The 54,466-nt window shown below is 58.1% G+C and carries 57 protein-coding genes, 3 tRNA genes and 4 pseudogenes (2 of these 64 running past the window's edge); 41 read left to right on the top strand and 23 right to left on the bottom strand.

Annotation, left to right across the window (positions count from 1 at the left end; translation table 11 throughout):
- Both mdtK and asr read left to right on the top strand, forming a co-directional pair.
- Nucleotides 1-190, top strand: the 3' portion of a protein-coding gene (gene mdtK / locus ACOI6Z_RS04905; protein WP_049014242.1) for an MdtK family multidrug efflux MATE transporter. The gene continues 1,184 nt to the left of window position 1, outside the view; the window shows 190 of its 1,374 coding nt (coding positions 1,185-1,374); its start codon lies beyond the left edge, outside the window; its stop codon occupies nt 188-190.
- A 177-nt stretch (nt 191-367) separates the two neighbouring features.
- A pseudogene (gene asr / locus ACOI6Z_RS04900) lies at nt 368-601 on the top strand (acid resistance repetitive basic protein Asr); the annotation flags it as partial.
- Nucleotides 602-744: 143 nt separating this feature from the next.
- Here the strand turns inward: asr and ACOI6Z_RS04895 are convergent.
- The gene (locus ACOI6Z_RS04895) at nt 745-1,323 is read right to left on the bottom strand and encodes a TIGR00730 family Rossman fold protein (protein ID WP_049013570.1); all 579 of its coding nucleotides are present in this window, start codon (nt 1,321-1,323) and stop codon (nt 745-747) included.
- Nucleotides 1,324-1,576: 253 nt separating this feature from the next.
- On the opposite strand from ACOI6Z_RS04895, the gene ACOI6Z_RS04890 reads away from it, so the two are divergent.
- The 3 genes from ACOI6Z_RS04890 (at nt 1,577) to ACOI6Z_RS04880 (ending at nt 1,815) form a co-directional block, all read left to right on the top strand.
- Nucleotides 1,577-1,653: transfer RNA gene (locus ACOI6Z_RS04890), tRNA-Val, on the top strand.
- Nucleotides 1,654-1,657: 4 nt separating this feature from the next.
- A tRNA-Val gene (locus tag ACOI6Z_RS04885) sits at nt 1,658-1,734 on the top strand.
- Between the two features lie 4 nt (nt 1,735-1,738).
- A tRNA-Val gene (locus ACOI6Z_RS04880) sits at nt 1,739-1,815 on the top strand.
- 121 nt (nt 1,816-1,936) lie between these two features.
- Here the strand turns inward: ACOI6Z_RS04880 and ACOI6Z_RS04875 are convergent.
- Nucleotides 1,937-2,689 carry an SDR family oxidoreductase gene (locus ACOI6Z_RS04875; RefSeq protein ID WP_065812554.1) on the bottom strand — a complete coding sequence of 251 codons (753 nt, stop codon included), beginning with the start codon at nt 2,687-2,689 and terminating at the stop codon, nt 1,937-1,939.
- 98 nt (nt 2,690-2,787) lie between these two features.
- Here ACOI6Z_RS04875 and ACOI6Z_RS04870 point away from each other — a divergent pair, with 98 nt between their 5' ends.
- Nucleotides 2,788-3,714, top strand: a complete 927-nt coding sequence (locus ACOI6Z_RS04870; RefSeq protein ID WP_032453129.1) for an AraC family transcriptional regulator — start codon at nt 2,788-2,790, stop codon at nt 3,712-3,714.
- Here the strand turns inward: ACOI6Z_RS04870 and ACOI6Z_RS04865 are convergent.
- On the bottom strand, nt 3,711-4,595 hold the full coding sequence (locus tag ACOI6Z_RS04865; protein WP_023289958.1) for a LysR substrate-binding domain-containing protein: 885 nt from the start codon (nt 4,593-4,595) through the stop codon (nt 3,711-3,713). The two genes, ACOI6Z_RS04870 and ACOI6Z_RS04865, sit on opposite strands and share 4 nt — an antisense overlap.
- 156 nt (nt 4,596-4,751) lie before the next feature.
- On the opposite strand from ACOI6Z_RS04865, the gene ACOI6Z_RS04860 reads away from it, so the two are divergent.
- Nucleotides 4,752-5,267 carry a hypothetical protein gene (locus ACOI6Z_RS04860; RefSeq protein WP_048297654.1) on the top strand — a complete coding sequence of 172 codons (516 nt, stop codon included), beginning with the start codon at nt 4,752-4,754 and terminating at the stop codon, nt 5,265-5,267.
- 7 nt (nt 5,268-5,274) lie between these two features.
- The gene (locus ACOI6Z_RS04855) at nt 5,275-6,111 is read left to right on the top strand and encodes an MBL fold metallo-hydrolase (RefSeq protein WP_420687011.1); all 837 of its coding nucleotides are present in this window, start codon (nt 5,275-5,277) and stop codon (nt 6,109-6,111) included.
- Nucleotides 6,112-6,198: 87 nt separating this feature from the next.
- Here ACOI6Z_RS04855 and ACOI6Z_RS04850 read toward each other — a convergent pair whose 3' ends face one another.
- Complete coding sequence (locus ACOI6Z_RS04850) at nt 6,199-6,348, bottom strand: hypothetical protein (protein WP_023289961.1); 150 nt, start codon at nt 6,346-6,348, stop codon at nt 6,199-6,201.
- A 401-nt stretch (nt 6,349-6,749) separates the two neighbouring features.
- On the opposite strand from ACOI6Z_RS04850, the gene ACOI6Z_RS04845 reads away from it, so the two are divergent.
- From ACOI6Z_RS04845 to ACOI6Z_RS04830, 4 genes are all read left to right on the top strand, one after another.
- Nucleotides 6,750-7,184 (top strand): winged helix-turn-helix domain-containing protein, encoded by a 435-nt coding sequence (locus ACOI6Z_RS04845; protein WP_023289962.1) that lies wholly within the window; start codon nt 6,750-6,752, stop codon nt 7,182-7,184.
- Between the two features lie 45 nt (nt 7,185-7,229).
- Nucleotides 7,230-7,946 (top strand): hypothetical protein, encoded by a 717-nt coding sequence (locus ACOI6Z_RS04840; protein ID WP_065812553.1) that lies wholly within the window; start codon nt 7,230-7,232, stop codon nt 7,944-7,946.
- Nucleotides 7,947-8,030: 84 nt separating this feature from the next.
- Nucleotides 8,031-8,240: a YdgH/BhsA/McbA-like domain containing protein gene (locus tag ACOI6Z_RS04835; protein WP_004202908.1), complete on the top strand. Its 210-nt coding sequence runs from the start codon at nt 8,031-8,033 to the stop codon at nt 8,238-8,240.
- Nucleotides 8,241-8,392: 152 nt separating this feature from the next.
- On the top strand, nt 8,393-9,409 hold the full coding sequence (locus ACOI6Z_RS04830; protein ID WP_198046917.1) for a zinc-dependent alcohol dehydrogenase family protein: 1,017 nt from the start codon (nt 8,393-8,395) through the stop codon (nt 9,407-9,409).
- Between the two features lie 47 nt (nt 9,410-9,456).
- On the opposite strand, the gene ACOI6Z_RS04825 is transcribed toward ACOI6Z_RS04830, so the two are convergent.
- Entirely contained in the window at nt 9,457-10,092 is a 636-nt protein-coding gene (locus tag ACOI6Z_RS04825) for a carbonic anhydrase (RefSeq protein WP_023289965.1), read from the bottom strand.
- A gap of 249 nt (nt 10,093-10,341) precedes the next feature.
- Between ACOI6Z_RS04825 and ACOI6Z_RS04820 the strand changes: the two genes are divergently transcribed.
- Entirely contained in the window at nt 10,342-10,971 is a 630-nt protein-coding gene (locus ACOI6Z_RS04820; RefSeq protein ID WP_032453132.1) for a LysE family translocator, read from the top strand.
- A gap of 3 nt (nt 10,972-10,974) precedes the next feature.
- Here ACOI6Z_RS04820 and ACOI6Z_RS04815 read toward each other — a convergent pair whose 3' ends face one another.
- Nucleotides 10,975-11,745 carry a DeoR/GlpR family DNA-binding transcription regulator gene (locus ACOI6Z_RS04815; protein ID WP_032453133.1) on the bottom strand — a complete coding sequence of 257 codons (771 nt, stop codon included), beginning with the start codon at nt 11,743-11,745 and terminating at the stop codon, nt 10,975-10,977.
- A gap of 90 nt (nt 11,746-11,835) precedes the next feature.
- On the opposite strand from ACOI6Z_RS04815, the gene ACOI6Z_RS04810 reads away from it, so the two are divergent.
- The 9 genes from ACOI6Z_RS04810 to ACOI6Z_RS04770 all read left to right on the top strand — a co-directional run bounded on the left by ACOI6Z_RS04810 (nt 11,836) and on the right by ACOI6Z_RS04770 (nt 20,392).
- Entirely contained in the window at nt 11,836-12,219 is a 384-nt protein-coding gene (locus ACOI6Z_RS04810; RefSeq protein ID WP_032453134.1) for a VOC family protein, read from the top strand.
- 31 nt (nt 12,220-12,250) lie between these two features.
- Complete coding sequence (locus ACOI6Z_RS04805; RefSeq protein ID WP_044523595.1) at nt 12,251-12,934, top strand: CatA-like O-acetyltransferase, family 1; 684 nt, start codon at nt 12,251-12,253, stop codon at nt 12,932-12,934.
- 342 nt (nt 12,935-13,276) lie between these two features.
- Complete coding sequence (locus tag ACOI6Z_RS04800) at nt 13,277-14,980, top strand: ABC transporter substrate-binding protein (RefSeq protein ID WP_065812552.1); 1,704 nt, start codon at nt 13,277-13,279, stop codon at nt 14,978-14,980.
- Between the two features lie 44 nt (nt 14,981-15,024).
- Nucleotides 15,025-15,984 (top strand): ABC transporter permease, encoded by a 960-nt coding sequence (locus ACOI6Z_RS04795; protein WP_008804589.1) that lies wholly within the window; start codon nt 15,025-15,027, stop codon nt 15,982-15,984.
- Entirely contained in the window at nt 15,981-16,931 is a 951-nt protein-coding gene (opp4C, locus tag ACOI6Z_RS04790; protein ID WP_072421577.1) for an oligopeptide ABC transporter permease, read from the top strand. The genes ACOI6Z_RS04795 and opp4C overlap by 4 nt, the downstream gene beginning before the upstream one ends.
- The gene (locus ACOI6Z_RS04785) at nt 16,928-17,908 is read left to right on the top strand and encodes an ABC transporter ATP-binding protein (RefSeq protein WP_065812550.1); all 981 of its coding nucleotides are present in this window, start codon (nt 16,928-16,930) and stop codon (nt 17,906-17,908) included. The genes opp4C and ACOI6Z_RS04785 overlap by 4 nt, the downstream gene beginning before the upstream one ends.
- Nucleotides 17,905-18,876 (top strand): ABC transporter ATP-binding protein, encoded by a 972-nt coding sequence (locus ACOI6Z_RS04780; protein WP_065812549.1) that lies wholly within the window; start codon nt 17,905-17,907, stop codon nt 18,874-18,876. The genes ACOI6Z_RS04785 and ACOI6Z_RS04780 overlap by 4 nt, the downstream gene beginning before the upstream one ends.
- A gap of 367 nt (nt 18,877-19,243) precedes the next feature.
- A complete protein-coding gene (locus ACOI6Z_RS04775) occupies nt 19,244-19,786 on the top strand; it encodes an anti-virulence regulator CigR family protein (RefSeq protein WP_064154499.1) in 543 nt (180 codons plus the stop codon).
- Nucleotides 19,787-19,903: 117 nt separating this feature from the next.
- Complete coding sequence (locus ACOI6Z_RS04770) at nt 19,904-20,392, top strand: DinB family protein (protein ID WP_065812548.1); 489 nt, start codon at nt 19,904-19,906, stop codon at nt 20,390-20,392.
- Nucleotides 20,393-20,400: 8 nt separating this feature from the next.
- Here the strand turns inward: ACOI6Z_RS04770 and ACOI6Z_RS04765 are convergent, their stop codons facing one another.
- The 3 genes and pseudogenes from ACOI6Z_RS04765 to ACOI6Z_RS04755 form a co-directional block, all read right to left on the bottom strand.
- The gene (locus ACOI6Z_RS04765; RefSeq protein WP_229583961.1) at nt 20,401-20,538 is read right to left on the bottom strand and encodes a hypothetical protein; all 138 of its coding nucleotides are present in this window, start codon (nt 20,536-20,538) and stop codon (nt 20,401-20,403) included.
- A gap of 822 nt (nt 20,539-21,360) precedes the next feature.
- A pseudogene (locus ACOI6Z_RS04760) lies at nt 21,361-21,474 on the bottom strand (LuxR family transcriptional regulator); the annotation flags it as partial.
- A 159-nt stretch (nt 21,475-21,633) separates the two neighbouring features.
- Entirely contained in the window at nt 21,634-23,166 is a 1,533-nt protein-coding gene (locus tag ACOI6Z_RS04755) for an MFS transporter (protein WP_044523606.1), read from the bottom strand.
- Nucleotides 23,167-23,286: 120 nt separating this feature from the next.
- Between ACOI6Z_RS04755 and ACOI6Z_RS04750 the strand changes: the two are divergent.
- From ACOI6Z_RS04750 to ACOI6Z_RS04740, 3 genes and pseudogenes are all read left to right on the top strand, one after another.
- A pseudogene (locus tag ACOI6Z_RS04750) lies at nt 23,287-24,223 on the top strand (LysR family transcriptional regulator).
- 436 nt (nt 24,224-24,659) lie between these two features.
- On the top strand, nt 24,660-25,805 hold the full coding sequence (locus ACOI6Z_RS04745; protein ID WP_017694593.1) for a hypothetical protein: 1,146 nt from the start codon (nt 24,660-24,662) through the stop codon (nt 25,803-25,805).
- A gap of 369 nt (nt 25,806-26,174) precedes the next feature.
- Nucleotides 26,175-26,843, top strand: a complete 669-nt coding sequence (locus tag ACOI6Z_RS04740) for a hypothetical protein (protein ID WP_224222692.1) — start codon at nt 26,175-26,177, stop codon at nt 26,841-26,843.
- Between the two features lie 124 nt (nt 26,844-26,967).
- On the opposite strand, the gene ACOI6Z_RS04735 is transcribed toward ACOI6Z_RS04740, so the two are convergent.
- The 3 genes from ACOI6Z_RS04735 to ACOI6Z_RS04725 all read right to left on the bottom strand — a co-directional run bounded on the left by ACOI6Z_RS04735 (nt 26,968) and on the right by ACOI6Z_RS04725 (nt 28,654).
- Nucleotides 26,968-27,570: a site-specific integrase gene (locus tag ACOI6Z_RS04735; RefSeq protein WP_044523623.1), complete on the bottom strand. Its 603-nt coding sequence runs from the start codon at nt 27,568-27,570 to the stop codon at nt 26,968-26,970.
- 166 nt (nt 27,571-27,736) lie between these two features.
- Nucleotides 27,737-28,072, bottom strand: coding sequence for a hypothetical protein (locus ACOI6Z_RS04730; RefSeq protein WP_139104224.1), 336 nt, complete (start codon nt 28,070-28,072; stop codon nt 27,737-27,739).
- Between the two features lie 9 nt (nt 28,073-28,081).
- Nucleotides 28,082-28,654, bottom strand: a complete 573-nt coding sequence (locus ACOI6Z_RS04725; protein WP_225319968.1) for a hypothetical protein — start codon at nt 28,652-28,654, stop codon at nt 28,082-28,084.
- A 101-nt stretch (nt 28,655-28,755) separates the two neighbouring features.
- On the opposite strand from ACOI6Z_RS04725, the gene ACOI6Z_RS04720 reads away from it, so the two are divergent.
- Nucleotides 28,756-29,106: a hypothetical protein gene (locus ACOI6Z_RS04720; protein WP_044523625.1), complete on the top strand. Its 351-nt coding sequence runs from the start codon at nt 28,756-28,758 to the stop codon at nt 29,104-29,106.
- Nucleotides 29,107-29,245: 139 nt separating this feature from the next.
- Here ACOI6Z_RS04720 and ACOI6Z_RS04715 read toward each other — a convergent pair whose 3' ends face one another.
- From ACOI6Z_RS04715 to ACOI6Z_RS04705, 3 genes are all read right to left on the bottom strand, one after another.
- The gene (locus tag ACOI6Z_RS04715) at nt 29,246-29,842 is read right to left on the bottom strand and encodes a hypothetical protein (protein WP_044523626.1); all 597 of its coding nucleotides are present in this window, start codon (nt 29,840-29,842) and stop codon (nt 29,246-29,248) included.
- A 484-nt stretch (nt 29,843-30,326) separates the two neighbouring features.
- Entirely contained in the window at nt 30,327-31,853 is a 1,527-nt protein-coding gene (locus ACOI6Z_RS04710; RefSeq protein ID WP_023289983.1) for an APC family permease, read from the bottom strand.
- A 14-nt stretch (nt 31,854-31,867) separates the two neighbouring features.
- Nucleotides 31,868-32,638: an SDR family oxidoreductase gene (locus tag ACOI6Z_RS04705; RefSeq protein WP_077255375.1), complete on the bottom strand. Its 771-nt coding sequence runs from the start codon at nt 32,636-32,638 to the stop codon at nt 31,868-31,870.
- Between the two features lie 428 nt (nt 32,639-33,066).
- On the opposite strand from ACOI6Z_RS04705, the gene ACOI6Z_RS04700 reads away from it, so the two are divergent.
- The 3 genes from ACOI6Z_RS04700 to ACOI6Z_RS04690 all read left to right on the top strand — a co-directional run bounded on the left by ACOI6Z_RS04700 (nt 33,067) and on the right by ACOI6Z_RS04690 (nt 36,324).
- Nucleotides 33,067-34,122 (top strand): phosphotransferase enzyme family protein, encoded by a 1,056-nt coding sequence (locus tag ACOI6Z_RS04700; RefSeq protein WP_225319967.1) that lies wholly within the window; start codon nt 33,067-33,069, stop codon nt 34,120-34,122.
- Nucleotides 34,112-35,449, top strand: a complete 1,338-nt coding sequence (locus ACOI6Z_RS04695) for an aspartate aminotransferase family protein (RefSeq protein ID WP_077255373.1) — start codon at nt 34,112-34,114, stop codon at nt 35,447-35,449. Before ACOI6Z_RS04700 ends, ACOI6Z_RS04695 begins: the two co-directional genes overlap by 11 nt.
- 92 nt (nt 35,450-35,541) lie before the next feature.
- Complete coding sequence (locus ACOI6Z_RS04690) at nt 35,542-36,324, top strand: DeoR/GlpR family DNA-binding transcription regulator (RefSeq protein ID WP_023289987.1); 783 nt, start codon at nt 35,542-35,544, stop codon at nt 36,322-36,324.
- A gap of 15 nt (nt 36,325-36,339) precedes the next feature.
- Here ACOI6Z_RS04690 and ACOI6Z_RS04685 read toward each other — a convergent pair whose 3' ends face one another.
- The 4 genes from ACOI6Z_RS04685 to ACOI6Z_RS04670 all read right to left on the bottom strand — a co-directional run bounded on the left by ACOI6Z_RS04685 (nt 36,340) and on the right by ACOI6Z_RS04670 (nt 40,964).
- Nucleotides 36,340-37,329 carry an isopenicillin N synthase family dioxygenase gene (locus tag ACOI6Z_RS04685; protein WP_072413302.1) on the bottom strand — a complete coding sequence of 330 codons (990 nt, stop codon included), beginning with the start codon at nt 37,327-37,329 and terminating at the stop codon, nt 36,340-36,342.
- A gap of 20 nt (nt 37,330-37,349) precedes the next feature.
- On the bottom strand, nt 37,350-38,768 hold the full coding sequence (locus ACOI6Z_RS04680) for an amidohydrolase family protein (RefSeq protein WP_023289989.1): 1,419 nt from the start codon (nt 38,766-38,768) through the stop codon (nt 37,350-37,352).
- 11 nt (nt 38,769-38,779) lie between these two features.
- Nucleotides 38,780-39,769, bottom strand: coding sequence for an ABC transporter substrate-binding protein (locus ACOI6Z_RS04675; RefSeq protein ID WP_023289990.1), 990 nt, complete (start codon nt 39,767-39,769; stop codon nt 38,780-38,782).
- Nucleotides 39,770-40,064: 295 nt separating this feature from the next.
- Nucleotides 40,065-40,964, bottom strand: coding sequence for a LysR family transcriptional regulator (locus ACOI6Z_RS04670; RefSeq protein ID WP_004202952.1), 900 nt, complete (start codon nt 40,962-40,964; stop codon nt 40,065-40,067).
- Nucleotides 40,965-41,169: 205 nt separating this feature from the next.
- On the opposite strand from ACOI6Z_RS04670, the gene ACOI6Z_RS04665 reads away from it, so the two are divergent.
- The 11 genes from ACOI6Z_RS04665 to ACOI6Z_RS04615 all read left to right on the top strand — a co-directional run bounded on the left by ACOI6Z_RS04665 (nt 41,170) and on the right by ACOI6Z_RS04615 (nt 50,497).
- Nucleotides 41,170-42,138: a PDR/VanB family oxidoreductase gene (locus ACOI6Z_RS04665; RefSeq protein ID WP_065812963.1), complete on the top strand. Its 969-nt coding sequence runs from the start codon at nt 41,170-41,172 to the stop codon at nt 42,136-42,138.
- 11 nt (nt 42,139-42,149) lie between these two features.
- Nucleotides 42,150-43,433, top strand: coding sequence for an amidohydrolase family protein (locus ACOI6Z_RS04660; RefSeq protein ID WP_064154491.1), 1,284 nt, complete (start codon nt 42,150-42,152; stop codon nt 43,431-43,433).
- Complete coding sequence (locus ACOI6Z_RS04655) at nt 43,423-43,902, top strand: RidA family protein (protein WP_016161230.1); 480 nt, start codon at nt 43,423-43,425, stop codon at nt 43,900-43,902. Before ACOI6Z_RS04660 ends, ACOI6Z_RS04655 begins: the two co-directional genes overlap by 11 nt.
- A complete protein-coding gene (locus ACOI6Z_RS04650; RefSeq protein WP_032453162.1) occupies nt 43,899-44,780 on the top strand; it encodes a creatininase family protein in 882 nt (293 codons plus the stop codon). The genes ACOI6Z_RS04655 and ACOI6Z_RS04650 overlap by 4 nt, the downstream gene beginning before the upstream one ends.
- Nucleotides 44,780-45,763: an ABC transporter substrate-binding protein gene (locus tag ACOI6Z_RS04645; protein WP_087824069.1), complete on the top strand. Its 984-nt coding sequence runs from the start codon at nt 44,780-44,782 to the stop codon at nt 45,761-45,763. Before ACOI6Z_RS04650 ends, ACOI6Z_RS04645 begins: the two co-directional genes overlap by 1 nt.
- Nucleotides 45,760-46,590, top strand: coding sequence for an ABC transporter ATP-binding protein (locus ACOI6Z_RS04640; RefSeq protein WP_023289995.1), 831 nt, complete (start codon nt 45,760-45,762; stop codon nt 46,588-46,590). Before ACOI6Z_RS04645 ends, ACOI6Z_RS04640 begins: the two co-directional genes overlap by 4 nt.
- A 1-nt stretch (nt 46,591) precedes the next feature.
- Entirely contained in the window at nt 46,592-47,407 is an 816-nt protein-coding gene (locus ACOI6Z_RS04635; protein ID WP_023289996.1) for an ABC transporter permease, read from the top strand.
- Between the two features lie 26 nt (nt 47,408-47,433).
- Nucleotides 47,434-48,855, top strand: coding sequence for an FAD-binding oxidoreductase (locus ACOI6Z_RS04630; protein ID WP_420686998.1), 1,422 nt, complete (start codon nt 47,434-47,436; stop codon nt 48,853-48,855).
- A 391-nt stretch (nt 48,856-49,246) separates the two neighbouring features.
- Nucleotides 49,247-49,723, top strand: a complete 477-nt coding sequence (locus tag ACOI6Z_RS04625; RefSeq protein WP_044523691.1) for a hypothetical protein — start codon at nt 49,247-49,249, stop codon at nt 49,721-49,723.
- A gap of 1 nt (nt 49,724) precedes the next feature.
- On the top strand, nt 49,725-50,156 hold the full coding sequence (locus ACOI6Z_RS04620) for a hypothetical protein (protein ID WP_032453166.1): 432 nt from the start codon (nt 49,725-49,727) through the stop codon (nt 50,154-50,156).
- Between the two features lie 41 nt (nt 50,157-50,197).
- A complete protein-coding gene (locus ACOI6Z_RS04615; RefSeq protein WP_044523654.1) occupies nt 50,198-50,497 on the top strand; it encodes a hypothetical protein in 300 nt (99 codons plus the stop codon).
- An 89-nt stretch (nt 50,498-50,586) separates the two neighbouring features.
- Here the strand turns inward: ACOI6Z_RS04615 and chrA are convergent, their stop codons facing one another.
- The 4 genes and pseudogenes from chrA to ACOI6Z_RS04595 form a co-directional block, all read right to left on the bottom strand.
- The gene (gene chrA, locus ACOI6Z_RS04610) at nt 50,587-51,954 is read right to left on the bottom strand and encodes a chromate efflux transporter (protein ID WP_065812960.1); all 1,368 of its coding nucleotides are present in this window, start codon (nt 51,952-51,954) and stop codon (nt 50,587-50,589) included.
- Nucleotides 51,923-52,213 (bottom strand): annotated as a pseudogene (locus ACOI6Z_RS04605) (chromate resistance protein ChrB domain-containing protein); the annotation flags it as partial. The pseudogene ACOI6Z_RS04605 and the gene chrA, both read right to left, overlap by 32 nt.
- Nucleotides 52,214-52,388: 175 nt before the next feature.
- Nucleotides 52,389-53,582, bottom strand: a complete 1,194-nt coding sequence (locus tag ACOI6Z_RS04600; RefSeq protein WP_227524310.1) for an MFS transporter — start codon at nt 53,580-53,582, stop codon at nt 52,389-52,391.
- 190 nt (nt 53,583-53,772) lie between these two features.
- Nucleotides 53,773-54,012 carry a tautomerase family protein gene (locus tag ACOI6Z_RS04595; protein WP_065812958.1) on the bottom strand — a complete coding sequence of 80 codons (240 nt, stop codon included), beginning with the start codon at nt 54,010-54,012 and terminating at the stop codon, nt 53,773-53,775.
- A gap of 60 nt (nt 54,013-54,072) precedes the next feature.
- Between ACOI6Z_RS04595 and ACOI6Z_RS04590 the strand changes: the two genes are divergently transcribed.
- Nucleotides 54,073-54,466: the 5' portion of a winged helix-turn-helix transcriptional regulator gene (locus ACOI6Z_RS04590; protein WP_023290003.1), read on the top strand. Its footprint extends 68 nt past the window's final position; only the first 394 of its 462 coding nucleotides appear in the window; its start codon is at nt 54,073-54,075; its stop codon lies beyond the right edge, outside the window.

Below are 54,466 nucleotides of genomic sequence, written 5' to 3'. Positions count from 1 at the left end.
CTGGGTGCTGGGTTTGCCCAGCGGCTACCTGCTGGCGCTGACCGACGTGATTGTCCCCCGCATGGGGCCCGCCGGCTTCTGGTGCGGATTTATCATCGGCCTGACCTCCGCCGCCATTATGATGATGCTGCGGATGCGTTTTCTGCAGCGCCAGCCCTCCAGCACTATCTTACAGCGCGCCGCGCGCTAACCCTGCCAAAGCCCGCCACCCCGGCGGGCTTTTTCTTTCTTCAATTTTGTTCCGGCGTTGTACATTCCGTTACTCCCCGACACCAAAGACTCACTGATGAGCGCCCCGGAGATGCATATAGTGTGGCCAACAGCCCCGCAGTGGGGTTACTCAGGAAACCAATTCGAGGATTTCAGCATGAAAAAAGTATTAGCTCTGGTTGTTGCCGCTGCTATGGGTCTGTCATCTGTTGCTTTCGCCGCCGATGCCGCGACCACCACCCCGGCTGCCGCAGCCAACCACACCACCGTTCATCACAAGAAACATCATAAAGCGGCGGCGAAACCGGCAGCCGAACAGAAAGCCCAGGCGGCGAAGAAGCACCACAAAGCGGCGCACCACGCAGCCAAACCGGCGGTACAACCGGCGGCATAACGGTCAGAGCGTTAAGGTGATAAACCGGCGCTGAATAGCGCCGGTTTTTTTTCAGGAGGACATCATGCTGCAACGTTATCGCTTCGAATTGCTGTTGGTTCTGCTCATCGTCTGCGCGCTGTTTACCCTTCGCTTGATGTTTAAATAGCGGGCTGCTGAACCCATTTACGCGCCGGCGGCGTATAGTCGCGAAAACCGGCGATAATCTCCTCTGCCGAGGCAGCAAACGGCAGCATCTCCGCGTAGCGCGGGTGCATAAACCCTTCCCGCACCATGTTATTGACCATCGCCTGCAGCGGATCGTAATACCCTTTAATATTCAGAAATGCGCACGGCTTTTCATGGATGCCCAGCTGCGCCCAGGTCCACTGTTCGAAAATTTCTTCCAGCGTCCCCGCTCCGCCCGGCAGAGCAATAAAGCCGTCGGCCAGCGCCGCCATTTTGGTTTTCCGTTCGTGCATATCCTCAACCACATGCAGCTCCGTCAACCCGCGATGGGCAATTTCCCGCTCCACCAGGCCGCGCGGCATCACGCCAATCACCACGCCCCCGGCCTCAAGCGCCGCATCGGCAACCGCCCCCATCAAGCCAACTTTGCCGCCGCCATAGACAACAGCCAGGCCCTGCTGCGCCAGCGTGTGGCCAACCCGTCGGGCAGTGTCGAGATACAGCGGATGTTCGCCAGCTGAAGAACCGCAGAAAATACCTATCGATTTCATCTTCGTTATTACTCCTCTCTTCTGGTGGGCGATAATTTAACACAACGGCAACCTTTGTGCGCAGGTTGAGACCCGCGGAGAAAAGAGAGGCGAGGCGCCTGCTGGCGAAGAAATATCCTTGTGGTTCAGTAAAATATCGCCGGAATGGGTAAAAGATCCGCAATCGCAAGCAATGTACAAGAAAAGTGACGTTTACCTCTTGCCACATCCCCTGCCTGCCGCTAATATGCGTCCCCGTTGTCACCACAACATTGCGTTCGTAGCTCAGTTGGTTAGAGCACCACCTTGACATGGTGGGGGTCGTTGGTTCGAGTCCAATCGAACGCACCATTATGCGTTTATAGCTCAGTTGGTTAGAGCACCACCTTGACATGGTGGGGGTCGTTGGTTCGAGTCCAATTAAACGCACCATAATGCGTCTGTAGCTCAGTTGGTTAGAGCACCACCTTGACATGGTGGGGGTCGATGGTTCGAGTCCATTCAGACGCACCAATCTTGTTTCTTATCATTCCCTCTCAACATTACCCTGCAGCATCTTGACCGGAAAACGCACGCCTTCTGCGCTTCCCGCCTGAACGTTATTGAACCCTGCCAGCGACAAAGCTAAAGCCGATTATTCGCGACTCCGACTGGCCTGCGCCATCGCCAGGGCATCTTCCCCTGCCGGCAGCCGCGAAGGGGCATCAGGATCGTTCACCATTCGCCAGACGGCCTGAGCCACATCGACAGCCCGCGTCACGCTGGCGTTTTCCTGGATGCTGTCGAGGATCTGCTGGCCGAGCGCCGCATAGCTCTCCGGGAGCTGGCCCATCGTTCGACGCGCGTTTTCCCCGAAGCGGGTTTGGGGATCGCGTCCCGGCAGGATCACCCCGACGCGAATATTGAAGGGCCGCAGCTCCAGCGCCAGGGACGCCGTGAAGGCGTTCACCGCCGCCTTACTCGCGGTATAGACCGCCAGCAGGGGCATCGGCTGTAGGGTGACCGCCGAGGTGATATTCACGATCGTCCCGCTACGGCGCGCTCTGAACCGGGGAAGTACCGCCTGGGTCATGGCGATAGTCCCAAGAGTATTGGTGGCAAACAGGTTCGCTATCGCCTCGCGCGACGCCCCCTCCAGGGCGTTGAGCATCCCCACTCCGGCGTTATTGACCAGAACGTCAATCTCTCCGGCCTCGGCAATCGCCTCGGCGATACTCTGCGCTGAGGTGACGTCAAGGCGCACCAGCCGCAGACGGTCGCTGGCTGGCAACAGATCCTCTCGCAGAACCCGCATCGTGGCGATAACCTTCCAGCCCTGTTCAAGAAAATAACGCGCCGTCTCCAGGCCAAAACCCGATGAACAGCCGGTGATCATAATCGTTTGCATCTCTCTGTCTCCGATTGGCTTCTTCCTTTTCATCATAGACAGCCCGCTCCGGACGATATAGGGTCAATAATCCATCATTCTTTAGCAGGAGTCCGGAAATGAGCGACCCGCTGGCGGAAATCATTGCGATGCTAAATCTCAGAGCGGTGCTGACCAAAACCATTGAGGGGGCGGGAGAATGGCGCGTCATTCGCTCGGACCAGGGCATGTCGTTCTATGGCGTGGTGCTGGAAGGAGGCTGTCGGCTGGAAATAGACCAGCATCCGCCGCAGACCCTGCGCGCCGGGGATTTTATGTTGATCCCGGCGGCGTACCGCTTCGCGCTAACCAGCCTGACCCCGCCGCCTTCACCGGCGCTGGAGACCACCCCGGTGAAACTGGCGGAGGAACACTTTCGCCTGGGAGCCCTCGACCAGCCGGCGGAGATGCTGGCGCTGATTGGCCACTGCGCTGCCGATTCGGATAACGCCAGCCTGCTGACCTCGCTGCTGCCCGCCCTGGTGGTGGTTCGCGACCAGCCGCGGCTGGCCACCTTTGTCGGACTGCTGAAAGAGGAAGCCCAGGCGGATCGCGCAGGTAAATCTTTCGTTCTGGCGCGGATGGTTGAGCTGCTGTTTATCGAGGCCATCCGCTCCTGCGAAACACTCGCCACCCCAGGCCTGGTGCGCGGCCTGAGCGACCCGAGGATCGCCCAGGCAATCCGTCTGCTGCATGAGGCCCCCGCCAGACGCTGGACCGTCAACGCCCTGGCCGCCGACTGCGCGCTGTCTCGCTCGACGTTGTTTGAACGCTTTACCGGCCTGACCGGAATGACCCCGATGGGCTATCTGTTGAGCTGGCGCATGACCCTGGCGATGCGGTGGCTGGGAGAGCCGGGCATCAGCATGGCGGATATCGCCGAGCGCCTCGGCTATGGCTCGGCCAGCGCGTTCAGCGTGGCTTTTACCCGCTATGCCGGGACATCGCCGGGCAAATATGCCCGCCAGCGGGCGGCGCAGCGTACGCCCGGGCCCGCCTTAAGCTAACCTGCCGCAATCGTCGTCTGCAGCCAGCGCTCAAACGCCTGCAGCGCAGGCTCCCCCTCGCCGCCGCCGGGTTTGATCAGGCAGAAGCGCTTGGCCAGCGTCGGGGAGCCCGGCCACGGGGCGACCAGCGTCCCGTTACGCAGCTCGCTCTCCACATACATCTTCGGCACCAGGGCCACGCCCTGCTGGCTGAGTACCGCAGCGATCGCCATCTCATGCAGATCATAGCGCGGCCCCTGCGCCGGGTTATCCAGCGCCAGACCACACTCCCGGGCATAGTGCAGCCAGGCATCCGGATTTTGCCGCCGATGAATGCGCGGCAGCCGGTTCAGCAACCCCGGGAGATCGTTATCCGTCAGCAGCGCAGCATGACAGACCGGCAGCAGATACTCCGCAAACAAAAACGTCACATCCATTCCGGTCCACGCCGGGTGATCAAAATGGATAGCCGCATCAAATCCGCTGCCCGGCAGAATGAAGGGGTCGCTGCGAGCGGCGATATTGACCACGATATGCGGATGCTGCGCCGTGAACTGCCCGAGGCGGGGGATGAGCCAGCGGCTGGCGAAGGTGGGGAGCACGGCGATCTCCAGACTGCGGCCATCGGCCGGCATCCCGCTGACGTCGAGGGTTTCCCGCTCCAGCCTGCTGAGGATCTCGCGGACCTGTCTGGCATAGCGGGCGCCGGCCGGATTGAGCCGTACCCGGCTCCCGATTCTGTCGAATAGTTTGCTGTCGAGGAGCGCTTCCAGACGGGCGATCTGCCGGCTGATGGCCCCTTCCGTTAACGCGAGCTCCGCCGCCGCGCGGGCAAAGTTGCCGTGGCGGGCGGCGGCCTCAAAGGCCAGTAGCGCAGCGCTGCTGGGAATTTTACGACGCATAGCCAATGCTCCTTGTGCGGGCTGACTGAAAGTCAGTGACAGAATATCACTGAGGCTTGAATAAACATCGTTTTTCAGCGCCATTTTCGCCAGATAGGATGAAGTAAATTCACTGAAGCGCCTTATGCGCTCAATCATCTGTCTCTCGAGGTCACTATGCTCTATGTCGTCGAATGCGCCTACACCGACCCGCAAAGCGAAGCGGCGTGGAATACCTTTTACAATCTGGAAAAATTGCCGGCGCTGGTCTCAGTGCCCGGTTTTCATGCCTCCCAGCGCTTCTGCGCGCTCAGCGAGGGGTGCCCTCGCTACCTGGCGCTACACGATATCCGCGATGCCGCCGTCATCGACAGCGACGCCTATCGCCGCAACGGCGGCGGTCATTTTGCCCGCTGGCAATCGGCGATCGCCGACTGGCATCGCCACCTCTATCTCACAACTAACGCGCTGCGGGAGGTTGCTCCGGACGAGGTGCTGCTGCTGAGCGATACCGCGGAAGCCCTGCCCGTCGCTGCGCCGGTCGTCCTGCAGCCCGGCGGTCTGGCCACCCGGCATACCCGCTATGCCGCCATCGTCCCGCGTGACGACCTGCATCCCCACGCCGCCACGGCCGCCGTCTTTGTCTATCAGCCCATTACCGCCCGGTTGCGTCACCCGGCGGAGCAAGCGTGAGGTCAACATGACACCAGCTCCCTTTTATTCCCTGACAGCAGGCGACCTGACGATAAGCGCCATCAGTGATGGCCAGATGACGGCGCCGCTGACGTTACTGGCGGGGATTGCCCCTGAAGAGGCGGCGCGTCTGCAGCGCCAGGCCGGGGTAATCTCGCCGGAGATCATTGAGATCGGCGCTTACCTTATCCGCGGACGCGGGCACACGGTGCTGGTGGATACCGGCACCGGCGGGGCCAACGGCGTCGGCGGCGCGCTTATCGCCAATCTGGCGCTGCTCGGCGTCCGCCCTGAGGACATTGACACCATCCTCCTCACCCACGCGCACCCGGACCATATCGGCGGCCTGCTGACCGCCGCCGGTACACCGGCTTATCCCAACGCCAGGGTGTTCCTGCCCTCGCGGGAAAGCGCTTACTGGCTGGCGCCGTCGACACTGGACAACGCCAGCGAGCGTAGACAACGCAACGTGCTGCTCGTCCGGCGCGTAATGGCGATCTGCGCGACGCAAATTCGTGCTATCGATGAAAATGAGCGGATCGCCGGGATCCGACCATGTCCCCTGCCCGGCCATACGCCGGGGCATACCGGATATCGCCTCGAGGCGGGCGGAACGTCGCTGCTGATCTGGGGGGATATCGTCCACTTTCCCTCGATCCAGAGCGCCCGGCCAGAGGCATCGGTGGCCTTTGACGTCGATCCTGACCAGGCGCGGCGTACACGGGAAAGTCTCCTGCGCCAGGCCGCCAGCGAGCGGTGGCTCGTCGGCGGTATGCATCTTGGCCTGCCGGGATTCGCCAGCGTGGAGAATACCGCCTCAGGCTACTGCCTGCGCCCGGTGTGACCTTCACGCAGAACACCGATCACAGCAAAACCCCGGTCGTGGCATTAACGCGACCGGGGCGTGGTGTCCGGGGAAGTGGATTAGCCGTTAACCGCGGCGCTTCCAGCCTTTTTTACTTTTGCAGCTGGCGGTGGTGGCGACCCAGGGGTGACGCAGCTGGGTCAACTGAAGATCCTGAGAGGCCGGGCTGGCGGCCCAGCGTTTGTTGCACAGAGGCTTACGAGTTGCAATGACCATAAAAACGCTCCTGAAAAGTAATGAACAGTTCCCTGGGTAATTCCATAAGTTCAGAATCAGCTTATCATCACTTAAACGTTGTTATTTCAATCTTTGTTTTGCTATGTAAATGGTGATTGCCACCTGAAAGGCATAAAATTGATCTAGATCAAGGTAAATGCAATTTTTTGTTTCCACCACCTATATTTTCAACCGTTTAACTTCGCACACCGCTTGATTAAGACTTTTCCTATACCACATAATCCAACAGAATTGAGCGATTTTATCAGATTTTTATTCTAGTTATGTATGCTAATGTGGTTAATTGTTTTGATTATTCTAGCTCATAAAATTCACTTGGTCAGACCGCCGCAGGCGGGTACTCTGCACCGGCAATACGGGGATTTGTCAGGGAGTGGTGGATGACTACAGGCTATAAACTACTTGGCTATAAGTTAGCGGATAATATTTTCTACTGCCTGCATCATCGGGAAATTATCGCGTTACGTGGGACGCGAACGCAAGTTCAGCTGCGCAGCACCATGGCGTGTTTACTGGAATATTTGCTGGCGCATGGCAGAGAACGTCTGGTCAGTGATGAAGAGTTAATGATTAACGTCTGGGAGAAAAATAATCTCCGTCCGTCCGCGCAGCGATTATGGCAGGTCATTCAGACCTTAAAATCTCGCTTAAACCAGGCGGGGGTCGAAAGCGTGTTAATTATCCGCGTTAAGTGCGCAGGGTATTATATTAATCCTGCTTGCGTAGCCGAAATTTATTCCTTCAAACCGCCGGGCATGATGAATTATATAAACACCTCGCCTGCTGATATGAATAAACTTCTGGTTCGCAGCTAATCTCCTTCCCGCGCCGTTTAGATCGCTTGTAACAGGGTTTATTCTTTGAATATTTTAATTCACAGCAATAATATTTATTTTAATATCGGCCTCGCCCAGTGTTTCAGAGATATTCAGGAAACCTTGCCCGGTCTGAACATTATTCATTCACTGCCGCTCAGCCATCTGCCCGATCCGGCCGGGCTGGATGTGATTATTTTAGCGCTGGAAAACTATCACGATTATCAGGCCGCTGCTGAATTAGCCCAGCGCTATCCCGGCCTGGTGGTCGGATTTACCTCCGCCAACAACGTCAAACGCGGACGCGCCTTTTACGCGGATACCCTCCTGTGGGTCAGCCAGCGGGAAAGCGTTCAGGAGATCCGCCGCCTTCTGCTCCGTCTGGCAGATCGCAGCCGCCCTTTCGCGCCGCGCCATCAGCGTCAGAGTCGCTCCTCCCGTCTGCGAGCCCCACTCAATGACCTGGAGATGCAGATGATCCGTGGCGTGGTCGGCGGACAGTCGACTAATCAGATGGCAGACACGCTGGGCGTCAATCGCAAGCGGGTTTACAACGGACTGGAGCGGATCAAAAGTAATTTTCGCCTCGTCAGCCATACCCATTTTCATCATTTTATGACCGCAGAGGCCACGTTTAGCCGCCTCTGTGCCGATCTGAGTTGCTATAGACCAGGGCTACGGCCAGCCCGGCAACGACGTGCTGCATCGCGACCGGCCGAAAATCATTCATATTATTTGAATGAGTTTCGCAAATTGTTTTGATTTTAACCGCCAGGCTTTGCGCGTATTCTTTATCACATCAGGGCGACAAGCCCTATATCAGACACCAGATTAAGGAATATGACCATGAAATCCATCAAAACTTTCGTTGCTGTTGCTGCACTGTCGCTGTTCTCTTCCGTCAGCTTCGCCCAGAGCGTCAGCGCCACCGCTTCCACCCTGGACCGTGCAGAAGCTAAAATCGCCGCCCAGGCCGCTGAGCAGGGTGCGTCCTATAAAATCACCAGCGCCCAGTTTAATAATCGCGTTCATATGACGGCTGAGCTGAGCAAATAATCTCTTCCCTCTTTCGCGATTAAAAAAGCGCCGTCAAAAACGGCGCTTTTTTTTCGCCTCTTTCTCCGGGCAGTGATTTCCTGACCGACGCGCTGTGGCGTTCAGCCGATGACGGGCCAATACTTAGCGCATCCCCTGGAAAAGAGAGCCCCATGATGAAAGCCTGGATCGTCAACAAACCCGGTTCGCTGGACAATCTGCAGCTTGTCGATCTTGCCGACCCCGGCGCGCCGGCGGCAGGCGAGATCCGCGTAGCGCTACACGCCACCTCCCTGAACTATCACGATTTGCTGGTAGCGACGGGGGTGATTCCCACTGCCGATCGGCGGATCCTGATGGCTGACGGCGCGGGGGTGGTCGAAGCGGTTGGCGCCGGGGTCAGCGAGTTTCAGCCAGGCGACCGGGTGGTCGCTGGCTTTTTCCCGCAGTGGCTGGATGGCCGTCCGGGCCCGCAGGTGAAGGACTTCAGCCAGACGCCGGGCGACGGCGCCGAGGGGTTCGCCTGCCAGTATGTAGTCAGACCGGCCAGTCATTTTACCCATGCGCCTGACGGATGGAGCTTCAGGGAGGCGGCGACGATCACCACCTCCGGCCTCACCGCCTGGCGCGCGCTGGTGGTGGAGGGGCGGCTAAAAGCGGGCGATACGGTGCTGACGCTCGGCACCGGCGGCGTGTCGATAACCGCCCTGCAGCTGGCGAAAAGCATGGGCGCGCAGGTCATCGTCACCTCCTCATCCGATGAAAAGCTCGCCCGCGCGCGCGCCCTGGGGGCTGACCATCTCATCAATTACCGCACCACCCCGGCCTGGGGCGCTACGGTGCAGGACATCACCGGTCATCGCGGGGCCGATATTATCCTGGAGCTCGGCGGACCGGGCACCCTGGGCCAGTCGTTCGAGGCCGTCAGTGTTGGCGGACACATCGCGCTGATCGGCGTCCTGACTGGCTTCGAAGGTCATGTGCCCACCCATCTGCTGATGAGTAAACAGGCCCGACTGCAGGGGCTGGTGGTGGGTCATCGCCGGCAACAACAGGACTACGTCAACGCGCTGAACCTGCAGGCGTCGCGGCCGGTCATCGATAAAGTGTTTGATTTTGCGGCCTTACCAGACGCCTTCCGCTATCTGCAAAGCGGCGCCCATTTCGGCAAAATTTGCGTGGAGTGGTAGTGGTGAGGAGATGAGATGAACAGGGCCTCCATGCCCTGGGAACGGCTTTATTCGAAAAAGACGTCCGGATTTTCTGACAGCGAAACAAAGGATTTGGTGTTTTTATCCAGCGCCTGAATCTCGCCGCTTTCAATGTCATAGAACCAGCCGTGCAGGCGCAGGGTCTGGTCGCGAAGACCGACCGCCACTGACGGATGGGTTTTGATGTTGTTCAGCTGAGCGATGACGTTTTCCTGCACCATGCCGTTGACCTTATCGGTTTCGCTGGCCCAGGTTTTCTTTTCCACCACCGCTTTCGCAGCATCAGCGTAGCGCAGCCAGTGAGACACCGCCGGCATCGGCTCCAGGCACTGGCAGGTGGCGATCGCTTTCATCGCCCCGCAGTTAGAGTGGCCGCAGATTACGATATCCGTCACGCCCAGCGCAACCACGGCATACTCAATGGTCGCGGATACACCGCCCGGCTCCGGCCCGAAAGACGGCACGATATTCCCGGCATTACGAATAACAAAGAGCTGTCCCGGCTCCTGCTGGGTAACCAGTTCAGGCACCAGACGGCTGTCAGAGCAGGAGATGAAAAGCGCTTTGGGATTCTGGCTGGAGGCCAGGCTGCGGAAGAGCTCTTTACGCTGGGGGAAGATCTCTTTCTGGAAGTTGAGGAAGCCCTCAATGATATGTTGCATAGCAGTGTCTCTTCTCTGTAGTTATTACGGTATGACAAAGATCACAGTTATTCAGTTTACCATCGCTGACAGGAATGGGAATCGTTATTCAAACAGTTGCGCAGAAAACGCGCGCCGCGGATGCCCGTTCAGCCTCGCCTTTTCCACAGGGTTTTCACGTGCTTTCCTGAGCCAGTTTGTTACTCTGTTTGCTCGTACCGTCCCCACGTTGCCGACCGCCTGCCGGCGGCGGACATACCAGGAGTTGCTATGTTCTTATCCAGCCTGATGGCCCTTGCCGCGGTGCTGATCATGGGGGTGATCAGTCCCGGCCCGAGCTTTATTTTTGTCGCGCGCAATGCGGTCGCCCGCTCGCGTCTGCACGGTCTGGTGACCGCCCTGGGCACCGGCGCCGGCGCCGCCATTTTTTCTATTATGGCGATGCTGGGCCTGCAGAAGGTGCTCACCGCGGTGCCGGAGCTGTTTATTGGCTTGAAAGTAGCGGGCGGGCTCTACCTGCTATGGTTGGGCTATAAGATTTTCCGCGGTTCGGCGCAGCCGATGGATTTTTCCGCCAGCGGCATGGACGGCAACCGTTCGTTGCTGAAGACTTTCCGCGACGGGCTGTATACTCAGTTGAGCAATCCCAAAACCGCGCTGGTGTTTGCCTCGATTTTTACCGCCGTGCTGCCGGCGCAGATCCCCACCGCCTTCTATTACATCGTGCCGCTGATGAGTTTCCTGATTGACGTCAGTTGGTATTCGCTGGTGGCGCTGGTGCTCTCCGCTGATCGTCCGCGTCGGGTCTACCTGCGGCTGAAGCGGCGAATCGATATCGCCACCGCGACGGTGCTGGGGGCGCTGGGACTACGGCTTATCGCCACCTCCCTCACCCGCTAGCGGCTACACGGTATGGATGCGAATATCGTGTTGCTGAAAGGCAACGCGATATTCGCGACTGATGTTCTCCTCCACCACCAGCACATCGATATCGCTGCTCGCGGCCACCACGAATCGCGCCACCGCCGGAATTTTATCCGAGGTCAGGCCGATGATAATTTCGCTGCACTGCTTAATCACCGCTTTCTTAAACTCACAGTCGGCATAGTCAAAGCCGGTCAGGCCCGACTCTGGCGCCATGGCGCAGCCGCCGATAAACCCCTGGTCGAATAACATTCCCTGCACCTGAGCCACCGCCGCGGCCCCAACGCAGCCCCCGCTCGCCCGCTGCACCTGGCCGCCGAGCATCACCACCTCGTAGAGCGGCTTTTTCACCAGTACCGCGGCGATCTCCGGAGAGTTCGTTACCACCGTCAGCGCCAGCTCGGCGGGCAGCGCCTCGGCCATCGCCAGATTGGTGGTGCCGGTATCAATGAAAAGGATGCCGCCGGGTTTCACCAGCCGGGCGCACTGCTGCGCGATCCTGAGTTTTGTTGCTCGGTTTTTATCTTTCCGTTCACTGTAATCTCCCGCTTCCGGCAGGCTCAACACCGCCCCGCCGTAGACTTTTTTACAGACGCCTTCGCGGCTAAGCTCATGCAGATCGCGGCGGATGGTGTGCTCAGACACCTGAAGACGCGCCGCCAGCTCCGCACACACCACCCTGCCGTTTTCCTGCAGGATCTGGCAAATCAGCGCTTGTCGCTGTTGAGGAAAAGCAGCATAATCGAGCAAAGAAACTCCTTAAATCATCATAAACGAGCAACAGCAAGCATGATCGTCTGCCCTGCCGTGATTGTCAATGTTCCTGCCCGGAGGTTTACCATGAAAATTGCCCATTTCGCCCTGTGGACCCAACGGCTTGAGGCTCAGGCCCGCTTCTGGGTCGAGTTCTTTGCCGCCAGCATCAATGAAAAATACCTCAGCCAGACCAATCCCGGCTTTGCCTCCTATTTTGTCACCATCGACGACGAGGTGGTGATCGAGCTGATGACCAAGCCTGGCCTGCAGCAGGCCAGCGCCGATAATAACCATACCGGCTGGGCGCACCTGGCCCTCTCGGTGGGCGGCGCAGAACAGGTCGATGCCCTTGCCCAGCGCGCCGGCGCGGCGGGAATACTGGTTTCACCGCCGCGCACCACCGGCGACGGCTATTATGAGGCGGTGATCGCCGATCCCGATGGCAACCTGATTGAAATCGTCGCATAGTCAGCAGACCGCCAGCCATAAGGAGGCATCCATGGCACATTACCGGATCATCGACACCGCGGCCTGGCCCCGCCGGGACCATTTCACCTTTTACCGACAATTTGCCAACCCCAGCTTTAATCTCTGCGTTCCGATAGAGGCGCAGCGCCTGTACGAATGTGCGAAGGACCGTCGGGTCTCGTTTTTTCAGCTCGCGCTCTATGCCCTGCTGCGCGCGGCTAACGGGGTACCGCAGCTCCGACAGCGCATGCGCAATGGCGAGGTGATTGAATATGACAGTCTGGCGGTCATGACGCCGGTGATGACCGTCGAGGAGGGCTTCCGCCAGGTATGGTGCGACAACGCTCCCGAGTTCACCACCTTCAGCGCCGCGGCAACGCCAAAGATCGTCGCGGCAAGAGAGACATCGCCTGCGCCGCTCATCGTCGATGGCGAACATTTTATCTGCGCCAGCTGTCTGCCGTGGCTCCACTTCACCTCGATGACCCATGCGGAATACGCGGTGGGCGCCGCGGTTCCGGCGCTCACCTGGGGGAAACTGCAGAACGGCATGATCCCGGTGGCCGGGCGATTTAACCATGCCTTCGTCGACGGTCTCCACGCCAGCCGCTTTTATGCCCTCATCGAAGAGGGGTTTCGCGACCCCGAGCGGCTCTGGCAGCCGCTAGCCGCAACCGCCCCCTCACTGCTTCCCCCTGCGGCGAAGGAGCGTTAACGTCTGCCCGGAACCGACCGTCACGGTGCCTTACGCCGTACACGGCGGTCGGTACGGGTCCACTCTCATCGTTCTCGCCCAGCCGGCGAATACCGCGCAGGTGTGACGCCTGTTCAGAACCTCGCGATGGAAAGGCTGGGTCGCGGACAGCATGTTGCCTCCCTCATCGCACAGCGGAACCCACTGTTTTATAGCCATAGAATGGGATTATATTGCCGAACCTTTGCTAAGGATAATTGGTTATAAATCATACCGTTTCAGTGTTAGACAGGGCGAAGTGCGCCTCTTATCTTTCGTCATGAATTGTAAATCACCACGCAATCACTTGATGAGGTAGCACTTTTGTCCAGATTACAACAAGGATTAAAAACCAGAAAAACCCGTTTTGCCCTGGCGCTAAAAGTGGCCCTGCTCGGCGGCGTGGTAGCATTTTCTTCTGCCGTCTTTGCTGAGGGTCTTCTGAAAGAAGGCATCACCCCGGCCGCCGACGCCAGTCAGATCCCGGCCAGCGCTAAGTTGCGCAAAGACACGGTAGTGGCCGGGATCGCCGAGCCGCAGGGGATCTTCAACCCCTACTTTTTCGTCAACGGCTGGGATGAAAACGTCACTAACGTCATTTTTTCACGCCTGATCGACTGGGACAGCCAGGGCAAGCTGGTCCCGGGGCTGGCGGAGAGCTGGACGGTCAGCCCGGACAATAAAGTCTATACCATCAAATTGCGCCCTGGCCTGACCTTCAGCGACGGTTCACCGCTGACGGCGGAAGATGTCGCCTTTACCCTGACGGTCCTGCTCGACCCCAAATATGATGGCGATACCGACATCACTCTGGCCAATATCGCCGGCGGCGCAGAATACAAAGCCGGCAAGGCTGACCGCGTCAGCGGTCTGAAGGTCATCGACCCGCTCACCCTGCAGGTGACCACCACCCAGCCAGGCGCCACCACGCTGGCCAAAATTGGCGGGCCGGTGTTGTCGAAAGCCTGGTACGGCAAAGGATATCAGCGGGGAAATCTCGACTATCTGCGCTCACTGCACGGCAAGCCGCTGGGCAACGGCCCTTACGTGTACGATACCTATATTCCCGGTCAGGAAATTCGCTTCCATGCCAATAGCCACTTTTACCGTGGGACGCCGCCAACGCCGCGTTTTATCTATCGCGTAACCAATCCGTCGACCAACTTCCAGCTGTTCCAGACCGGGGAGACCGACTACGACGCCTTTACCTCACGTCCTGACGATATCGAACAGCTGAAGATGCTCGGCTTCGCCAACATTAACCTTTACGGCTCCAGCGACTACAGCCAGGTGGAATTCAACGTTCATCGCCCGGCGCTGCAGGATAAGCGGGTGCGCCAGGCGCTGATTTACGGCCTGGACCGGCAAAAGCTGATCGACGTGGTCTATCAGGGGTACGGCAAAGTCGCCATCGAGCCGATCGCTCCTATCTCCTGGGCCTTTAACGCAGAGGGCGTCAATCCTTACCCTTACGATCCGGCGCAGGCGAAAAAGCTGCTGGATGAGGCCGGCTGGAAAGCTGGCGCCGACGGTATCCGCGTCAAAGAGGGCCAGCGTCTGGAGCTGACCCTGCTGGTGAGCAAGAAGGTGCTCAACGATGCGTTGATCCCCATCGCCAAAGAGAACTGGCGGCAGATCGGCGTGCTGCTTAAGCCGCAGGTGGTGGATTTCAACGCCCTGATGGCGCAGCGCAAAGCCGGAAATTACGATCTGGCCTCGTTCAGCACCAGCACCCTCAACGACCCGCACGATGGGGTATGGGATTTCTACAGCAGCGAAGCGAAAGCGTCCGGCTACCACAACGCGGAGGTCGATAAACTGATTAACGCCGGCAACGCGGTGCTCGACATCGAACAGCGCAAGCCGATCTATCACCAGCTGTACAAAGTGCTGGCCGACGATCCGCCGGTGATCCTGCTCGGCTATCGCAACATTCTTTCCGCCAGCAGCGCCCGCGTCACCGGCTTTAAACCGGATATCTACAACGGCCTGACCGGCAGCCTGCCGGATGTGAAAATCGTCAAGTAAATCCCCTGGCCGCCGGGTTAACCGGCGGCTGATGCGAGATCGTCATGAAAAATTTCATCCTGAGGCGCCTGCTGCAAACGCTGCCGATGCTGCTGCTGGCCTCGTTCATTATTTTTATGCTGTTTGCCAAAACCCCCGGCGACTTTATCGATGGCAATATCACCCTGACCGCCGCCCGCGCCGCGGAGCTGAAGGCGATCTATGGCCTCGACCAGCCGCTGTTCACCCGCTATCTCCACTGGCTGGGACAGCTGCTGCGCGGCGATTTAGGCTTTTCGCTGCAGTATCAGATCCCGGTCAGCCAGCTGCTCAACCAGTACATCTGGAACTCTTTTCTGCTGGCCAGCGTCGCGCTGGTCTTTTACTGGGGCATTGGCCTGGCGGTCGGCGTGGTGTCAGCCCTGCGACCCGGCTCCTGGTTTGATCATCTGGTGAGCGTCGCGGTGTTTGCCGCCATGTCGTTCCCCACCTTTTTCCTCTGCCTGCTGCTGATTAAATGGTTTGCCGTCGATCTCCACTGGCTGCCGGTAGGCGGGATGACCAATACCGGCAGCGACGAGAGCGGCTGGCAGTATGTGCTGCAGGTGGCGGCCCACCTGGCACTGCCGGTGCTGGCGCTGGTGATGCTGCAGGCGGGCAGCCTGACGCGCTATGTGCGCGCCAGTATGCTCGACGTGGTGAAAATGGATTTTATCCGTACCGCCCGCGCCAAGGGGTTGCAGGAGCGCACGGTGATCCTCAAACATGCGCTGCGCAACGCCCTGCTGCCGATCATCACCCTGCTGGGCTTCGAGCTGCCGGGGCTGTTCTCCGGGGCGATCATTACCGAAAAGGTATTCAACTGGCCGGGGGCGGGCCACATCCATATCGACTCGCTGGCCGCCCGCGACTATCCGGTGCTGATGGGGTTCACCCTGTTTCTGGCGGTGCTGACGATCGTCGGTAATTTGCTCGCCGACGTGCTGTACGCCTGGGCCGATCCGCGTATTCGGGTGAGGTCATGATGATCCTGTCTTACTTTGCTTCCCGTCGTCGCCAGCGGCAGGCGGCTATCCCGGCGCTGGCGCACATTACCCCCTCTCCCTGGCGCCAGGGGTGGCGACAGCTGCGTCGTAACCGGCTGGCCATGTTCTGCCTGATCCTGCTGGCGGTCATGGCGGTGTGGTGCGCGCTGGGGCCCGTCTGGTCGCCGTGGAAAGAAGATGCCACCGACGCCCTGAGCATCAACCAACCGCCCGGTGCCGAACACTGGCTGGGGACCGATTTCCTCGGCCGTGATGTTTACACCCGCCTGCTGCTGGCCGGGCGCATCTCGCTGATTATCGGCCTGCTGACCATGGTGATGTCGGTATTCCTGGGCTATCTGCTCGGCGCCCTCTCGGGGTATGTCGGCGGGTTAACCGACAGAGTGATCATGCGCGTGGCCGACCTGGTGATGACCATCCCCGGATTGCCGCTGTTGATCGTCGCCGGGGCGATGCTTTCCGAGCTCGATTTTTCTCCGGACTCGCGCATCTATATGGTGGTGGTGATGCTCAGCCTCCTGGAGTGGCCCCGACTGGCGCGGCTGGTGCGCGGACAATGTCTCTCCCTGCGCGAACGCGATTTTATGCTGGCCACCCAGGTGCTGGGCCTGTCGGCGCGTCGCCGGCTGTTTGGCCACCTGCTGCCGAATACCATTCCGATTCTGGTGGTGATGGCGACCATGGCTGTCGCCAACGCCATCCTCAGCGAATCCGCGCTGAGCTATCTCGGCCTCGGCGTGGTGCCGCCGACGCCGTCGTGGGGCAATATGATGGACGCCGCCAATAGCCTGATCGATTTCCAGCGCCGTCCCTGGCTGTGGATGCCGCCAGGGATCGCCATCTTTATCACCGTGATCGCCATTAACGTGCTGGGCGATGGCCTGCGCGACGCCATGGATCCCAATATGAAACCGAGGCTGAAATGAGCATACCGTTAGTCTCCTTTAATCATCTCTCCGTCTCTTTCGCTGGCGAACGCCATCGCGTGCGCGCGGTGCAGGACGTCTCTTTCACGATTCAGGCCGGGCAAACCGTTGGCGTGGTGGGCGAGTCCGGCTGCGGCAAAAGCGTCACCGCGATGGCGCTGATGGGCCTCCTGCCGCCGCAGACCGCGCGCATCGACGGCGGCGAGATCCGTTTCGCGGACCGCGATCTGCTGCGGCTAAAAGCCAGACAGATGGCCGACCTGCGCGGCCACCAGCTGGCAATGATCTTTCAGGAACCGATGTCGGCCCTGAACCCGGTGTTGACCATCGGAGAGCAACTGTGCGAACCAGCGATCCGCCACCTCGGCGCCTCGCCGAAAGCCGCCTGGCAGCAGGCTACCCGGCTGCTCAACGAGGTCGGCCTGGCGCGCGGCGACAGCCTGATGGTCAGCTATCCCCACCAGCTTTCCGGCGGCATGCTGCAGCGGGTGATGATCGCCATGGCGCTGAGCTGTCAGCCCAAACTGCTGATCGCCGACGAACCCACCACCGCGCTTGACGTGACCGTGCAGGCGCAGATCCTGCGCCTGCTGCGGGACCGGGCGCGGGCCAGCCAGATGGCGATGATGCTGATTACCCACGACCTGGGGGTGATCGCGCAGATGGCCGAACAGGTAGTGGTGATGTATGCCGGACGGATTGTGGAACAAGGCGCCACCGCGGAGGTATTACGCCATCCGCAGCACCCTTATACGCGTGGGCTCATCGCCTCCCGCCCGGTGCCGGGCGAGCGGCGTCGGCGGCTGTACTCGATTCCCGGGCAGGTGCCGGATCTGGCCGCCCTGCCGACGGGCTGCGCCTTTGCCGGGCGCTGCGAGCGGGCGACGGCGCGCTGCCGGGAGGCGATTCCACCGCTGCTCGGCGAGCGCCAGCGGGCCGCCTGCTTTTACAGTGAATTTGCGGAGGCGACAGCATGAGCGAACGCTATGTTATTGAAGTGGATGGATTGAAAAAATATTTTCCGCTGCGCGACGGCCTGTTTGGCCAACAGACCGGCGAGCTTCGCGCGGTGGACGGCGTCAGCTTTAACATCCGTCCGGGCACCATTTTTGGCCTGGTGGGCGAGTCCGGCAGCGGGAAAACCACCGTCGGCCGAACCCTGCTTGGCCTGTACGAGAAGAGCGCCGGCAGCGTGAAATTTCACGGTCAGGAGCTGGCCGACCTGACCGCGCCAGCCCTGCGCGCCATTCGGCCGAGGATGCAGCTGGTATTTCAGGATCCCTACAGCTCGCTGAACCCGCGGCTGCGCATTGGCGAGGCGATAGGCGAAGCTATGCTGCAGCACAAGCTCTGCGCCCGCGATGAGCTGTATGACCGGGTGATCGACGTGATGAAGATCTGCGGCCTGGCGCCGGAACACTACGCCCGCTTCCCGCATCAGTTTTCCGGCGGCCAGCGCCAGCGGATCGGTATTGCCCGGGCGCTGATCCTCAACCCGGATTTTATCGTCGCCGATGAGCCCATCTCGGCCCTCGATGTGTCCATTCAGGCGCAGATCATCAATTTGTTTTCCGACCTGCGCGACGACCGCGGCGTCACGTTTCTGTTTATCTCCCACGACCTCGGGGTGGTGGAGCATCTATGTGACGATGTGGCGGTGATGTATCTCGGGCAACTGGTGGAAAGCGCCAGCCGCGATGCGCTGTTCAGCCGCCCCCTCCACCCTTACACCCGCGCGCTTCTGGCCGCGGTGCCGACCCTCGACCCGCACAGCGAACCGCAGGCGCTGGTGCAAGGCGAGATCCCGGATCCGGTCAATCCTCCCGCCGGCTGCCGTTTTTCATCCCGTTGCCCGCAGGTCGGCGAGCGGTGCCGCAGAGAAGCGCCGGCGCTGCGCGAGGTGGCCCCTGGCCATCGGGTCGCCTGCCATTGGATCGCGTCCTGAGCGCGGTCGGCGTGGTTATTTATTTCTAAACAAGCGGCCGATTGTGCGCAGCGGCGCCAGGATTTACTATCCGCTCCGTCTTGTGAGACGCGTTATGAATGAAGCGTAATATTTTTATTCATTTTTGCCCGATGGCTTCGGGCATTTTTTTGCGACACGCCCGGGAGCGATCCTGCCGGCGACACATTTAGCGGGGCGCGGTCGCCCGTCTGTCAAAACGCAGCAATGGAACTGCTCGTCCGCGCCCCGCTATCCTTTTGTGACCTTCCCGTGAAAACCCGGCAAAAAATAAGACTATATGAGATTGCCTGGGGCATAGCTTTATCTTATTTTTTATGCGTGTACTCCACATTAAGGAATCAAGATCATGCTTAAGCGTCGCACTATTAAAACAGCACTGGCGGCGGTTATTTCTCTCGCCGTCATGGCGGCTCCGGCCTATGCCAACCCGGGTAACGGCAATGGCAATGGCGGCGGCGGTGGTAATCACGGGAACAGTGGTAACCATGGCAATAGCGGCAATCATGGTAACAGCGGTAACAGCGGTAACAGCGGCGACCATGGCAATAAAGGACAAAATAAAGGTCAGTCCAATGACGATCATGGCAACCGCAAAAACTACGGCAAGCCCGACCACGTCGACAGCGATATTAGCTTCTCGCGGGCGCGCTCCCTTGCCGTGAACTACGGTCTGGTCGGCTATCAGGCGCTGCCTCCGGGTATCGCCAAAAATGTCGCCCGCGGCAAACCGTTACCTCCGGGTATCGCGAAAAAGACCCTGCCCGCTTCTATGATTAACGACCTGCCCTATTATCCGGGCTATGAATGGCGCGCGGTCGGCGATGACCTGGTGCTGGTCGCCCTGAGCACCGCCATCGTTACCGCCGTGATTAACGGTGTGTTTGACTAAATCACCTGCTGATTAAAAAGCCTCGCCCCGGCGAGGCTTTTTTGTGCCTGGCGCGGGAGAGTGACAACTCGCAGGCATCATCGCTAAGATAATGGCTCAACCAACCCGGGACCGACAATGGACAAAGACACCGTAGTGACGCTGTTGAAATACAAGCGCTGGATTGACCTTGCCACCTTGCAGGCGATCCGCGCGATAGACGGTACAGTACATGGCGAAAAGCGTCACCTGACCCTCAGGCTAATGAACCATATCCATGTCGTTGACATGATTTTCCGGGCGAATCTGCGCGGCAAGACGCACGGTTACACCGCGCTGAATACCCCCGGGACGCCAACCGTTGATGAGCTGGAAACGGCCATGACCGCCTGTACGGACGAATACATTCAGTACGTCAGCGCCATGACGCCCGCCGATTTCCACGAACGTATCGCCTTCAAATTTGTCGACGGCGGCGACGGCAATATGACCGCGATGGAGATGCTCAACCACATGCTCTTTCACGGCGCCTATCACCGCGGCGCGGTAGGCTGGATGATTGGCGAATGCGGCGGCGTGCCGCCGAAAGAGATGCTGACCGTTTTCCTGCGCGACCATCATTCCTGAGCAAGCTGTCAGCCGTGGATCGCGCGGATGATCAGCAATAGTTCTGCCTGATTACGGGTGTGGGTTTTCCGGTACAGGGCGCTGAGGTGGGTTCTGATGGTGGCGATAGATACGCCCAGATGTAAGGCGCACTCATCCGGCGTCATGCCCCGCACCAGCAGCTCCGCCACTGCGTTCTCGGCAGGCTTGACGTTAAACAGCTCCATCACGGCGCTGCCGGTGAGAAACGGCTCGGGAATAATCACGCAGGCCACCCCGGCAAGGCGGGCCGCCGGGATCACCAGGATCGGTTTCGGCTGGCGCCCGGCGGTATAGCACAGCCCTGCCCTTGGCGGCTCTGCCGTTCGGGTGGCCTGCTCGATAGCCCGTTTCAGTTTTTTGCTGTCGGTATCAAGGCACAGCGTATCGCCCCCGCTGTACCAGGAGAGGCGGGCGTTGGCGCGCAGGTAGCGTTCGGCATGCGCGCTGGCGTAGAGAATGTTACCGTCATGATCCACCAGCCATACCGGGTAGATCCCGTTGTCCATCACCGCGCTCTGGTATTTTATGGTGTCCCGCAGCTGTTCAAACCGAGCGTGTAGCTGGCAGGCGGTTTTCAGCGCCGGGATCACGCGCCTGAACAGCTCAAACTGCGCCGGCTGCGGATAAGCTGCCGTATTGGCCGTCATCAGTGACAGATAGGTGGCATAGCCATTGAGGGTGCACAGCTTGACGCTGGTAAGATTATTCAGATCGTTGGGGTGATGAAACTCATTGTAATAGACGCTGCCGGCAATAAACTTATCGCCTAAATACTCGCGGTCCCGGTACATCTGCCCGACCGGTAACGCGGTCAGTATTTTTTCGGCGGGATCGATGGCCAGAAACACGTCGCGATAGGCGGTGAAAACCTTCTCCTCCAGCAGGAATGAATCAGTCAACAGGTGCGCGTTGCCTTTATCGTAGAACAGAAATGCCGCGTACTGATGGCCGGTGAGGAACGCCAGTTTCTGCAGCGCCGATTTCCACAAATCAGGATCCAGGGTGGCCATCAGCACCGTTTCAAGGATCTCGATGTAAATCAGTTCCGGATCGCTCGCCATACCGCCACCTGTGAGTCACTGTTTCCGCTGCCGGAGCGGCGCATGTGGCCGCCCTAATCAGCATAGTTCCGCCAGCGAAACAATGACAGTCCCGGTTCGCTGAGCAGACCGGAAAAGACGATTGCCGGGAGCGTGACGCCAATGCACCGTCATGGGGGTTCAGGATCCGCTGTGGCGGGTCTGGATAGCGCCCCCCTTGCGGCATAGCGTCCGCCAGACCATCAGGGCGCACAGCAGGGTGACGACCGCCAGCCCGCTAAACAGTACCGTATAAGCAGTGTCATAGCTCTCGCGCAGCGCCCGAAGGGAAAAGTCAGGCAAAAGCGCAGCCGCCTGCGGCACATTACCAGCCCCCAGCCAGCCTGCGGCGCGGTGAATCACCTCGGGCGCATACCCATGAACGCGACTCTGCAGAGTCAGGTTATTGCTTGCCGTTAATACCGCGGTGACGACCGCCAGGGCGATCCCCTCGCCGGCAACGCGAACGGTGTTGAACAGGCCTGCCGCCATACCGGCTTTGGCGACCGGCACTGCGGATATCGCCAGGCCATCCATCAATCCCCAGGGAAGCGCCGCCCCCGCCCCGCACAGGATCAGCGCCAGCACCAGCTGCGGGAGGTGGTGGCTGTGAAAAGCATCGCCCAGCAACAGCAACCCGACGGAGGCAATCATCAGCCCCCCCGTGGCCACCTGCCCCGGTGAAAACCAGCGGGTGAGCAGGGCCGCAACGGATGGGAAAATCAGCATCGGCGCGGTCAGCGCCATCAGATACAGCGCGCTCTGCGACTCACTCATCCCCTCTCCGCCCATAAAATGCAGTGGAACAATAATCAGCAGGACAACGTAGCAACAGCAGGTGGCGACAGGCAGCAACAGTACGCCGACAAAACGCGGATGGCGCAGCAGGGCGAGTTCCAGCACCGGGTTGTTCACTCTTCGGCAGCGCACGGCAAACGCAACGAACAGCCCCCCCGATACGATGAACAAGGCCAGCGTGGTCAGCGATAAAAAACCGCGGGCCGGAATGACCATCAGCGAGGCAGTGAACAGCATCAGGGCCAGCGTAAACAGGGTTAAGCCGAGATTGTCGGGTGTCCGCGGCTCGCTTTTTTCTGCCGCGGGCAGATACGCCAGACCGATAAGCAGAACCATCGCCGAGAGCAGCGCAAACAGGGCGTATACGCCGCGCCAGCCCACCGCGTCGGTCATGAAGCCGATCAGCAGCGGACCGAACGCCAGGCCGGCGCCGAACACCGTGCCCAGGATGCTGAATGCCCGCGTCCGCTGAGCGCCGTCATACAACTGGGCCAGCGCCGCACTGCCGCTGGCTAAAATCATCGCCGCGGCCAGACCTTGCAGAGCCCTCAGCGCGCCTGACAGGAAGAGATCGTCCGTCAGGCAAAACAGCAGACTGCTCAGGCAAAACAGCGCGGCGCCGGCGAGAAAGATGCGTTTTCTGTCAATGGCATCCGCCGTCACGCCAGCGGCCAGCAAAAAGCTGCCGAAGGTCAGCATAAAGCCATTGGTCAGCCACGACAGCGCAGCGGGAGAGCCGCCCAGCGACTGCTGTATCGCCGGAGTGGTCATGACGCCGCCGGTAAAACTTAACGGCAGCAGCATGGCCGCCATAAAGACAGAAAGCGCGGCCAGGGCGCTGGCGGATCGGGAATGTGTTCTGGCGGTGAATAACATCAGGCGGCCCTCATCAGTCGGCAAGGAAGGAATGAATAAACTGTCGCCATCCTATTGCGGATGTTAATGCCGATAAATAGACTGAAAATATCTTCTTAAGAGACATAAGGTTTATAATCGATGGACAGTCTCACCTCGCTAACGTCCTTTGTCCGCACCGCCGAAACGCTAAGCTTTGTTCAGGCCGCCAGGCTGCTGGGCATTTCAGCCTCGGCGGTGGGTAAGAATGTCGCCCGGCTTGAGCATAAGCTGGGGGTCCGGCTGTTTAACCGCAGCACCAGAAACGTCAGCCTGACGGCGGAGGGGGCCGCGTTTCTAACCCGCTGCCAGAGTATCCTGGAGCAGATCCAGGAGGCCGAGTCTGAGCTGACGAGCAGTCTCTCACAGCCCTCCGGCAAATTGAGAATTTCACTGCCTGTCATCGGCTACCGCCTGCTGCTCCCTGCCCTCACCGCCTTTAGCCGTCTTTATCCGCAGGTTGAACTGGATCTCGATTTTAGTGACCGGCTGGTCAATCTGATCGATGAGGGATTTGATATCGCTATCCGCAGCGGTGAACTAGCGGACTCCCGCTTGATCGCCAGAAAGCTGGGGGGTTTTCGTTTTGTGCTCTGCGCCAGCCCGGCATATCTGGCGGAATACGGCGTTCCCGGCTCGCCAGCGGAATTGGCGGCGCACAAGTGCATTTTTTTTCGCTTCCCTTCGGCGGGGCTGATCCAGCCCTGGGAACTGCGCGATATGAGGCTGACGGGGGATTTCAGGGCCGCTTCCGTGATGAGGGTCAATAACATTGAGGCTGCCATTCGATTAAGCGCGGCGGGGATGGGTATCGCCTATGTCCCTGATTTTGTTGTGCTTGAGGCCATCAATGAGGGACACCTGCAGGAGGTGTTGCCCGGCTGTTGCGTCAAAGATGGGCATTTCTTTGTCCTGTGGCCTGCCAGCCGCTATCTGTCGCCGCGAATACGCTGTTTTATCGATTTTATGGCTGCGGCAGAGATACCCTTGTCGCCCGCATCGACAAACCCCGTCCCTTATGTCTAACAATTTGTGGTGATTAGCTACCCCCACTGAAGCAGAGTGAGCCGCCCCCTTCCCTTAAGGTCAGTAAAGTCAGCACCGCTGAACCTTGATTCGCAGCACATGGCCCTCTGCTTCACCTTTCACGCCAGCACATCAGCTTGAACGGTTACCGGGAGCTCGACTCCGTATATCCAAGGCGAACAGGTGTGGAGTAAATCCGAGTTCTTCGTTTCATGACAACGTCCCCCCTTGATTAAGGAAAGCGCTGCATCGACCGATTGAACTCACAGAACGAATCGGACGTACTGGGTAAGTTTAAAGTCTGCTGCGAGCGAGGAGCGGAAGTTGGAATGCATACTTAAATCGAGCAATTTTGAGTTATGGGGGGGCGGGTCAACCTACTGAATTGTTTTTGCCTATGATAACGGTCACAATCAACCTCTAAGTGTGCTGATTTGAAAGTGATTTCCATGAAGATGACCAAGGCAGATTTTGGTGTAACTATTGACGATACTTTAATAACTGATTTTCGCGATGTGGTTAATGAAGGGGAGTTTGCTTACAGCTACTTCATAAACAGAAATGGTAAAAACCAGTTCAGCCCTATCTGTTCGTGCATGGATTGGATAAGCGTTTCTGTTCGCAATCTGATGAACTTCCCTGAGCTGTCGGAAGATATTGATGTCAAGGCCATGCAGGTTTACTCCCTTATATCATCTATTGATATTGCTGTGGAGGCGTTGCAGCAGCTTCACCGCATCATTGAGAGTGATCATAAGTTAGCGAGGTGGCCTTTCAAGAAATCAGCGAATGTCTTTAAGAATAAAACGCCCTATCTTTCACATGAGGATGATGACGCATACTTTAAGAGTATTCGTGCTATCTTTGGTGCTCACCCTACAAATCTTAAAAATAGTGATGGTGAACGACTGTTTGCAAGCTGGCCTCATTTTCATGCTTTCAATGAAAATGATTTCACTATAAGCCTTTACAACAACACGCCAGGGAAAGATGATGTTATTTTCGGCATTAAGTTCGATGAACTAATTACATATATTGAAGATAGGTATAAATATCTAACAAGCCTAAAGGGTTCTGTAATAGCAATACGTATAAAACATTACAGCACCCTATCCAAACAGATTATACCGTCTACTGATAACATTCATGCTGAGTTAAAGTTGCTTCTTTCAGAAGTTGCGGTGCGAGGTGATAATGATTATTACCGAATGGAAGTGGAAGAGTTAATAAAGCTGTTCGAGGGGAATGTTAAAGAGGCACATCTCAAGGATGAAGTTGACGTATTTTTAAGTAAACTACATCCAATTGCAGTAGAGATTAGATATAATCTTCAGGAAATGAAAATTGAGGATTTAGCAACTAAGCATGGCGTGATGATTTCAACGCTTCCGAAAAATGCCCTGCATTACGTTCTTCAGAAAATGTTTGCTTGGCTCCACTCTGATAGATATGACCCAATGGGTGGCTTTTACTTGGACAAGTTAAATGAATATTCAGGCGGGCGATACAATTTTTGTTCTGAGGATGATGACAGTACAACACTATTGAAGCTCCGGATGATGTTGCATTGGTATCATCAACAAAAAGAGGCTTAGCCACGAAAACAAGCAATACAGTTGGAAGTTCGTGTGACCTATGTGCTAGGTATTCTGAGACGACAGTGTGACCTGCTCCCTGTTGATTAACATAGGCTGACACTAGCAACGTCCTCTACTGGCACAGAGCGGACCGCTCCAAGAGTATGATGTCCGCTGTGAGCGAGAAGTGGACATCAGCCTAATTAGCACAACTGGACCGTTCTTTGCATCTCTAAATGTGTATGGTTTGGTTAAGCGGTATAATTAGAGTAGATACTCATCATCCCATATGGTGCCCATCTTCTTCAATGCTGCTTATACTAGTATAGGGCCTCGCTAAATGCCCTGACTTACTGATATGATACATTCTCCATATAGGAGGTATTTATGACTTGGCTCGGCATTCCATTCCCATCAAGCAATTCAAATTTTTTAGATTCAGGTATTTTAACACTAGGTAAATTACCAACTATAGTTGTGGATTCTGGGTTTGGTTGGGATAGCGTTTTTGCAAGTACTCTAGGTGCTATTATTGGCGCAGCTATTCCCGCAGCAATCTCATATTACGCAATTTCGAATAGTGCAAAAACCATGAAAACTGATCGCGATGAGCATGCTAAATATGCCCGAGAGCAACTCAGAGCACAACTTGTCTCATCAAGCAGACAAAATTGGATCAATGAACTAAGAGATAATGCAGCTAGATATATATCAGTGGCTAACAAATTAAATAATTTACAAATACTTATAACAAATGAATTTAGAAAGCACGATCAAAAAGATGATTATTATTATCGTCAGATTCGAATGGATGCCACAAATATTAAAGGTGATCTAACTTTCCTTAAAGCAAAAATTGAAATGTTACTCAACCCTCTTGAAAATGAGTCTATTGAAGTGATCACCGCATTAAATGATTACACTGAAATTTCCAATGACTTTAAACCTGGTGATGATCATGATTTTGATAAGATAATGGAGATTATTAAAAACATAAAAGACAACATTAAATTAATTAGCAAGGCTGAGTGGGTAAAAACAAAAGAATTCAAGTAAGAAGTATGGATATAAAACGATCTTTACTAGATGTTTTATATCTTTTACCTGACTCAATGTTGGCGATCGTTGCGTTAAAAACGTCCGTTTCTGGCACAGGGCTGCTGTTGCAGCCCTGACAACCTTAGACTTCGATCGATTCAGAGATCTCTAATGCATCATCGACTTCAATGCCCAGATAACGGACTGTGCTTTCCAGTTTCTTATGGCCCAACAGAAGTTGGATCACCCGGAGATTCTTGGTTTTCTTGTAGATTAGGTAAGGTTTTGTTCTTCTCATGGAATGTGTGCTATATAGCGAATCATCGAGACCAAGCTTTTCTACCCACCCATGAAAAATTCGGTTGTATTGCCGGGTTGATATGGGCTGGTTAGTTCCGACTCGAGACCGAAACAAGAAGTCTTTACTATGCAAATTGCCATGCTTTATCAATGCAGCAACAGCTTCTCTTGCCCCTTTGGTTATCTCAAATTGCACAGGGCTACCGGTTTTCTGTTGCAACACCGTAGCTCTGCTTGAAACAGAGCTACCATATGCAACATCAGATACTTTGAGTTTGACCAGATCGCAGCCTCGTAGCTTACTGTCCAGGGCCATATTGAAAAGAGCCAAATCGCGCGTTTTACCTTCTAGTTCAAGCCGGATTCGGATCCCCCAGATATGAGATATCTGAAGTGGTCTTTTTTGGCCGATGATACGGTCTTTGTTCCACGGTGACGTGTTCATACTCAAATCTCCTGCAATGTGGGAGATTTGAGTATGGTTGTCCCTTATGAGCGAGGAGCGGAAATTAACATACCTTCGAAAGTGGCCAAATTTAGCTATCCACTACACAGAATAAGAAAAGGTATCTTCTAGCATAAATGCCCGTAACCGATAAGGTACCGGGCTATTACGAAACCTTATTTCTAAGCCATAGTGCCAGCCCGGTGTCCAGTATGAGTTCTGCAAGCCTCGTGGGCCCAATCATAGTGACGCCTTCAGCACGGAGATCCTCACTCAATGTCCCTTGGTGCCAGACAAAGAACATCCGATCATAGCTGTCACTGGTCTGGAACCGTGACAGATAGTCAGAGAATACAGACTGCTCAGCAACAGACTTCACTTGCACATATGCCCGTTCTCCGGTGGTGGGCAGTTCAAGCTCAATATCGACAGTCTTCTGTGTCCTGCCAAGGCTCCCGGTTCTTCTCCATCCGCTGGCGGAGAAAATCAGATCTACGAGCAACTCAAAGTCCTACCAGGTAAGCAAACTACACAGCCTGGTAATAGCCTTCAGGTACTGAGCTTTAGCAATATCAGCGCTGATGATTTCCGGCGATTGCTCATCATTGATTTTTCGCAGGGCGTAATCGGCCAAACGCACATCGCAGATGGTCCCCCGGTAATTCTGTGTAGCGAGTAAAGCACCGCTCAGGACGCTGTGGGATAGAAGGTTCCCGGCCAGACTATGGCTGTGCCATCCGCTCACCGTGGGGCGGGTCCTACTGCCATCATCCAGTTCGGTGATCTCTCCGGAAGGCTGGCACCAATGCAATAACCCCTGGCTGAACGTAATGAAGAGTATATCGGGGGTGGCGGTGTAAAACGTCCTTATCTGTCTGACATCACTGGTGGCAGTGGACTGGTTATTTTTCCTTTCTTCTAACCAGACTTTATTCACATCCTCCCACTTTCCCTCAAGGCACATCTGATGGGGCGTTTTGTGGTACCCAAACTTAATAATGCCAGATGTCAGGCACTCATGTTCCCATTCGTCTCCCTCTCCCAGCTTGATATATTTAACCGCAGTCGCCTGGATCTTTTCCAAAATGCAATCACTCCACTAAACAAATTTCCTAACTGAATGTTCTTACTTTACCTCTGGACAGGGTGTAAAGGCGCGCATTTCCTTTACCGGGATAAATCAGCGTGGCGCCAGATAGTGGTGACAATACGCGTCATAAAGAGCTAATAGGACGTACAGTAAACGGAATTCCCGTACCGGGTGCAGTTGGTCTGCACAGGTCCTTTCAAGACATCATTGAGAGACTGGGTCTGGCGTTCCTGTTGCTCCTGCTGGCGCTGTTGGTCGACGCTGGCCAGCGCCTGATTCTGCCTGTAAATATCAGCACTCAGTTGATTACAATCTCCTTTTGTCATCGGTTTATTCGTAAACGTTTTGACAGCCTGTTGGTAACGTTGCTGATATTTCGCGCTATCTTAGTTCCACACGTCCAAGTATTTTCCGATAAAACTTTTCCTGTCCCAGCTATCTGGTAATCCATAAGGTCGTTATTTAAAAAAAACGTCAATGCCGCCCGCCATGCCCGCCACAAAATTATATTGACTGTCATCCATTTCTGATTTGGGAATGGCACACGAGCAAAGAAAAAATGGCATTACACCCGAAGGTACTTTTTTATTTCCCAAACATTCCACCATTTTCATCAAATATCTCCAACAGTTCATGAACTCTCATGACTTCATCAAGAATAGGTTGAACATTATGTCTTTCCCCCAATACTTGATAAATTCCATCATTTAGATAGTAGGCTCTGAAGATGTGATGCGGCACATCTGTTTCTTCTGGCTTGTTCAAGATTAGACTTGGGAAGATATTTCCTACAATTCCACCTTCAAGATACATATCCAGTCGTTCATCAAAGTGCTCTATTGCATTTCTAAGTTTCTTATCATGCAAAGGGCTGCTTTCTGTCACATCAAAAATTTGCCTCAGAAACTCAGCACGGTTCTTATGTAAAATCTTCTCACCTTTTCCACCAATCATTGATGGAAAGAAGTACCGAGCTATAGCAGCACTATGATTGATGAAGTTTTGTAGACAGTCTAGAAGCTCATCTTTCCGATCTTGTGGCCCTAGCTTCCCTTCACTGATCGCTTGGATGTACTTAGATGCTCTATCCACGGCCTGTAGAGCCGATGTTGTATTGAACAACATCGATTGGATATAGAAGACTTGGTGCGGAGGCCATATTGATGGCTCATTTTTATCCATTATCTATCCTTTGCTAGATTGCAGTGGCATACCGATTTTGACTACATTAGCAGAAGTGTGGAATATCCGCTCTTGGCACAGAGCAGACGTTAACACCTACAGCATCAGGAAGCTTCTGAATGCCGCATCAGCGGCATGGAGGCGCCAGACAAGGTTACATATGTCTGTAGAATGAAATGGCGCCGAAAGCCCGGCGTAGCTGGTTACGGGTTCATAAACTCTGCCTGTCTTCCCCCTGCCCTGGTTAGCCTTAACCCGCTATCAGCAATGAAGAACTTTTAACCCCGGTGAGCGGGCTTAACGGCGTTTACGACATAAAGGGCGTGATTTCCGGGGCCTTTACCAGGGTAGCTTGCAGCTGACGCTTAGAGGGATGTTCTTCAGATATTTCAGCAACACCAGCGAACTTAACACGGTAGCTGAAAAGCCCAGGGCCGGATATCCTGCCGCGCGGCCAGCGAAAGCCGGCGGCAGGTGCGCATCATCAATCATCCGTCAGTACAATGCGTCCTATGACCCGGTACTTTTGCGTATCAAAGAGGTAAAACCAGACCGCGATGGCGGCGCCAAAGCAGAAGCAGGCCAACACGATCCACGGAATGGCATGATAAAAGGAGGAGCTGGCGGCAGCGCCGGCGGCAAACGCCATATTTTTGAATAACAGATAGACGATATAGATCATCCCCATCCCCCCAAGCAACGGCGCAACGCCCGTTTTAAACCAGTGTCCTTTGCCAATATTTTCTTTATTGCCGTGGAAGTAAACTATCACCGCAAAGGCGCAAAGCGCCTGGACAATCATAATGCCCATCGTACCCAACAGCGCCAGCAGGGTGTAAATATCCGCGTAAGGATCTTTCCCGGTGATAAAGAACAGCAACACAATCAGCGTGGCGATAACGGTCTGCACCGTAGAAGCAATATGGGGCGAGCCATGGCGTGAGTGTGAACGACCCAACGTACGCCCGGCAAACGGAAACAGATTTTCCCGCCCGAGCGCATAGAGATAGCGCGCCGCGCAGTTATGAAACGCCATCCCGCAGGCAAAAGAGCCAGTGATCACCAGCAGCTTAAACACCCCGACCGCCCACTCCCCCAGATACTGGCGTGCCGGACCGTAGAAAATCTCTCCTGCGCGGTTAGGATCCTGCGCAAGGGCAATAGCCCGCTCCGGTCCCGTTCCGGCAATCGCCATCCACGAAATGAACACGTAGAACACGCCGATACCAATCACGCCCAGCAGAGTGGCCAGGGGAATGATCTTTTTCGGGTTCTTCGACTCTTCACCGTACATTGCCGATGACTCAAAGCCCACCCATGACCAGAAGGCGAAGAATAATCCAATTCCGGCACTGGCGCCGACCACCCCTTTCGCCGGGGTAAAGGCGTTCAGCGGGTTGATCGACTCGGGGACAAAACCCTGTGGCCCTCCGCCATGGATCAGCACCGCCACCGCGACGGCGGTGAGGATCAAAATTTCCAGTACCAGGCACAGGCCGAGCACCCTGGAAGTGAGCGAAATATCGAAATAGCTCAGCACTCCGGTGGTCATTAGCATGGCGAAGGCGAAGATGAGCCAGGGGATATGTACGCTGAAGACCGTATTGATTAAATCCTCGCAGAAAAAGGCGAAGATCCCGACCAGAGCGGCCTCGAAGACAATGTAGGTCATGGTCACCGTCACTCCTGACGCCATGCCAACGATCCGCCCCAGGCCATGTGAAATGAAGCCATAAAATGCGCCGGTAGCGGTAATGTACCTGGCCATCTGCGCATAGCCGATGGCAAACAGGGCAAGGATAAGGGTGGCGACCATAAACCCCGCGGGCGCATACTGGCCATTACCACTGCCCACCGCGATCGGCACATTGCCCAGCATCGCAGTGATCGGCGCCGCCGTGGCGATAGTCATAAACAGCACCCCGCCAAGGCCTACCGCATTTGGCCGCAGCCGTTGTACAACATGTTTCTCCGCCGCTGGCGCGGGATTGGCAAGAATTTCATTGCTCATGATGAACGCTCCGTTCAGTTCAGGCACGCGGCGGATTCAGGCAGGATCTGCCCACCGTCAACAATTAGCGACTGGCCGGTGATGTAGCCAGCCTGACGGGAGGCGAAGAACAGCGCTGCCGCGGCAATATCTTCCACCGTTCCAAGGCGTTTGAGCGGCACGGCGCTGGCCATCCCGGCGATATAGTCCTCGCCCATATCCCTCAACCCTTCCGTGATGATATTCCCCGGCAGGACGGCATTGACGGTAATGTTGTCGCCGGCCAGTTCTAACGCCGCGCTACGCATAAAACCCAGCTGGGCCGCTTTGCTGGCGGCATAGTGAGCCCAGCCCGGATAACCCGTTACCGGGCCGGTAATCGAAGAGGTGAGGATGATGCGACCATACTCTGCCCGTTTCAGCCATGGCAGCGCCGCCTGGACAGTTAAAAAAGTCCCTTTACTGTTGATCGCCTGCACCTCATCCCACTGCTGTTCGCTCATGTCTGCCAGCGGCGCCGAAGGAAAAATCCCCGCGTTGCAGCAGACAATATCCAGCCCCCCACACTGCTGTGCGGCTTCTGCCACACAGGCTTTTACCTCTTCGGCATGACTGACGTTGCAGGTCAGGCCGCGTAGCGTTAGTCCCTGCTCCGCCGCCTGGCCGATCGCGCTATCGATACGCGATGGTGTCCGGGCGGTAATGGTCACCTTCGCTCCGGCGCGGGCAAAGCCGAGTGCAATGCCAAGACCGATCCCACTACTCCCGCCGGTCACCAGCACATGTTTGTTCATAAAATCTGACATCATTTTTCCCCGTCTGTGAAAGTTTTGCGATCCCATCCGTATGGCCTGGCCGTGCAGCGATCTCCGTCGCTGGCAGGAAAAGAATAATCACGTAAATGTTGAATGTTCAACATTTTAATGTGAGATTTCAGCATAAAAATAATGCGCTATGATTGGGCACAGGATTGGTGCAAACAGTCAATTAATTTACCTATATATATCAACATGATAATAAGAAAAACCTCGCGTTTTTTACGCCTGAATGAGAAAAACCCACATTATACGTTCTGTTATGGTGCAACCGGCTGAACCTAGCCAACAAAATCACACTAACTATCTGTTATTAAAATAATTAACAAACAAAAATCATGATTGAAGCGCAACAGAAAACAAAAAAACCCTCACACATCTTGCAAATCCCGCAACCACAACATAAAAATGTGTTAAGCGTGTCATTTCAAATTGAGGACAGCATGTTTAACGACGAGTATTTAACAACACTTACCCTGAAGCTGCGGCCGCTCCTGCCCCGCTGGGGGCTCAGCGAAGGCGCAGAGATTGGCCTGCTGACGGTTTCAGAAAATGCCACGTTTCTGGTCAGCGATAAGGCGGCGCAGAGAAAGATCGTGCTGCGAGTGCATCGCCCAAACTACAGCTCAGCGGTGGAGATCCATTCTGAGCTGATGTGGCTAAACGCCCTGCATGCCCGGGGAGGTATCAACATCGCCGTACCGCTTGTACTGGATGATGGGAGCTGTATCGCCAGCCTCATCGACGGCGAATCGGTCACCCACGTCGTGGGATTCACCTTTGTTGCGGGCAGCGAACCGGATACCGGTAGCCATCTCACCGGCTGGTACCATGCCCTGGGAAGGGTTGCGGGAAAACTGCACAGGCACAGCGAAGGCTGGGTAAAACCTGAGGGTTTTCATCGCAAGGTGTGGAACACCGAGACGATTATCGGACGTCATGCCTGGTGGGGGGACTGGCGGAAAATGACGCAACTGAGCGCCGACGATATTACGCTGCTGGAGGCGGTGGAGGCCACAGTGGTCGCCAGACTGGAAGCGTACGGGCAGGACGCCGACCGCTATGGGCTGGTGCACTGCGACATGCGGCTGGCCAACCTGCTGGTGAATGGGAATTCGCTGACGGTGATTGATTTTGACGACTGCGGCATCTGCTGGTTTGGCTGGGATTTTGCCACCGCCGTCAGTTTCATTGAAGACGACCCGGCCCTTGCGGACTACCGCACTGCGTGGCTTGCGGGTTACCGTAGCGTCCGCCCCTTCAGCCAGCAGGACGAAGTGATGCTTCCGGTGCTGGTGATGCTGCGCCGTTTACAGCTGACGGCCTGGCTGGCCAGCCATAGCGAGACAGCCACCGCCCGTCGCTACAGCCCGCAGTGGGGCGCCATCACCGTACGCCTGGCCCAGGCGTTTCTCCTCCAGGCGTCACCGCTTAGCGCTACCGTTAACTGCAAGGAACCTGCTGATGAACAATAAAACCCCCATTCTTCAACTGAACCGTTTTGACGCGCTGACCGGCGTGGCCGACGAAAACCTGAGCAGACAGATTGCCCGTCGCCACGCCACCCAGGGGACCAGTTCGGTGCTGTTTTATCCACAACCGATCGTCATGGCGACGGCCTCCGGAGCCTGGATGGAGGACTCCGCCGGCAACCGTTATCTGGATATGTATAACAACGTGCCGGGCGTGGGGCATTGTCATCCGCATATCACCCAGGCGATGGTGCGCCAGGCCGGGTTACTGAACACCAACACCCGCTATCTGTTCCCGGTACTGGAGCAGTACGCGGACAGCCTGCTAGCGACTTTCCCCGCCGGGCTGTCGAATGTGATATTTACCTGCACCGGCAGCGAGAGCAACGACATCGCCCTGCGGATGGCTCGCTTTATCAGTGGCCGACAGGGGATCATCGTCACCGAAAGTGCCTATCACGGCAATACAACGGCGGTGATGGAGGTCTCTCCCTCCGGGCACAAAGAGGCCCTCCTGCCCCCGTGGGTGCATACCATTCCCGCCCCTGACCTGCGCAGGCTGACCGCGGGCCAGACGCTGTCTGACCTCTTCGCCGCCGACGTTGAGCGCGCCATGGACGCGCTGGATGCGCGGGGCTTCGGCTGCGCGGCGCTACTGGTGGATACCATTTTTTCCAGCGATGGCGTTTTCGCCGATCCGCCAGGATTTCTGGCCCAGGCGGTCGCCCGCGTACAGGCGCGGGGCGGACTGTTTATCGCCGATGAGGTCCAGCCGGGCTTTGGTCGGACAGGCTCTCATTTCTGGGGCTTCCAGCGTCACAGTGTGCAACCGGATATCGTCACGCTCGGCAAGCCAATGGGGAACGGTTTTCCCATGGCCGCGGTCATCACGCGCCCGGCTATTCTGCGGGCGTTCAGCGAAAAGACCGAGTACTTCAACACCTTTGGCGGTAACCCGGTGGCTGCCGCCGTGGGCCTCGCGGTACTGGAGGTGATTGAGCAGGAGGCCCTGATGACCAACGCCCAGCGCAACGGGGACTATCTGCGTGCCGGACTGCGCCAGCTGGCCCAGGATTTCCCGGCCATCGCCGACATTCGCGGCGCCGGGCTGTTCAACGCCATCGAGTTTGCCCGGCCAGACAGCGGAGAGCCGGATCCGCAGCTGACGAGTCGCGTTATCTATCACTTGAAGCTTGAGGGCGTGCTGATTGGCGCGGCCGGTCGCTTTGGCAACAGCCTGAAGATCCGCCCGCCGCTGTGCTTCAGTCGCGATGATGCAGATTTCTTCCTCGAACGGCTGGCGAAAGTAATGGGCCACCTGAACGCATAGTCTAACCGGGAGGGCAAACATCCAGTTTGTTTGCCCTCGGCGTGCAGGTATATTAACGGCATCAGCGACTTCAGGGAGAGTAACCAGCGTTCATGTCGAAGAGAAAAGAAGACCGTCAGCAACAGATCCTGCGCGAACTGGCTGAGACCCCGACCCTGCGGATTGGGGATATGGCGCGCACCCACGGTGTCTCTACCGAAACCATCCGTCGCGATCTTGACGAACTTACCCGCCGGGGCGTTCTGAACCGAACTTACGGCGGTGCGGTGCGGGCCATGAACAGTGAACCGACGGTCACGGAGCGCCATCAGCTGTTTACCGAAGAGCGCGAGCGCATCGCCCGGGATGCCGTCCATTGTATGCGCGACGGCAAAATATTTATGATCGGCTCCGGCGCCACCACGGTACATGTTGCCCGCCGGATGGCCAGCGAGCTGCGGGATATTACGGTCATCACCCACGCCTTCGGCGTCGCAACGGTGCTGTCGATGAATCCAACCATCCGGGTGATCGTCGCTCCCGGGGAGTACTGCGCGACCGAAGGGGCAATGACCGGTGCGCAGACGCTACAGTTCCTCAGCCAGTTCACGGCGGACTATACGCTCCTGGGGGCCAGCGGTATCGCCGCCGATGGACCAAGCGAGGCGTTAATCGACAGCGGAACGGTTTACCGGGCGATGATCCAGCGCGCCGCGAAGAGCATTGTCGTCGCCGATCATTCGAAGTTCGGCCTCACCTACCCCTACCACTACGCGGGCTGGTCGGGCATTAGCCGTTTAATTACTGACCAGCCCCTGCCCGACCATCTCGCTACCGTACTCGGCCGGGAAAAGGTGGTCGTGGCGCGTGGTCATGCCGCTCCTGAACAGCAGTGACCCGCGCCGGTACGTTTACCCTTTGGCGAAATTGGCCTGGATCCGCTGCTGCAGATAATCCTCGGCGCTGATGGGCGGGTACTTCCTCTGCGGCCCAAGGATCTCGATATCTTTATTGGCCTGGCAGAAAAACGCCAGGCTGTAGCGCGGCCCCTGATATTCGTGGGGCTGCGGGTTTCTCACCCGGTGGAAGTTAGACGGCAGCTGGTCGTCGCTCCAGCGCATCAGCATATCGCCGATATTGCAGGTGATGACCTCTTCCCTTGGCTCAATGCTGGTCCACTGCTGGCTTTCGCGGTCCTTGCCAGGGCAGACCTGCAGGCCGCCCTGACCGGGGCGCTGGAACAGCAGCGTCAGGCAGTCAAAATCGGTATGCGCGCCGGCCCGCCACATCCCCTGCTGCGACTGCTCGGTTGCATAGTAGTGCAGCATGCGCAAGGTGCTCTGATAGGTGTCACGCTGCGGATCGTGCGCGGTGGTAAAAAACGATTCCGGAAAACCGAGCTTTAAAGCAAAGCAGGAGAGGATCTTCATCCCCAGCTGCCAGCACTGCGATTCAAATCCGAGCATCGTCTGTCGGAAGCCTGGCAGCTCCCGATCGCTGGGCCAGCGCCCGTCCATCAGCGGACGGGTTATCTGATATGACTCTTTTTGATCCGGCGTGCGGGTCGATGGCCGGACCTGCGCCTTGCTCTCCCAGCCGGCGTTGCCGGCCAGCGGATACTGGCGCTTCACCTCGTCGGGCAGGTCGAAAAACGCCTCGGTCGTGCTGAACGCCTGGCGGATCGCCGCCAGGGGAATACCGTGGTGGCTGACCTGGAAGAAACCGATCTCCACCGCCGCCTCCCACAGTTGTTCGGCAATGTCATTTTTTCTTTCTGCAAAGTTAGACAGGTCGATACAGCGCACTTCGCGGGCGAAGGTCTCTTCGCCCTGGGCGCCCATCAGCGCCTCTTTTTCCAGTTCCTGTAAGGCATAGCGTTGATTTTGGGTGGTTGCGTTCATCGTCATTATCCTGTGATCAGTTAAACAGCGGCGCGCTGTTGGAGGGTACGGACTGCCGCCAGCGCGTCGTGGCGCATCGCGTCAAGGTCGAGACCGGGAATGGCGTCATCTTCCACGATGGGCCGGCCATTCAGCAGCAGCGCCTTCAGCGCGGCGCGGCCGCCGCAGGCCACCGGGCCAATCGCCATATCATGCAGGCCGAAGTAGCGCGGATCGTCCAGCCGGTAAATGGCGAGGTCCGCCTGCATCCCGACCTGCAGGGTGCCGCTCTGCGCTAAGCCAAGGATCTGCGCCCCGCCGGCGCTGCCCCAGCGCACCACATCCTCCACCGTGGCCGCATCAGCTCCGCCCTCGAAGGTGCCTCCGGCGTAGCGCGGCTGCGCCAGCATCCCTTTGCGCGCGCGCTGCAGCAGCCATGCGGCATGGGCTTCGCTTTGCATATCCGCCGCTTCATTGGAGGCAGCGCCGTCCACCCCCAGCGAGACCGGGACCCCGGCCTGCTCCAGCGCCAGCAGATCGGCGATGCCGCTGCCCAGCCGGCCGTTGCTTTGCGGACAATGAGCAATGCCGGTACCGGTGCGGCCCAGCAGGGCAATCTCCTCCGGCAGAAGCTTCACCAGATGGGCAAACCACACGTCATTTCCCAGCCAGTCGTGCTCCGCGCAGAACTGCACCGGCGTCATGGCGAATTTCTGCCGCGCGGCGTCAAGATAATCGACGGTTTCCGATAAATGGCTGTGCAGCCGGATCCCCAGCTGGCGGGCCAGCTTCGCCATCTCCCGCAGCTGGGCACCCGGCGCGGAGTGCAGGACGGTAGTGGGCGCCATCACCACCCGGCGCAGCGAGTCGGGCCGCGGGTCGTGATAGCGGCTGACCAGCCGTTCAATATCCGCCATATAGCCGTCGAAGGTTTCCGGACGCAGCGCCACCGGCAGATCCTGCTCCACCGCCCGACCCTGGGTCGCCCCACCCCGGCACAGAACGATGCGCATCCCCAGCGCTTCCCCTTCGCTGAAGAGAATCTCCGACGTATCGAAAGGCATATCCGGCCAGTACAGGTAGTTGTGATCCGCCACGCTGGCGCAGCCCGAGCGCAGGAGCTCCACCAGACCAATGCGCACCGCCAGACGAAAGGTATGTTCATCGAAAGCCGCGCGAAAGCGGTACGGCGTGGCGCTCAGCCAGGCCGTCAGGCTCTGGTTCAGCCCCTGCGGCTCGCCCTTCAGCAGCGACTGAAAAAGATGATGGTGCGTATTCACCCATGCCGGATAGATTACGCAGTCGCGGGCGTCGATCAGTCGCTCTTCCGGCAGCGGCGTCAGGCTGCCGATGGCCGCAATCTTGCCGTCGCGGATGCGAATATCCGGCCCGGCCAGCCGCGCCGCCTCTCCGGACAGACCGCTGAGGATGGCATGGGCATTTTTAATGATGAATGACATGGCGTCGCTCCTCAGGGTTTAACCTGCATGGTCTGGACAAAGTCGGTGGTATAGGCCTGTTTCCAGTCGGTGGCCGCCGCCAGCAGACCGGCGCTGACCATAAAATCGCGCGTCTTTTGCCAGCGGGCGTCGGTCATCGTCCCCCAGCCCTGGCTGGCGGCATCCCCGCCGTCGATCAGATGATGCTCACGGATCTGGGTCACGCCCCAGGCGAGCAGATCGTCGGTCATTTTCGGGTTGTCCTGCTTAATCAACGCATTTCCCGGCGCCGGATCCTTGAGATAGCTCACCCAACCCTCCATTGAGGCGCGGACAAACTTCGCCATCGCCGCTTTACGCTCAGCGATGGTGTCCGGGCGGGCGATGAGAATGCCGCCATAGGGAGGGTAACCATGCTCAGAAAAGAGGAAGAAGTTCGCCTTCACCCCGGCCTTCTGCACCTGGAACACCTCGGAGCTGACATAGGCCTGCTGGGCGACAGCGTCGTCGACGACAAAGGGTTGAATATTGAAGGTATAGGGGCGAACCTGAGCGTCGCTCAGCTGGTATTGCGCCTTCAGCCACGGCCACCATGTCGCCTGACCGGAGCTGGAGACCAGAATGGTTTTGTCTTTCAGCCCCTGCAGGGAGGTGACATCGGCGTGGGTCAGCAGCCCCTGGGGATCGTACTGAAAGGGCGCGGCAATGGCTTTCGCCTGGAAGCCGCGCTGAATGCCTTCCAGCAGCTGCAGATCGTAACCGATGATCACATCGGCCCGCTTCGACAACAGCAACTGCATGCCGTTGACCTGCGGTCCGCCGGAGCGGATCTCAACGTCGAGACCATATTTTTTGTACAGCCCAGTGGCCTGAGCCTGATAATAACCCCCCTGCTCCGCCTGAGCGTACCAGGAGGTCAGCAGAACGATTTTTTCCTCGGCCTGAACGGCCAGCGAGACACCGCCGAGGGCCATCAGGCCCAGCCAGCGTAAGCCCCGGGGAAGGCGTGCGCCTGTTTTCATTATCCCTCTCCTCTTTACGCCGGGAGGGGGAGCGAGCGAATGTGGCTCAGCCTCCCATCCCGGTCAACATTGAACCGCGACATGGTGACTGAGCAATGTCCCGTATGGATAACCCGTACTGACCGCTTCTACTCACACTCAGCTATACAAAAACAATGCCAGATTTGATGGCCCGCGAGCGGCCGCGAAAAATCGCCTGCGCCGCCGTCCTTGGGCATGCAACCTTTGATTCATGCACTCATTAAATGCACCGTTTCGGTGCGCTAATGAATGATTTTAGTGCCTGTCCGGTCTCTCACAGCTGGCTGAAGAGCATCTCCAGCTGGTTCAGCATCATCGAGGCGGCAAGGGAAAGCTGGCGGGCGGGCGAGACGCACAGCGCCAGGGTGAAAGGCTTAAGCTGCGGATCGGTTAGCGGCACAAACGCCAGCTGGCCGGACTCGATCTCATCGAGAATATCCAGCCGGCACAGGATGCCGATGCCCATCTGCTCTTTGATCAGGGTGCGGATCATGTGGATGTTATTCGAAACCGCCACCTCCTTCACCTCGTTGCCGCTGATGTTCACCAGCGCCTCCACCGGTTCGCTGATCATCAACGGGGCGGATGGCAGGATAAACGGGTAGTCGATGCACTGGCTAAAACGCACAGCGCTGCGGCTGGCCAGCGGATGGCCGGTCGGCACTACGATCCCCATATTCATTTCGGCAAACGCCCGCACCTGCAGTTCGCGGGAGGTCTGCGGATTGAGCATGATGCCGAAATCCGCCTCGCCGGAGATCAGCGCCTGCTGGATGTGGATATTGTTGATGGTGGTCAATGTAAAAGAGATGTTGGGATAATGTTTATGCACCTCTTTAAGCATCGTCGAAAAGAAATGCCGGTTAATGGCATCGATAGTGGCGATGCGCACATGCCCCCGCCGCAGTCCGCGCAGGTCATCCAGCTGCTCGCAGACCCGGGTAAAGTCTTTTTTCCAGTTATTGGCCGCGTGCAGCAGCAGCTCCCCGGCGGCGGTCAGCCGCAGCCCGGTGGGATGGCGCTCGAAGAGCGGCATCGCCAGCTCCTGTTCCACGCGCAAAATCTGACGGTCAATAGAAGACGCAGACACATGCAGCGCCTCTGACGCTTTACGAAACGACCCCTGACGGGCCACTTCGGTGAAATAGAGCAGAAATCGGGAGAAGGCAAACATCGTTTGGGTGCTCTCTTTTTTGCAACGGGTTGTGCGAATCAAAGCTCTGGACGCAACAGTTTTATCACAATACCGTAGCATTCATAGCGGAGAAACGATCGTTTCATCCATTTTTGCACGCCGGACAGTCACCGCGAAGGAGCGGGTATCCCTTCGCTGCCCCTGGCCGCCCTGCAGACAGCGGATTGAGGGAGAGAAAACGGTAATGCACAGCCACGATCTTATTTCGGTCTCGGTGGGGGAAATACGCCCCAACGGCGAGGGAAATCTATCTTTAATATTACAGGCGGCAGCCGGGGAAATATTACCGGCCTACTCCGCCGGGGCGCATATCGATATTATTATTCCCGGCGTTGGCCCGCGGCAATATTCCCTGTGCGGGATGCCTGACCGCGGTAATCATTATGAAGTTTGCGTCCGGCTGACGGATGCGTCCACCGGCGGCTCACGCTATTTGCACCAGCAACTCAAACACGGCGATCGGCTCTCCATATCGTCGCCGCGCAACCATTTCCCCCTGCCGGAGGCCGGGCGCTACCTGCTGTTTGCCGGCGGTATCGGCATCACGCCTTTGCTGGCGATGGCCGAAGCGATTGCCGCCAGAAAAGGGGCGCTGGAGCTGCATTATTATGTCGCCAGCTCGCGCCAGACGGCCTTCACATCGCGCCTGGCCCAGCTGGCCGCGAGCGGCACGGTGGCGATCCACTGCAGCGAGGAAGGCGCGTCGTTTCGCCAGCGGATCCCCGAATGCTTAACCACGCCCCACCCTGATACCGCAGTGGTGGCCTGCGGCCCGGAGGGCTTTATTCAGCGACTGCGGTCAGTCATGGAGGAATATCGCTGGTCGCCGTCGCAATTCGTATTCGAGCGCTTTACTCCCGCGGCGGAAAATAATATCGCGGCGAACAACGCATTTTATATTGAGCTGGCCTCCAGCGGGCAGCGTCTGCAGGTCGCCGCGGATCAAACCATTGCTCAGGTATTACAGCATGCCGGGGTGGAGGTGATGCTCTCCTGCGAACAGGGAATGTGCGGATCGTGTATTACCGGGGTTCTCGACGGGCTCCCCGAACACCGGGACAGCGTGCTGACGGCGGAAGAGAAAGCCGGCAACGACCAGATCACGCTCTGCTGTTCGCGGGCGAAATCGCCGGGTCTGGTTTTGGATCTGTGAGGAGACTGACGATGACGTTTCCCTCCTCTTGCGCGCCGCTCGCCGGCATCAGCCGCGCCCGACTTCCGGCCTGGGCGCTGCCCGACGGCTGGCCGACGCAGGCCAACGAAGAACCGCGGCTGGCGGACCTGGCCTTTCGCGATGGACGGATCGCCGCCGTGACGCCCTCCGTCGAGCCGGCTCCCGGCCTGTGGGACCTGGCGGGGGCCCTGACGCTCCCCGGCCTGGTGGAACCCCATGCCCATCTGGACAAAACCTTTACCATTGAACGCTGCCGCCCAGCGCAGGCCGGGCTGCTGGCGGCGATCCGCGCCATGCACGAGGATCGCCGACACTGGACCAGGGCGGATATTCAACGTCGGGCGTCCGCCGCGCTGGCCCGGGCGGCAGCAAATGGCGTGACCCATTTACGCAGCCATATCGACTGGTTTACCGCCGACGCGCCGGACGCCTGGCAGGAGATCGCCCGTCTCGATACCGGCGGCATCACCCTGGAACGGGTGGCGCTGGTCCCGCTGCCCCTGTTTCGCGATCCGGCGGACGCCGAGGCCATTGCCCGGACGGTCGCCAACAGCGGGGAGCGCTGCCTGCTGGGGGGCTTCATTCACTCCTCCAACTGGGACGCCGCGGCCATGGCAAACCTGCTGCGCAGCGCGGCCCGCTGGGAACTGGATCTGGATTTGCATATCGATGAGGAGCTCAGCAAGGTGTCTCAGGGGCTGACCTGGCTGGCGGATCATCTCTCCCGCCACCCATTCCCCGGGCATATCTGCTGCAGCCACGGCTGCGCGCTGGCCGCCGGCAGCGACGCGCAGGCGGCGCTGATCCTGCGCCAGCTGGCGGCGCACGGCGTCACCCTCATCGCCCTGCCGATGACCAACCTGCTGCTGCAGGATGCGACGTTCGGCCGCACGCCGCGCCAGCGGGGGATCACCCTGCTGCACGAGGCGCAGGCCGCCGGCGTGGCCACCCTGCTTGGGTGCGACAACGTGCAGGACGCTTTTTGTCCGGCGGGAAGCTACGACCCGCTGGACACCCTGGCCTGCGGCCTGTTCAGCGCCCAGCTCAGCGACCCGTTCGACCGGCAGTCTCGGCTGATCTGCGATCGCGCGGCGCTAACCGGTTCGCCGGCAGACGCGGCCCCTTTTGCCGTCGGGGCGGCGGCCAGCGTGGTGATTTTCCCGGGTAGCGACCGTTTTACCTGGCCTTTAAACAGCGCCGCCCGTCTGGTGGTTAACCACGGCAGGTTAACCCACCGGCGAGTGTGGCAGGAGGAGATGGCACATGAGTCTTGAAGCAGGCGCGGGGGCGCCGCTGGCGCGGTATGCCGCCTGGCGCAGAGCCGGCGATTTTATTTTTCTCTCCGGCATTATTCCGGTCAATCCCCTGACCGGCACCATCGTCAACGGCTTTCAGGATGTGCCTGAGCCGGTGCGGGAGCTGCTGGGGGCGACCGGGGAATTTTCAACCGATGCGAAGCAGGGGCCGATCCTCGCCCAGAGCTGGTACGTGCTGGAAAGCATCCGCCGCACCGTGGCGTCGGCGGGAGGGCAGATGAGCGACGTTATCAAGCTGGTGCAGTACTTTCGCAACCTTGACCATTTTCCCTATTACAGCCGGGTCAGGAAGCTGTTTTATCCCGACCAGCCGCCCGTATCCACCGTGGTGCAGGTCAGCGAAATGCTGCCCGACGCCACGGTATTGATTGAAGTCGAAGCAACCGTCTGGTTACCCCAGCCAATTCACTCCGAGGCACCGCGATGATTAACGGTTACATTCCTGCAGCGCGCTTTCTCCCTTTTCTGAGCTGGACGGACGTGGCCGCCCTGCCGGATAAAAGCAATACGGTTATCGTCCTCCCCACCGGAGCGATCGAACAGCACGGCCCCCATCTGCCCTGCTCGGTGGACAGCGTGATCTCCTCCGGCGTGGCGGGCCATGCCCTCGCCCGGCTGCCGGCGGCGATCCCGGCCTACGCCATCCCGCCGATCGTCTACGGTAAGTCAGAGGAGCATCTGCATTTTCCCGGCACCCTGACCCTCAGCGGCGATACCCTGCTGCATACCCTGCTGGAGATCGCCGAATCCCTCTATCGGGCCGGTTTTCGCAAGCTGCTGATGATCAACGGCCACGGCGGCCAGCCGCAGATCCTGCAGATCGCCTGCCGGGAAATGCGCCTGCGCCACGGGGATTTCATCGCCATCCCGCACGACGTGTTCAACGTGCCCAACTGCGAAAAACAGTTCCTCAGCCCGCATGAACAGCGGATGGCAATGCACGCCGGGCATAGCGAAACGGCGCTGATGCTGGCGCTGGCGCCGGAGTGCGTTCATATGGAGCGGGCGGTCGCCAACTTCCCGCCGGAATTCCCCTGCCCGACCCTGTCGAAAGGCCGCCCGGCGGCGGCGTGGGCGTCCTATGACTTTGGCCCCAGCGGGGTGATTGGCGACCCAACCCCGGCGACGCGGGAGCAAGGCGAAGGGCTTCTCGACTCCCTCGCCGCCAGCTGGGCGCAGGCAATCATCGAGATTCACCGCATGGCCTGGGTCGAACGTCGCGAACCGACCTGGGGCAAACAGCACTGGCACGGCTTTGTGCAGTCCCTACCACCCTCTTTCGCTGCTGAATCCAAGGAGCCCTGATGAATACCAGATCAACGCCAGTTTTTGCCCTGCTGACCGTGGCCGCCCTCGCGGCCTCAGCCTCCTGCGTCGCGGCGGAGAAGTTCACGTTTCTCACCAACTGGTATGCCCAAGCGGAGCATGGCGGTTTTTACCAGGCCCAGGCCACCGGGCTGTATAAGCACGCCGGACTTGATGTCGAAATTAAAATGGGCGGCCCGCAGATCAACGTCATGCAGCTGATGGCGGCCGGTCAGGCGGACTGCACCCTTGGCGACAACGGCCAGGCGCTGGAGACCTGGCAGGCCGGGGTGCATGCGGTAACCGTCGCCACCGTGTTCCAGCACTCGCCGACGGTGTTTATCACTCATGACAAAGTGAGCAACCCGGCGGAGCTTAAAGACAAAACCTTCCTGCTCGCCACCGAGGCCTATACCTCCTTCTGGCCGTGGGCGAAGAGCGAGCTGGGTCTGGCTGGCAGCAAAGTGCGCCCCTATACCTTTAACGTCCAGCCGTTCCTCGCCGATAAAAATCTGGTGCAGCAGGGGTACGTTACCTCCGAGCCGTTCTCCGTCGCCAAAGGCGGGCAGCCGTTCTATGTCTATCCGCTCAGCGACTGGGGCTACCCGCCCTACGGCAACTCGATTATCTGTATGGCGGACACCATCCGCAAACGTCCGGCGGCGGTGGCGGCCTTCGTCAAAGCCTCCATGGAAGGGTGGAAAAGCTACCTGCAGGATCCTGGCCCCGGCAACAGCCTGATCGGCAAAGCGAACCCGCAAATGAGCGCCGAGCAGATCGCCTTTGGCATTGCCCAGATGAAGCAGTACCAGCTGGTGACCGGCGGCGACGCCATGACCGGTGGGATCGGCATCATCACCGAGCCGCGGCTGAAGAAAACCTGGGACATGCTGGTGAAAAACAACCTGATCGACGCCAGCAAGGTGCCGTTTGAGCAGACATATACCCTGGAGATGGTCAAAGACGCCGGAGTGATGCCATGAATACCGCCCCGAAACTGACCGTGATGAGCGACACCCGCTTTATACCCGCCTCCGCCACGCCGGCCATCGAGGTGCTGTCGGCGGAGAAGATCTACAGCAACGGCACCCGGGCGCTGCTGCCCGTCAATCTGACCATCAACCAGGGGGAGTTCATTACCCTGCTCGGCCCGTCCGGCTGCGGGAAGAGCACCCTGCTGAAGATGGTCGCCGGCCTGGTGGAGCCCAGCGACGGCAAGCTGATGCTGTGGCGGCGCGACAGCCGGGAAAAAGCGCAGCATCCGCTCTCGTTCGTCTTCCAGGAGGCCACCCTGATGCCCTGGAGCAGCGTGCGCAATAACGTCAGGCTGCCGCTGGATCTGGCCGGCGTGCCGCGGGCGGAGGGCAACACCCGGGTGAGTGAAGTCCTTGAGCTGGTGGGGCTCGGCAAGTTCGCCGACGTCCTGCCGCGCGAACTCTCCGGCGGCATGCAAATGCGCGTCTCCATCGCCCGCGGCCTGGTCACCCGGCCAAAGCTGCTGCTGATGGATGAGCCCTTCGGCGCGCTGGATGAAATTACGCGGAACAAGCTCGACAGCGATCTGCTGCGCCTGTGGCAGGAGCAGAATCTGACGGTGGTCTTCGTCACCCACTCGATCCACGAAGCGGTGTTTCTCTCGCAGCGGGTGATCATGATGGCGGCCCGTCCCGGACGGGTGGTGGAAGATATCGCCATCCGGGAGCCGTTCCCGCGCAGCGAGGCGTTCCGCGTCAGTCCGGCATTTTCCCTGTATGCCCGTCAGCTGCAGGACAGTCTGTTGCAGGCCAGCCAGTCCGGTATGGAGCCATAATATGAAGACCACAACCTCAACGCCGTGGATCCAGCATCCGCGTTTTCTCAAAATTCTCTATCCGACCCTCGTCGCGGTGGCGGTGGTGCTCCTCTGGCAGGGCGCGGTAAGCTATTTCCGCATCCCGGCCTTTCTGGTGCCGTCGCCGCTGGTGATGCTGGACAGCCTGTGGACGCATCTCACGCCGCTGCTGCTGGCGCTACTGTTCACCCTCAAGATCACCCTGATCTCGTTTCTGCTGTCGATTGTCATCGGCGCCGCCGTGGCGTTTATCCTGGTGCAGAACCGCTTTGTGGAGACCGCCCTGTTTCCCTACATCGTGTTTTTGCAGGTGACGCCGATCGTCGCCATCGCCCCGCTGATCATCATCTGGGTGAAGGACGCCACCCTCTCGCTGGTGGTGTGCGCCACCCTGATGGCGGTCTTCCCCATCATCTCCAATACCACCCAGGGACTGCGCAGCGTCTCCCCCGGCCTGCTGAGCTATTTCCGCCTCAATCACGCCAGCCGCTGGCAGACCCTGGTGCGGCTGCGTATCCCCTCGGCGCTGCCCTATTTCTTCGGCGCGCTGCGTATTTCCAGCGGGCTGTCGCTGATTGGCGCGGTGGTGGCGGAGTTTGTCGCCGGCACTGGCGGGACCAATACCGGGCTGGCCTATCAGATCCTGCAGGCCGGCTACCAGCTGGATATCCCGCTGATGTTTGCCGCGCTGCTGCTGATCTCTCTCGCCGGGATCGCGCTGTTCGGCGTGATGTCCTGGGTCTCGCGCCGGGCGCTCAGCGCCTGGCATGAAAGCGAAGCCGTGCAATCTCATTAATGTTTTGCTGACGAACAGGAAAAAGAATGATGACTGATGAACAGCGTCAACAAGCGGTCGCGGCGATCCAGCAGGCACTCCCGGCGCTGGAGTGGACCCTGCAGCCGGCGAAACTCAAACGGCTTTCCCGCGATTTTCACTGGTTCAGTCCGGTACTCGCCGAGCAGCTGGCGGGAAAACAGGCGGACGCGGTGGTTCGCCCGCGCGATGAAGAGGAGCTGCGCCAGCTGGTCGCCGCCTGCGCGCAGCATCAGCTGCCGCTGACCTTGCGCGGCAGCGCCACCGGCAACTATGGACAGCTGGTCCCTCTCGAAGGAGGGATGCTGGTGGATATGACCGGGCTCAACCAGATCGTCGCCCTCGGCAACGGCACGGTGAGGGCCCAGGCCGGCATTCGCCTGGCGGACATCGAAACCGCCGCCCGCCCGACGGGCTGGGAGCTGCGCTGTATGCCGTCGACCTACCGCCTGGCGAGCCTGGGCGGCCTTTACGGCGGCGGGTTCGGCGGCATCGGCTCCATCACCTATGGGCCGCTGGCGGCGCCCGGCAATGTGCTCAGCGTCAAAGTGATGACCGTCGAGCCGGTCCCTCGCGTACTGACCGTCCCGGCACCCGAAGCGCTGCTGCTGCATCATGCCTACGGCACCAACGGCATCATTCTTGAGGTTGAGCTGGCGCTGGCTCCCGCGCACCAGTGGATAGAACGCCTGGACGTGTTTGAAGATTTCGCCGATGCCCTGAACTATGCCAACGCCTGCGTCCGCTCGCCGGGGCTGGTGAAGCGCCAGGTCGCGCTGCTGGCCACCCCGATCGCTGACTATTTTAGCCACCTCAACGATCGTTACCGCCCCGGGCAGCATGCGGTTATCAGCCTGATCGCCGAAGAGAGCGAAGGCGTGTGCGCCAGCCTGTTACAGCGCCATCGCGGGGCCAACGCCATCCGCCAGGCCAGCGATGAGGCCCGGGCGCGCAATAGCTCGTTAATGGAATACTGCTGGAACCACACCACTCTGCATGCGCTCAAGGTGGACAATACGCTGACCTATCTGCAGACCGCGTTTGATCCGCAGCGCTATCCGCAGCAAATTTTACAGATGGAACAGCATTTCGCCGGGGAGGTGATGTCCCATATTGAATTTCTGCGCGATATCGAAGGCAACCTCACCGCCAGCGGTCTGCAGCTGGTGCGCTATACCACGCCCGAACGTCTCAACGCGATCATGCAGATATTTCGCGATAACGACGTCAAAATTAACAACCCCCACGTGCTGCAGGTTGAGGACGGCAAACAAGGGGTGATTCGCCCTGACGTGGTGGCGGTGAAACAATCTCTCGACCCGGCGGGATTGCTTAACCCCGGCAAGCTGCGCGGCTGGGCGCTGCGCGACCAGCTGGAACTGGACAGCAACCCGCTGGCGCGGGCCACCCGCGAAACTCCCGCGACCTGATAGCCCCGCTCCGCTCCGCGTGCAGGCTAACGCGGAGCGGGCCCGTCTCTCTTCCCCCTACCCGCACGGCGAGTTTTTTTACGCCACTCATTCATATGAATGAGTGGCGTCTCTGTTTCCTCCGTTATACTCATCAAAAAAGCGACGATAAATTTATTATCGCGGGTTAAATTCACGGTTCAATATTGCTCTCGAGTTAAATTGTCATTTCTGGCAGGTACTGGCAAATAGTTTATTATTCGCGATCATTAAATTATCACTTGCCCCTTGCCTACCTGAACAATAAAAAATGACCGTGAAACTTACCCGCCAGGAATTATTCCTGTGCAGTAAACACTTGTTAAAAACGTTGTCATTTATTTTTATTCAACACAGAAATAGTGAGGGTGATATGAGCGATGCCATTTCTTCGCAACTTGAAAACATCATTACGATGCTGATCGCCATTAGTATCGCCTCGGAAAGAGTGGTAGAGATTATTAAAGGGTATTTTCCCTGGCTTAATCTGGAAAAGCAGGATCCAGTCATAGAAGGAAAACGCAAATCTGCCCTGCAGCTATTAGCGGTGGGGGCCGGAATTGTGACGGCGTTTTTGACGCAACCCTTCGTCGCCGGCAGTTTTTCGGCGTTTAAACACCCGGATCTGATGACATTATGTATTGGCTTGATGGCGAGCGGAGGGTCTGCGTTCTGGAACGCTATCCTTAATTATCTTTTGCAAGTGAAGAACCTTAAGAAGCAACAAGTCAACAGCGTGAAAGCGGATACAGTAGTCGATCCTCTCCCCCTATCTCCGGTTTATCAGGACATGGTTCCTGGCGCAGAACCGGTCAGCTCAAACCCCTGTTTCAATCCGGAGGGTAAATAACATGGTATGGCGTGTCGCAAAGAGTCTGCTGATACTCAGAGATCAGATTAATCAATATGCTCCGCATCGCAATAAGGCCAGCGATGGCACCATTGGTGATGAACATCATGCCCACACAAACTCGGATCATAACCCGCAGGTGTTGGATGGAAATATTGGCGTGGTTACGGCTATCGATATTACGCACGATCCCGCTCAGGGGTGTGATGCTCAGGCGATTGTCAATGCACTGGTCGACAGCAAAGACAAACGAATTAAATACATTATCTGGAACAAACATATTATTAGCGCTTCTGTCCAGCCATGGGTATGGCGCGATTACCATGGCGCCAGCCCGCACGATAAGCATTTCCACTTATCCGTAGTGCCGGTGAAAGCGCTGTACGATTACACCTTACCGTGGCTTTTCTTTAAGCCACAAACCTGGAAGTAAAAATGAGTTAATCCTCTTTCTCCTGTTACTACGAGGCTAACATGACACAACAAACTGATATTGAGAAAATAAAAGCGGCACTCAACGCCATCGAAGAACTCGAACAGATTGCCCGTTCAACGCAGCCAGCCGATGTAAAGAATTTTTGCGTGGAATATAACAAAACATGGAAAAAGAAAGTGGATGCCGCGCTGACGCTGCTTGACGGATCTACAGGCTCACTGCTTGTTAAGTTCGTTCCGTACTTACCCATGCTGCTAATGATTATTAAGATGCTTAAAGAAGGAGTTGAACAATATTGTCAATTGCATCTCGCGGTGGAGCCTCCCGTAGATAAATAAGTGCTCCCCATCCGGCCAGGGCCTGCACAGGCACTGGCCTCTTCCCCGCTACCGCATCTGGCGACATTTCTCTCAGCCCGACGCCGACCTTATCCTGCGCCGGACAGTCCCGCCATATGGACGATAAGGCCCACCGCGGCGGCGGCGGCCAGTACCCAGGTCAGCTTCCACTTATAGCGAAACAGCAGCCCGGCGGCGGCGAGGGCAATGGCCGCAGACCATGGGTCGAAACCGGACGGTCCCCAGACGCTATGCCAGATAAAAAACAGCGCCAGATTCAGGATAACGCCCACCACCGCGGCGGTGATAGCAGTCAACGGCGCGGTAAATCCCACTTTATTATGCGTGGTTTCAATAAACGGACCGCCGGCGAGAATAAAGATAAACGAGGGCAAAAAGGTAAACCATGTCACCAGGCACGCCGCCGCGATGCCCCCCAGCAGCACATCATCGACGCCCAATACCGCTTTGGTGTAGCCGCCGACAAACCCGACAAAGGTCACCACCATGATCAACGGCCCGGGGGTGGATTCCCCAAGGGCGAGGCCGTCCATCATCTGCCCTGCGGTCAGCCAGCCATAGTGGGTCACCGCTCCCTGGTAAACGTAAGGCAGGACGGCATACGCCCCGCCGAAAGTCATCAGCGCGGCTTTGGTAAAGAACCAGCTCATCTGGGTCAGCGGATGCGCCCAGCCCAGCATTAGCGCCAGGGCGGCCATCGGCACCAGCCACAGCAGCATCCCGGCGATCAGCACCTGGGCGGTACGCCGCCAGCTGAAAATGGCATGGGCCGGGATCGGCGTCGCGTCATCAATGATGGCGGCCCCGCCGGGGTGACTCTGCGCACGGTGGGTGTCCGCTTTGCCGAATGTCGCCGGCGCCATCCGTCCGCCGATAAACCCGACGATCGCCGCGGTCAGGACGATCAGCGGAAAAGGAACGTTCAGCGCAAAAATAGCGACAAAGGCAGCGGCGGCGATGGCCCAGTAGGCGCCATTTTTCAGCGCCCGCGAGCCGATGCGGTGCGCCGCCTGCAGCACGATCGCCGCCACGGCGGGTTTGATGCCATAAAAAATCCCCGCCACCACCGCGACATCCCCCCAGACGAGGTAGATCCACGCCAGCGCGATGAGTAACGCCAGCGAGGGCAAAATAAACAGCACCCCGGCGATGACGCCTCCCCAGGTTTTATGCATCAGCCAGCCGATATAGGTCGCCAACTGCTGCGCCTCCGGGCCGGGCAGGACCATACAAAAATTGAGCGCGTGCAGGAATCGACCTTCCGAGATCCAGCGGCGGTTATCCACCAGCTCCTGGTGCATCATGGCGATCTGCCCGGCAGGCCCGCCGAAGCTGATAAAGCCGAGCTTCAGCCAGAAGCGAAAGGCCTGCCAGAAGGAGACGGAGGCGACGACGGAAGGACTGTCACTCTGCGGAAGAACCACCGTTTTGCTCATGATTGCCAGACCTCATTTCACAGGATCTCAGTAGGCCGTCGAACAGCGAGCAGGCTGCCGCCAGCAGTTGGTCATCGTCCGTAATGGTTTCCCGCAGCCCTGCAAGCACACTCTCCACTCCCGCCGCCTCCGGGGTCGGTACCCCACCGACGTCCAGGAAGTGGATAAGCCGCCCCAGGGTATCGGGGATCGCGGCCTCAAGAGCACAGCGTCGGGCCAGAACGTCGAAGGTCACCCGCGTGCCGACGTGCTCTTCAGGGTTCAGCGGCTTGAGACATCGTCAGGTTGAGGGTCAGGAGATGCATTCTCATGCAGTAGACATTACTACAGCATGTCGCGTATGTGACGTTTTCCCACGCGCTGGCTTTGATAAAGTTCGGCAACGCATTTGCGAAAAGCGCAAAAAGACGGCCCGCGCAGCGGCAGACCTGGCGCTAAGCGCGGGGTGGCGATAAGGGGCGCAGCGGCAGGGTGAACAGCGCCAGCCCCACCGGCACCAGGGAGCCCCACAGCACCGCGTTCCAGCCGAAGGCGTTGAGCAGAACGCCGGACGAAAACGAACCCACGATCATCACGCCGAAGACCAGAAAATCGTTGAGCGACTGCACCTGGGTCTTCTCTTCCGGGCGGTGGAAATCGATGATTTTCGCCGAGGCGCCGGTGAAGCCAAAGTTCCAGCCGATGCCGAGCAAAATCAGCGACAGCCAGTAATGATACACCCCGACGCCGCTGAGACCGACCGCCACCGACGCGCCGGTGATCAGCAATCCCGCCGCCGCCATGCGCACGGCGCCGAAGCCCTGGATCAACCGGCCGGTGACAAATCCCGGGCCGTACATCGCCATCACATGCCACTGGATCCCGAGGTTGGCGGCCTGCTGGGAAAGACCGTGCATATGCATGGAGAGCGGCGCGGCGGTCATCAGAAAATTCATCACCATATAGGCCACCGCCCCGCTGAACACCGTGGTGGCGAAGCCCGGCTGGCGGATAATCTCGCGCAGCGGCCGCCCTCCGCGCACGCTGGCCGCCGCGGGCTCTGCCGACGTCACGCCTGCCAGCAGAATGGCGGCGAGCGCCGCCACCAGCGCCTGAGCGAGAAAGGTGAAGGCGAAGGTATGGGTCGGCCAGAGGTGCATGGTGCCGGTGACCAGCATCGGGCCAATGATCCCGGCGGCCACGCCGCCGCCCATCACCAGCGACAGCGCGCGGGCGCGACGTTCCGGAGCGACGCCGTCGGTGGCGGCAAAGCGAAAACTGAGCGCCACCGCGGCATAGGCGCCGCCGAGCATCGCGGCGAAGCAAAACAGCAGAAAAGAGCCCAGCACCACCGCCAGAGCGGCCGCCAGACCGGTGACCACCCCGGCGCCGGTACCGGCCATAAACGCGGCTTTGCGGCCCCGCTTTCGCGCCAGCGCGCCGAAAGGCAAAATCGAGGCCGCCATCCCCAGCACAAACAGGGTGATCGGCAGCGTGGCCAGCGACGGGCTGGGGGCGAGGGTATTGCCGACGATAGCGCCGGTGGCGTAGAACACCACCGAGTTGGCGCCGGCCAGCGCCTGAGCGGCGGCCAGGCGGATGATATTTTTGTTCTGCGCCGCCAGCGGCAGCATCTGTTCTGTAGACATCCGTTGTTTTCACCGGTGTGAGAGTGACGCCAGGCTGGCCGTCTGGCATCGCGCCCTGTTTGTTGGGTTCCCTGACCGTTACCTTAGCCGCAAAATACGCTTTTGCACCATAGCGAATAGCAATATTACCCGGCGATCTGACTCCTCTTCTGCGCCAGATCGCCGGGGCGGGCTTCGCAGCCCGGTTTATTCAGGGGATCAGTCGCGCCGCGGCGAATTTAGCCGCAATCATCGCGGCCGTCGGCTGGACGCCCCCCAGGCTCCACTGTTCCGGGTCATGTTCATCAATGCGGATCCATACCGACTGGCGGAACTGCGGCTCGCCCTGCCCCTCAATCTCCACCAGCAGATCGGTCATCCGCCGCAGCAGCTCACTTTTCTGTTCCGCGGTCATGATCCCTTTAATGGTTTGCACGTTAACAAATGGCACGCTATGCTCCTTAGCATCTAAGTCTAAAATTCAAACTCAGAGTAGAAGGTCAATCTCGCGATGTCAAAAAATAAATCACTGCCCTACCTCGATCCGGAGCTGTGCGGCCTGGCCGAAGGAGCCAAAATACTCGGCGACCGCTGGGTGCTGCTGATCCTCCGCGAGGCGTTTTACGGTGTGACGCGCTTTGAAACGATGCAGACGCATACCCATATCACCCGCCAGACGCTCACCACCCGGTTGAAAACGATGACCGAAATGGGATTGCTCCGCAAAGTCCCCTACCGGGAAGCGGGGGCTCGCGAGCGCTATGAATATGTTCTCACCGATAAAAGCCGTAGCCTGGCGCTGGTGCTGTTCGCCCTGATGGAATGGGGCCACCAGCAGGTGCTGCACAGCGCGCCGCATATTGCGCTGGTGGACAGCGTCAGCGGCGAGGCCGTCCATCCGGGGT

This window comes from Klebsiella sp. C239 (genome assembly GCF_048822715.1).
GTDB lineage: Bacteria > Pseudomonadota > Gammaproteobacteria > Enterobacterales > Enterobacteriaceae > Klebsiella > Klebsiella quasipneumoniae.
The sequence above is the reverse complement of the archived record's forward strand: the minus strand, read 5'-3'. Positions and strand labels throughout refer to the sequence as shown.

Excerpts from the sequence above, each read along its gene's own strand:
- ACOI6Z_RS04895 (WP_049013570.1), bottom strand. The coding sequence starts at position 1,323 with ATGAAATCGATAGGTATTTTCTGCGGTTCTTCAGCTGGCGAACATCCG.
- ACOI6Z_RS04875 (WP_065812554.1), bottom strand. The coding sequence starts at position 2,689 with ATGCAAACGATTATGATCACCGGCTGTTCATCGGGTTTTGGCCTGGAG.
- ACOI6Z_RS04870 (WP_032453129.1), top strand. The coding sequence starts at position 2,788 with ATGAGCGACCCGCTGGCGGAAATCATTGCGATGCTAAATCTCAGAGCG.
- ACOI6Z_RS04865 (WP_023289958.1), bottom strand. The coding sequence starts at position 4,595 with ATGCGTCGTAAAATTCCCAGCAGCGCTGCGCTACTGGCCTTTGAGGCC.
- ACOI6Z_RS04860 (WP_048297654.1), top strand. The coding sequence starts at position 4,752 with ATGCTCTATGTCGTCGAATGCGCCTACACCGACCCGCAAAGCGAAGCG.
- ACOI6Z_RS04855 (WP_420687011.1), top strand. The coding sequence starts at position 5,275 with ATGACACCAGCTCCCTTTTATTCCCTGACAGCAGGCGACCTGACGATA.
- ACOI6Z_RS04850 (WP_023289961.1), bottom strand. The coding sequence starts at position 6,348 with ATGGTCATTGCAACTCGTAAGCCTCTGTGCAACAAACGCTGGGCCGCC.
- ACOI6Z_RS04845 (WP_023289962.1), top strand. The coding sequence starts at position 6,750 with ATGACTACAGGCTATAAACTACTTGGCTATAAGTTAGCGGATAATATT.
- ACOI6Z_RS04835 (WP_004202908.1), top strand. The coding sequence starts at position 8,031 with ATGAAATCCATCAAAACTTTCGTTGCTGTTGCTGCACTGTCGCTGTTC.
- ACOI6Z_RS04830 (WP_198046917.1), top strand. The coding sequence starts at position 8,393 with ATGATGAAAGCCTGGATCGTCAACAAACCCGGTTCGCTGGACAATCTG.
- ACOI6Z_RS04825 (WP_023289965.1), bottom strand. The coding sequence starts at position 10,092 with ATGCAACATATCATTGAGGGCTTCCTCAACTTCCAGAAAGAGATCTTC.
- ACOI6Z_RS04820 (WP_032453132.1), top strand. The coding sequence starts at position 10,342 with ATGTTCTTATCCAGCCTGATGGCCCTTGCCGCGGTGCTGATCATGGGG.
- ACOI6Z_RS04810 (WP_032453134.1), top strand. The coding sequence starts at position 11,836 with ATGAAAATTGCCCATTTCGCCCTGTGGACCCAACGGCTTGAGGCTCAG.
- ACOI6Z_RS04805 (WP_044523595.1), top strand. The coding sequence starts at position 12,251 with ATGGCACATTACCGGATCATCGACACCGCGGCCTGGCCCCGCCGGGAC.
- ACOI6Z_RS04795 (WP_008804589.1), top strand. The coding sequence starts at position 15,025 with ATGAAAAATTTCATCCTGAGGCGCCTGCTGCAAACGCTGCCGATGCTG.
- opp4C (WP_072421577.1), top strand. The coding sequence starts at position 15,981 with ATGATGATCCTGTCTTACTTTGCTTCCCGTCGTCGCCAGCGGCAGGCG.
- ACOI6Z_RS04785 (WP_065812550.1), top strand. The coding sequence starts at position 16,928 with ATGAGCATACCGTTAGTCTCCTTTAATCATCTCTCCGTCTCTTTCGCT.
- ACOI6Z_RS04780 (WP_065812549.1), top strand. The coding sequence starts at position 17,905 with ATGAGCGAACGCTATGTTATTGAAGTGGATGGATTGAAAAAATATTTT.
- ACOI6Z_RS04775 (WP_064154499.1), top strand. The coding sequence starts at position 19,244 with ATGCTTAAGCGTCGCACTATTAAAACAGCACTGGCGGCGGTTATTTCT.
- ACOI6Z_RS04770 (WP_065812548.1), top strand. The coding sequence starts at position 19,904 with ATGGACAAAGACACCGTAGTGACGCTGTTGAAATACAAGCGCTGGATT.
- ACOI6Z_RS04765 (WP_229583961.1), bottom strand. The coding sequence starts at position 20,538 with ATGACGCCGGATGAGTGCGCCTTACATCTGGGCGTATCTATCGCCACC.
- ACOI6Z_RS04755 (WP_044523606.1), bottom strand. The coding sequence starts at position 23,166 with ATGTTATTCACCGCCAGAACACATTCCCGATCCGCCAGCGCCCTGGCC.
- ACOI6Z_RS04745 (WP_017694593.1), top strand. The coding sequence starts at position 24,660 with ATGAAGATGACCAAGGCAGATTTTGGTGTAACTATTGACGATACTTTA.
- ACOI6Z_RS04740 (WP_224222692.1), top strand. The coding sequence starts at position 26,175 with ATGACTTGGCTCGGCATTCCATTCCCATCAAGCAATTCAAATTTTTTA.
- ACOI6Z_RS04735 (WP_044523623.1), bottom strand. The coding sequence starts at position 27,570 with ATGAACACGTCACCGTGGAACAAAGACCGTATCATCGGCCAAAAAAGA.
- ACOI6Z_RS04715 (WP_044523626.1), bottom strand. The coding sequence starts at position 29,842 with ATGGATAAAAATGAGCCATCAATATGGCCTCCGCACCAAGTCTTCTAT.
- ACOI6Z_RS04710 (WP_023289983.1), bottom strand. The coding sequence starts at position 31,853 with ATGAGCAATGAAATTCTTGCCAATCCCGCGCCAGCGGCGGAGAAACAT.
- ACOI6Z_RS04705 (WP_077255375.1), bottom strand. The coding sequence starts at position 32,638 with ATGTCAGATTTTATGAACAAACATGTGCTGGTGACCGGCGGGAGTAGT.
- ACOI6Z_RS04695 (WP_077255373.1), top strand. The coding sequence starts at position 34,112 with ATGAACAATAAAACCCCCATTCTTCAACTGAACCGTTTTGACGCGCTG.
- ACOI6Z_RS04690 (WP_023289987.1), top strand. The coding sequence starts at position 35,542 with ATGTCGAAGAGAAAAGAAGACCGTCAGCAACAGATCCTGCGCGAACTG.
- ACOI6Z_RS04685 (WP_072413302.1), bottom strand. The coding sequence starts at position 37,329 with ATGAACGCAACCACCCAAAATCAACGCTATGCCTTACAGGAACTGGAA.
- ACOI6Z_RS04680 (WP_023289989.1), bottom strand. The coding sequence starts at position 38,768 with ATGTCATTCATCATTAAAAATGCCCATGCCATCCTCAGCGGTCTGTCC.
- ACOI6Z_RS04675 (WP_023289990.1), bottom strand. The coding sequence starts at position 39,769 with ATGAAAACAGGCGCACGCCTTCCCCGGGGCTTACGCTGGCTGGGCCTG.
- ACOI6Z_RS04670 (WP_004202952.1), bottom strand. The coding sequence starts at position 40,964 with ATGTTTGCCTTCTCCCGATTTCTGCTCTATTTCACCGAAGTGGCCCGT.
- ACOI6Z_RS04665 (WP_065812963.1), top strand. The coding sequence starts at position 41,170 with ATGCACAGCCACGATCTTATTTCGGTCTCGGTGGGGGAAATACGCCCC.
- ACOI6Z_RS04660 (WP_064154491.1), top strand. The coding sequence starts at position 42,150 with ATGACGTTTCCCTCCTCTTGCGCGCCGCTCGCCGGCATCAGCCGCGCC.
- ACOI6Z_RS04655 (WP_016161230.1), top strand. The coding sequence starts at position 43,423 with ATGAGTCTTGAAGCAGGCGCGGGGGCGCCGCTGGCGCGGTATGCCGCC.
- ACOI6Z_RS04650 (WP_032453162.1), top strand. The coding sequence starts at position 43,899 with ATGATTAACGGTTACATTCCTGCAGCGCGCTTTCTCCCTTTTCTGAGC.
- ACOI6Z_RS04645 (WP_087824069.1), top strand. The coding sequence starts at position 44,780 with ATGAATACCAGATCAACGCCAGTTTTTGCCCTGCTGACCGTGGCCGCC.
- ACOI6Z_RS04640 (WP_023289995.1), top strand. The coding sequence starts at position 45,760 with ATGAATACCGCCCCGAAACTGACCGTGATGAGCGACACCCGCTTTATA.
- ACOI6Z_RS04635 (WP_023289996.1), top strand. The coding sequence starts at position 46,592 with ATGAAGACCACAACCTCAACGCCGTGGATCCAGCATCCGCGTTTTCTC.
- ACOI6Z_RS04630 (WP_420686998.1), top strand. The coding sequence starts at position 47,434 with ATGATGACTGATGAACAGCGTCAACAAGCGGTCGCGGCGATCCAGCAG.
- ACOI6Z_RS04625 (WP_044523691.1), top strand. The coding sequence starts at position 49,247 with ATGAGCGATGCCATTTCTTCGCAACTTGAAAACATCATTACGATGCTG.
- ACOI6Z_RS04620 (WP_032453166.1), top strand. The coding sequence starts at position 49,725 with ATGGTATGGCGTGTCGCAAAGAGTCTGCTGATACTCAGAGATCAGATT.
- ACOI6Z_RS04615 (WP_044523654.1), top strand. The coding sequence starts at position 50,198 with ATGACACAACAAACTGATATTGAGAAAATAAAAGCGGCACTCAACGCC.
- chrA (WP_065812960.1), bottom strand. The coding sequence starts at position 51,954 with ATGAGCAAAACGGTGGTTCTTCCGCAGAGTGACAGTCCTTCCGTCGTC.
- ACOI6Z_RS04600 (WP_227524310.1), bottom strand. The coding sequence starts at position 53,582 with ATGTCTACAGAACAGATGCTGCCGCTGGCGGCGCAGAACAAAAATATC.